Here is a 40,949-nt window from a genome sequence, read left to right as displayed (position 1 = left end):
GGACACTCGGCGGAAGCGTCGGCCGACCCACGGAGGGGTGCCCGGAAAGCGTGCCGTCGTAGCCAACCGGCGGGCGCACGCCGGAGCGGAACCGTTTGTCGGCAGGCTCGGCCCCGGCGCCCAGGGGGCTTCAGTTGTCGAGGGCCGGCAGCTCCGCGAGTCCGGTCTCGCGCATGACGCGGTCGATCGTCCGTTCCAAGGCGCTCCTGCTGTCGACGACGGCCTCGATCCCGCCGGGCAGAAGATCGCGCTCCCGGTACCAGTCGCGCAGGTGCTGCTCGGTCACCTGCGCCCGGTACAGGGCATCGGCCTTGGAGGAGTGCCGGACGAACGTCTCGTCGAGCGGCACGTCCAGGTAGTAGCAGCGGGAGACGCCGCGGTGGTCGGCCACCAGGCCGGTGAGCATGTCGCCGTAGCGGTCGGCGTACAGGATGCCTTCGACGACGGCGTGGTAGCCGGCTTCGAGCGCGTAGCGCGCCACCGTGTCGATCAGGCCCATGTTCGCGCCTCCCGGCCGGTCGAGCTCGCGCAGCACGACCCGTCGGAGGTTGTCCTGCCCGACCACGGCGAGACCCCGGCCGAAGCGGTCGCGGATCCCGGCCGCCACCGAGGACTTGCCCGATGCCGAGTTGCCCCGCAGGACGATCAGCCGGGTCTCTTCGCTTCCCGTCTCCATCCGGAACACGCTACCGATCCTCGAGGAGGCCGCGGGCCCGTACGGCCGGGGTTCCGAGGCCCGGGGTCAGGTGAGCAGCTGGTTACGGTGGGAGGCGCGGCGGGCGGCGGCCAGCAGGGCGTGGATCTGGGGGCCCGCCTGGTCGAGACGGGACACGGCCTTCGCGAACGGGAGCCGCACATCACGGTGGGTGCTGGAGTACTCCAGACGCAGGGTCACGCCGTAACGGTCCAGGGCCAGGGGGAGGACCCGCCTGGCACCCCTCTCCGGCCGCGGGTGCACGAGCCGGAGGAGCAGGGGGACCAACTCGTCGTGTTCGTCGACGAGATGGGTCAGCATGCCCGCCTCGCTGGTGGCGACCGGATCGGGCTCCGTCTCCTGGAGGGTGCCCAGCGTGACGAAGCTCCGGCCCCTGTGGTCCTCGAAGACCGCCTGGCCGAACTCCATGCAGGTGCTCTCCGAGGCTTCCGTGCTGTACGGGGCCGAGAGCAGGCCCGTCACCGTGACACGGGCCCGCGTGCGGTCGCGCACCGGCGTGGGGGCGATGTCGGTGAACTCCAGCCGGACGGGGATGCACGGCCGCGCCGGTGCGTGACCGGCCTCTGACGGCTCGTGCAGGTGGATGTGGCCCATCGCGGCCGTGCCGTCGAGGCGGTGCACCTCGATGGGATCGAGCCCGTCACTCACCACCGTCATCGAATGGGCCGCGGTCAGGATCGACAGCACACGTTCGGCGGGGGTGGGCAGGGTGACGCGGGAGTGGAAAGGACGCATCCAAGTTCTCCAGAGAGGAGCGGGCGGGGAGACCTCATGAGATTTACTTAGGTATGCCTAACTTAACTCATGAATCCCGCTTCGGGTGGCGCGGCACTCTGCCCGACGAGTGTTCGGACCCCTCGCCGGCGGTCGGGCTCTCCGGGGGCGGCACGGGGCCGGAGTGTGTGGTGTCGCGAGGGCTGGGTGTCAGGGGCGACGGGCCTGCGCGGCGGCTTCCTCCAGGTCGGTGACGGTCCCCGACATGATCGTCCGCACGTGCTCGGTGACGTGCCGCACGGGCCAGTCCCACCAGGCCACGGCGAGCAACCGGGCGACGTCCGCGGCGTCGTGGCGGGTGCGGATGAGGCGGGCCGGGTTTCCGCCGGCGATGCCGTAGTCGGGGACGTCGCCGGTGACCACGGCCCCGGCGGCGATGATCGCACCATGGCCGATCCGCACGCCGGGCATGACCGTGGCCCCGTGCCCGAACCAGACGTCGTTGCCGACGACGGTGTCACCCCGGCTCGGCAGGCCGGTGATCAGGTCGAAGTGCTCGGCCCAGGAGCCGCCCATGGTGGGGAAGGGGAACGTCGACGGGCCGTCCATGCGGTGGTTGGCGCCGTTCATGAGGAACCGCGTGCCCGTGCCCAGGGCGCAGTACTTGCCGATGACGAGTCGCTCGGGCCCGTAGTGGTAGAGAACGTTGCTCGTCTCGAACGAGGTCGGGTCGTCCGGATCGTCGTAGTAGGAGAAGTCGCCGACCTCGATCAGCGGCGACTTCACCAGCGGCCTCAGCAGGACGACGCGCGGGTGTTCGGGCATCGGATGGAGCACGGTGGGGTCGGCGGGAACTGGGGGCATCGGTGGGGCGGTTCCTCTCGGAAGGGTGCGGTCTACTACTGCGACAACTGTTGCGTTAAGATGCTTGCACGGCCCGGTACGTTGATCAACCGAATACGGGAATCCTGATGACAGACCCGACGGACACGCCGCCGGACCGCCGTCCGGGCGGTCGTACCGCCCGCATTCGCGCCCAGGTTCTCGACGCGGTGCGCGCCGAACTCGCCGAGAGCGGTCACGAGGGGCTGACCGTGGAGGGCGTCGCGACCCGCGCCGGGGTGCACCGCACCACGGTCTACCGCCGCTGGCACGACGTGGGTGGGCTGCTCGTCGACGTCATCGACGCCGCCGGTGAGATCGGGTGGCGGCCACCGGACACCGGATCCCTGCGCGGCGATCTGACGGCCCTCAACCAGGAGATCCAGGAGTCCCTGGTCGTCCGGCCGTCGTTCGCCGTCGCCCTGATGGCCGCCTCGTTCCACTCCGAACGGGCCGCGCGGGCCCAGACCCGGCTGTGGGCGGACCGTTACGTCCAGTGCGAGATCCTCGTCGAGCGCGCCGTCGACCGCGGCGAACTGCCCGCACGGCAGGCGGACGCACGGAGCCTGCTGATCGCCGCCACGGGGCCGCTCTACCACCAACTCGTGCTCCTGCGTGACGATCCCGACCCGGACCTCCCTGAACGGGCCGCCGCGGCGGCGGTGCTGGCGGCTGCCGCGGGCGCATTCCCCGTCCGTCCGTGAGGAGCTGAGCCCCCGTCCGTCGCGACGCCCGTGCGCGGCGCGTCTCCTGGTCACCCCGCCGCCCGTGGGGCCGTTCCGGGCCGCACGGGCGCCGGGGTGCGGATGTGGTGCCCGAGTGGGAACCGTTGACAAATGTGTGACCTGCTAGAAACCTGTCACCTCGACACAGCAAAAAATTGACCGGATCACTCAAAATTTAGGCAATACGCGCGAGTTCACGGCAGGTGGCCTGCTCTCTCACCTGTTCGGCGTCCCTGATCGTCCCCCCGTCGGTGTACCGGCAGCCCTCAGATCCTGACCGACGACCCGCTGGACCGGGGCCAGTTCAACCAGGTCGGCATCAGGGACGTCACCATCCGTGGCGCGGGCATGTGGCACTCCCAGCTGTACACCCTGACCCAGCCCCAGAACGCAGGCGGCATCAACCACCCGCACGAGGGCAACTTCGGCTTCGACATCGACGACAACACCAGGATCTCGGACCTGGCGATCTTCGGCTCCGGCACCATCCGCGGCGGGGACGGCAACGCCGAGGGCGGAGTGGGCCTGAACGGGCGCTTCGGTGAGGACACCGCGATCACCAACGTGTGGCTGGAGCACGCGAACGTGGGTGTCTGGGTCGGTCGCGACTACGGCAACATCCCGGACCTCTGGGGACCCGGAGACGGTGTCGAGTTCACGGGCATGCGGATTCGCAACACGTACGCGGACGGCATCAACTTCGCGAACGGAACGCGCAATTCCACGGTGTTCAACTCCTCCTTCAGGAACACCGGTGACGACGCGCTGGCCGTGTGGTCGAGCAAGTACGTGAAGAACCCCACGGTGGACATCGGCCACGACAACCACTTCCGTAACAACACGATCCAGCTGCCGTGGAGGGCCAACGGCATCGCGGTCTACGGTGGTTACGGGAACACGATCGAGAACAACATCATCTCCGACACGATGAACTATCCCGGCATCATGCTGGCGACGGACCACGACCCGCTGCCCTTCTCCGGGCAGACGCTGATCGCCAACAACGCGCTCCACCGCACGGGAGGGGCGTTCTGGGGCGAGGCCCAGGAATTCGGCGCGATCACGCTGTTCGCGGCGGGCCAGGACATACCCGGTGTGACCATCAGGGACACCGACATCCACGACTCCACCTACGACGGGATCCAGTTCAAATCGGGCGGAGGCTCCGTGCCCGGAGCGCAGATCTCGCACGTCCGCATCGACAACTCCGTCAACGGGTCCGGGATCCTCGCCCATGGCGGAGCGCGGGGCAGCGCGACCCTGACCGATGTCACCGTCACCGGTTCGGCCGACGGTGACGTGGTGATCGAACCCGGATCACAGTTCGTCGTCAACGGCAGCGCCGGGGGAGCGGCAGCGCGCAAGTAGTACGGATCCCCGTCCGGGCCGGTCGCTTCCGCTCCGGACACGACCTGGCCTCCCGGCCGGCCCGCCGACGGAGCGGGCCGGCCGGAAGAGCGGCGGCCGGGAGCAGGGCGTTCCCCCGGACACAGGAGTCACATGAGCTCGACCAGGTCCCGGTAGGGATCGAGCCGCTCGTCGCCCGGCGCCAGGTCGGTGACGAGCATGTCGGCCTCGTCCAGCGGCAGGCACTTGGCCACGGCCCGACGGCCCAGCTTCGAGGAGTCGACGGCCAGGACGATCCGCTGGGAGACGGCCGTCAACGCCCGTTTCACCGCAGCTTCGTCCGCGGTGAACTCGGTCGATCCGATGGAGTCGTCCAGGAAGGTCGCGGACAGGAAACAGGTGTGCAGGGCGAATTGCTGGAGCGTCACCTGTGCCAGCGGGCCCACCAGGCTCCCCGTGTGCGGATCCGCCGTGCCGCCGGTGGCGTAGGCCCTGCACCCAGGGGTCCTGGACAGCTCATGGAACGTCTCGAAGCCGGTGGTCACCGCCGTCAGGTCGTGCACCGGCTGTTCCTTCAGGCGTCGCGCCAGGCCGTGGACGGTCGTCGAACCGTCGAAGCCGATGCCGCCCTTGTCGGGCACGAGGGCGAGGAGTTTCGCGGCGATCAGCTCCTTGGCCGCCGTGGAGCGCCCCAGGCGATGGTCGAACGTCCACGCGTCGACGGGCACGGCCCCACCGCGCACGCGGCGGATCTCGTTACGCCGCTCAAGCACCTGCAGGTCGCGCCGGATGGTCATGGTGCTGACTCCACAGGCACGGGCCAGGGCGTCGACGCGGCGTACCCCCTCCCGGAGCGCCGTGATGATCGACGCCCTCCGGTGGTCCCCCTCGGCGATCGTCTCCTCTGACATGGTCTGTTTCTACCACGGTGAACATGAAGCGCCAGCAGCACTTTCACGCCTCTCCGGTGGCGGCCGCCATCGCCTCCCGCCCGTGGAATCCGGGGGCACGGGATCCGCTTCGGCCCATAGATTGATACGTTTCAACCTCTTGTCGGGATGTGTCATCGCTGTTTAGTCTCGCCCCAATGGAACATCGGAGAAGGAGCGCTCGATGACCGATGACATCTCCTCCGCGGTACTCGACGGGGCTCTCGCCCGCACCTGGCGGCGGCCTACGCGAGTGGGACTGGTGTCCGGCGGGCTCGGTGCGTACTGGCCGCAGTTCCCCGGTCTCCTCGACCAGATGCGGGAGTCGGCGCTCTTCGTCACCCGGCGGTTCGAGGCCATGGGCTGCGAGGTGGTCGACGCGGGCTTCATCTCCGACCCGCGGGAAGCCTCCAAGGCCGCCGAGACGCTGCGCGAGGCCGACTGCGACATCGTCGTCACGTTTCTGACGACGTATCTGACGGCGTCGATGGTGCTGCCGATCGCGCAGCGCACCCACACGCCCGTGCTGGTCATCGACCTCCAGCCGACCGAGGCGATGGACCACCCGAACACCGGCACCGGCGAGTGGCTGGCCTACTGCGGGCAGTGCCCACTGCCCGAGATCGCCAACGTCTTCCGGCGCAGCGGGATCTCCTTCCGCTCGGTCTCGGGCCATCTGCACGACGAGAACGCCTGGATGCGGATCGGCAGGTGGATCGGGGCGGCGGGCGTGCGCGGCGCGATGCGTCACGGGCGGCACGGGCTGATGGGCCACCTCTACCCGGGCATGCTGGACGTCTCCACGGACATGACCCTGGTGTCCGGCCAGTTCGGCGGGCATGTGGAGGTGCTGGAGTTCGACGACCTGCGGGTGCGGGTCGCCGCGGTGACGGACGAGGAGGCCGCTGAGCGGGTCGCCCTGGCCCGCGAGGTGTTCACCCTCGACGCCTCCGTGAAGGAGGAGGACCTCGACTGGGCGGCCCGCGTCTCGGTGGGGCTGGACCGTGTCGTGGAGGACTTCGCGCTCGACAGCCTGGCCTACTACCACCGCGGCCTCGACGGCGAGATCCACGAGCGCCTCGGCGCGGGCATGATCCTGGGTGCTTCCCTGCTCACGGCGCGCGGGATCCCGGTCGCCGGGGAGTACGAGCTGCGCACCAGCCTCGCCATGCTGGTCGCGGACACGCTCGGTGCGGGCGGGTCGTTCACGGAGCTCCAGGCGCTCAACTTCCGTGACGGCGTCGTGGAGATGGGGCACGACGGACCCGCGCACCTGGCCATCTCGTCGAAGGACCCGCTCCTCCGCGGCCTGGGCGTGTACCACGGCAAGCGCGGATACGGCGTGAGCGTGGAGTTCGACGTGAAGCACGGGCCGGTCACCACGTTCGGGATCGGCCAGGAGGCGGACGGCACGTTCAGCTTCATCGTCTCCGAGGGCGAGGTCGTCCCCGGACCCCTGCTGGAGATCGGGAACACCACCTCCCGGGTCGACTTCGGCTTCGACCCGGGGGAGTGGACAGATGCCTGGTCCTCGACCGGTATCGGCCATCACTGGACCGTCTGCACCGGCCATCGCGCCAAGGACTTCAAGGCCGCAGCCGACCTGCTCGGCCTTCCCTTCCGGCAGGTCGACCGCCCCGACGACCTGTAACTGATCGTTTCGGCAGAGGTCCGGAGTCGCTCATGTCCTGGGACTCCCGCACCGCACCGAGAGACATCCGAGCCGGGCAACGGCACGCTGTGCAGCCCAAGAAGGCGCTGAGCCACTGTGGCGTCGCCGGTCCGGGGTGAGGGCGGCAGCGGCGATCGGCGACATGCGAGGGGGGCTACGGTGCGCGTGGTGAAGGATCCGTCAGGACTTCAGGCGGGCCACACCTCGTTCGACCGAAGCCCGTACTGCCGAGAGCGCGCCGTTGACGGTGCTCTGGCTCTTGGGCCGACGGGTTGAGACTTCGAACATCTCCCCCACGGCACAGGAGACTCGTGCGTGACAAGCTCGACAGCTTGACCGGTGGCGCGGCGGTTCGGTGAGCATGCCCACCGCGTCTGGTGGGCCCTGCGGACGTACGCGCCGGTTCATCACGCCCCGGCAGGCGGCCCGTGGTCGTTCAGGCTGCCGAACACCCATCTCGCCGCGCCGGTGACGGGGAGGAGGGGGGCGTCGGAGGCGGGGGCCGGCGTACGGTTACGGCGACTGCTGCTCGACCAAAGGGGCGCGAGGGGCGTTAGCTGGTCCCTCCCGGTAGGTCCGACGGGCGGGCCGCCGCCACGGGAGCGAGCGCCCCGGTGAGCGTGGCGGCGAGCAGGAGTGGGGCGGGGAGCTGCTTGCGGTTCATGGTCTTCCCCCTGGCGTGTGGCCCGGATCCCGCGGGCCGGGCGGTCGTTCACCGACGACCCTGCCAGGGCGGCGGGTCGAGGTCGGTGCGTCCCGGCCCCGAATCAGTGGTGTTCCCGCCCCCCTTTTCGGAAGCCCCGTTGTGCGCGTCAGGCGGGCTCGGACGTGTCCCGGACCGGGGTGTCCTCGACACGGGAACCCGGCGCACCGCGGTTGGCGGCTGCCGGACTGTGCGCGTGCTGGGGCGGTGCCTCGTCGCCGGCGCCGCACCCTGCCGGAGGGGTGCGCAGGACCAGCAGGGCGACGTCGTCGCCGCTGGGGTCGATGCGGGCCAGGAGCTCGTCGAGGAAGTCCTCGATGTCCCGGTCGACCAGGTCCGCGGCGTGCCGGCGCAGCGTGGCGAGGCCCGCCTCGATGTCCCGGGTACGGCTCTCGACCAGCCCGTCGGTGTAGAGCAGGAGGGTCGACCGGGGCGGGAGAGCCGCGCGGGCGTCCGGCCATCCCAGCCCCAGGTGCAGGGCCGAGCTGAGGCCGAGCAGGGGGCCGTGTCCGTCCTCGAGGAAGCGGGTGTGCCCGTCGGCGGTGATCAGGAGCGGCGGCGGGTGCCCGGCGTTGACCCAGTGCAGCTCCCAGGGCCCGCCCTCGGGGCCTTCGATGCGCGCGAAGACACAGGTGGCCATGGGGGCGTCGCTGGTGTGGGTCATCGCCTCGTCCAGACGGCGCATGATCAGGCTGGGCGGCTCCGTGCGGTCCCAGGCCAGCGCGCGCAGCATGTTGCGGACCTCGGCCATGTGCGCGGCGGCCTTGAGGTCGTGTCCGACCACGTCCCCGATGACCATCGTCAGGACACCGTCGCCGAGGAGGAAGGAGTCGTACCAGTCCCCGCCGATCTCGGCGGCGCTCTCGGCCGGCCGGTAGCGGGCCGCCAGCGTGAGGTGGTCGACCTGCGGCAGGGGGGTGAGGAGCTGGCGCTGCATCGTCTCCGCGACGTGGCGCTGCTGCTCGAAGAGTTCGGCGGCCTCCATGACGAGGCCGGCGCGGCGGGCGATGTCGGCCAGCACGAAGACCTCGGCGTCGCTGTAGGAGGAGCCCGAGGCGGCGCGCGCCACGGTCAGCGCGCCGAACACCTGCCGCCGGGTGTGCAGGGGCACGACGACGGCGCAGGCGCCTCCCAGGCGTTCGAACAGTTCCCGGTGCGCGCTCGCCAGAGGGCTGTCCGGCTCCTGCGCCAGACGCTCCGCGTCCAGGACAACGGGCTCGCCGCCCCGCAGCGCCTGGACCACCGCCGAGCGGGTGGACTCGGGCAGGGCGGGCAACGGCCCGGTGAGCCCCTCCACCGCCCCGTGGTCGCCGGGGGTGCGCACGGCCACCCGTTCCATCCCGCCCGGCTGTTTCGGCGTACGGACATCGATCGCCGCCCAGTCACCCAGGTCCGGCACGAGCAGCCCGGCCAGCCTGTTCAGCATCTCCGGTGTCTCCAGTGCGGAGATGAGGACGGTCGAGACCTCCGCCACCATCGTCAGCCGGGCGGTGAGCCCCTCCAGGGCCGCGAGATGGGCCCCGGTCTGCTCGGCGGCGTCCCGGTGCAGGCTGAAGTCGTGGAAGACGACCACCGCACCCTCCACACGCCCCTCGTGCCTCAGGGGGGTCGCCGCCCAGATGACGGGCAGCAGGCTGCCGTCGCCGCGCAGGAAGAGGTCCTCGCTGCCCTCCGCCGGCCGGCCGCCGTCCAGGACGGTGAGCAGACCGCACTCGTCGCGGGGGACCCTCCCGCCGTCGCGCCGGCGGTGCAGCAGGTCGTGCATGTCGTGACCGAGCATCTGCTCCTGCGGGAGGGCGAGGAGCTCCTGCGCCCGGGGGTTGCACGCGGTGAGCAGGCCGGTGGTGTCGACGACGAACACCCCCGCGCCCAGGCTGTCGAACACCGTGCGCATGAAGCCGAACTCCATCAGCCCGTCCGCGGACCTCACGGAGCGGCCCTCGCGGCCTTCGGACGGTCCCTTCCGCCCGTGTGCGAAGCCATCACGCCGTCCGGCCCGCCCGGCGGCATCCGCACGGGCGGCGCCGGATACGCCGCCGGGTACGCGGTCTGGGAGGTCATGCGCTCATGCCTTCCGCTTCGTGGACGGAGCCGGACCGGTCCGCCCGGCGAGGGGCGCCGGACGGCCCCCGCGGCACCACAAGCATCTGCTCATCATTCATCCGGTACGCCTGTTCCGCCGCTCGGGAGGGCCCGGCCGCCTCCTCCGCACCCCTGCCGGCCGGGCGCGGAGGCATGGCCCGGCGGCACGGCAGCGGCCTCATCCGGGGGCTACCTCTCCAGGGCCCGCGCGGAGCCGGGCGGGCTGCCGAGGGTGGCCGGTCCCGACGGCTCGGTGGCGCGGGCCGGGTTCGGACGGCCCGGGGCGGTCCGCCTCGCCGAGCGGCCCCGCCCCGGGGCGGAACTCATGACACGCTTCGGCCGGCCGTACGGACCGGGGCTGCCGTCCTCTCCAGGACCTCGGCGGTGCCCGCCCCCGGTGCGGTCTCCACCAGGACCAGACCGTCGTCGGTCACGTCGAGCACCGCGAGGTCGGTGATGACGCGGTGGACGCAGGCCTTCCCCGTCAGCGGCAGCGTGCACTCCTCGACGATCTTCGGGCTGCCGTCCTTCGCGGTGTGCGTCATCGTCACGATGACGCGGCGTGCACCGTGCACCAGGTCCATCGCCCCGCCGATGCCGGTCACCATCCTGCCCGGCACCGCCCAGTTCGCGAGGTCGCCCCGGGCCGAGACCTCCATGGCCCCGAGCACGGCGGCGTCGATGTGACCGCCCCGGATCATCCCGAAGGAGAGCGCCGAGTCGAAGAACGAGGCGCCCGGCCGGACGGTCACCGTCTCCTTGCCCGCTTTGATCAGGTCGGGGCCGACGTTCTCGTCGTACGGGAAGGCGCCGGTGCCCAGGATGCCGTTTTCGGACTCCAGGACGACGTGCACCCCCTCGGGCAGGTGGTTCGGGATCAGCGTCGGCAGCCCGATGCCGAGGTTGACGTACTCGCCGTCGCGCAGCTCGGCGGCCGCCCTCGCGGCCATCTCGTTCCGGTTCCAGGCCATCAGTCCCTTGCCTCCCGCTCGCTGACCGTCCGCTTCTCGACCTTCTTGTCCACGGCCTGTCCGGGGGTCAGCCCGACCACCCGCTGCACGAAGATGCCCGGCAGATGCACGTGGGCCGATCTCGCCCGGTTCGACCAGTTCCTCGACCTCCGCGACGGTGATCCGTCCGGCCATGGCGGCGAGCGGGTTGAAGTTCCGCGCGGACTTGTTGAGGACGAGATTGCCGTGCCGGTCTCCCTTCGCCGCCCTGACGAGGGCGAAGTCGGTGCGGATGCCGTGTTCCAGGACGTATGCGGTGCCGTCGAAGTCGCGTACCTCCTTGGCCGGGGAGGCCACGGCCACGCCGCCCCCGCTGTCGTGGCGCCAGGGGAGTCCGCCGTCGGCGACCTGGGTTCCCACGCCGGCGGGCGTGTAGAACGCGGGTGTCCCCGCCCCGCCCGCCCGGAGCCGCTCGGCCAGGGTGCCCTGCGGGATCAGTTCGAGCTCCGGCTCACCACCGAGGTACTGCCGGGCGAACTCCTTGTTCCCGCCGATGTACGAGCCGGTCACCCGGCCGATGCGGCCGGCGGAGAGCAGGACCGCGAGACCGGAGTCCATCGCCCCGCAGTTGTTGGACACGACATCGAGATCGCTGACACCGCGAGTCTCCGCCCCCTTCAGGTGCCTGCCGGGGGCCGCCGGGGGTAGGCGACCGGTCGGCGGGGCGTGCGCCCGCCGCCATCCGAGCCGGGCGTGTCCCGCCCGGCGGGCATCGGGAGCCCCACCGCACAGCCGGGCCCGCTCCGGGTGCGGAGGGCGCCGCGTGAACAGAGGATGCGAGGGGTGGCGAGCCGCACCGAACGGCCCCGTCGAACCGAGAAGCGACATCCGAGGGAGACAACACCATGGCGCCCGAGCGATCCTCTTCCGGCAGCACGGCGTCACGAGACGCCGGGCTCGCTCTTCCCGTGGCCGGACGGGCTGGCTGGAGCGACGTGGACGTGCGGGCGGTGGACACCGTCAGAGTCCTGGCCGCCGACGCCGTCCAGAAGACCGGCAACGGCCATCCCGGTACGGCGATGAGCCTGGCACCGCTCGCCTACCTGCTGTTCCAGCAGGTCATGCGGCACGACCCCGCCGACGACCGATGGCTCGGCAGGGACCGCTTCGTCCTCTCCTGCGGCCACTCCAGCCTCACCCTCTACATCCAGCTCTACCTGGCCGGCTACGGCCTGGAGATGGACGACCTCAAGGCACTGCGCACCTGGGACTCGGCGACCCCCGGGCACCCCGAGTACCGGCACACCAGGGGCGTCGAGATCACCACGGGCCCGCTGGGACAGGGAATGGGCGCCTCCGTGGGGATGGCGATGGCGGCACGCCGGGAGAGGGGACTCCTCGACCCCGACGCCGCCCCCGGCACCAGCCCCTTCGACCACCACGTGTACGTGCTGGCGTCGGACGGCGACATGATGGAGGGCGTCGCGTCCGAGGCCGCCTCCCTGGCCGGTCATCAGCAGCTCGGCAACCTCATCACCTTCTACGACTCCAACCACATCTCCATCGAGGACGACACCGACATCTCGTTCAGTGAGGACGTCCCGGCCCGCTTCGCGGCGTACGGCTGGGACGTGCAGACGGTGGACTGGACCCGGACGGGCGACTACGTCGAGGACGTCGACGCGCTGCTCTCGGCGATCGAGGCGGCGAAGGCGGAGCGGTCCCGGCCCTCGTTGATCATGCTCCGGACGATCATCGGCTGGCCCGCGCCGACGAAGCGCAACACCGGCAAGGCGCACGGCGCGGCGCTGGGCGACGACGAGGTCGCCGGCACCAAGCGGCTCCTCGGCTTCGATCCCGAGGTGTACTTCCCGGTCGAGGATGACGTCCTCGCCCACACCCGGGCGGTGGGGGAGCGGGGCAGGGCGGCCCGGGAGAGCTGGCAGCGGGTCTACGAGGAGTGGCGGACAGCCGACCCGGAGCGGGCGGCGCTGCTGGACCGGCTGCGGGAGCGGAAGCTGCCGGCGGGCTGGACCGACGCCCTCCCGGTCTTCCCGGCCGATGCCAAGGGCATGGCCACCCGCAAGGCCTCCGGAAACGTCCTCACCGCGCTCGCTCCGGTGCTGCCCGAGCTGTGGGGCGGCTCTGCCGACCTCGCGGGCAGCAACAACACCACCATGGACGGCGAACCCTCGTTCGTCCCCGCCGACCGGCAGACCGCGGAGTTCACGGGAGGCCCCTACGGCCGGACCCTGCACTTCGGCATCCGTGAACACGCGATGGGCGCCGTGCTCAACGGCATGGCCCTCCAGAGCCTGACCCGTCCCTACGGCGGCACCTTCCTCACCTTCAGCGACTACATGCGGCCCGCGGTCCGCCTCGCCGCCCTGATGCAGCTGCCCGCCACCTATGTGTGGACCCACGACTCCATCGGCCTGGGCGAGGACGGACCCACCCACCAGCCCGTGGAACACCTGGCCGCCCTGCGCGCCATCCCGGGCCTCGACGTCGTACGCCCCGGCGACGCCAACGAGACCACGGTCTGCTGGCGGACGATCCTGGAGCACACCGACCGCCCCGCCGGCCTCGTCCTCACCCGGCAGAACCTGCCGGTCCTCGACCGCGCCGACGGTGTCCACGCCGCCGCCGAGGGGGCGGCGCGCGGCGCCTACATCCTCGTCGAGGCACCCGAGTCCGCGCCCGACGTCATCCTGGTGGCGACGGGATCGGAGGTCCAGATCGCCCTCGACGCGCGCAAGCTGCTCGCCGACGAAGGCCTGGCCGTGCGCGTCGTCTCGATGCCCTGCCGCGAATGGTTCGCCGCGCAGCCGCTGCCCTACCAGGACGACGTGCTCCCGCCCGAGGTGCGCGCCCGCGTCAGCGTCGAGGCCGCCGTGGGGCAGGGCTGGCGCGAGGTGGTCGGCGACGCCGGCCGGATCGTCAGCCTGGAGCACTACGGCGCGTCCGCCGACTACCAGCGGCTGTACGAGGAGTTCGGCATCACCGCGGAAGCGGTCGCCGCGGCCGCACGCGCGAGCATCCGGGACGCGGTGCAACCCCCGATGCCGGGCGGGCGAAGGGCGTAGGCCGTCCCTCGCGCCGCTGCGGCGGCAGCGGCCGATCGCTGTCCGCCAGGTGTGCCGCGGTTGTGCTCCCCTGCGGAGCAGCGGATTCTGTAGGGGACGGGAAGGGGGGCCGGTGTGACGCCATGACTGCATGGAACGCGGAGCAGACTGCCGATTTCCGTGGTCCCCTCGACGTCACCAGGGCGGCCACGGCGGTCCTCGACGCCCAGGACACGGTGATCGGATGGAGCCCTGCGGCGGAACGGCTCCTCGGCTACCGGCCGCACGAGATCGTCGGCCGGCCCCTCTCCGCGTTCCTGTCACCCGGCCGGGCGTTCCACGCTCCTCCTCTCCCCGCCTCGTCCCGGGCGAACGGGATCCGGACCGCACGGCACCGGGACGGGTACGAGCTGACCGTCGCCACCGCGGTATGTCCCCTGCCGGGCGCCGGCCCGGCGGAGCGCGTGCTCCTCGCGACCGAGCTGAAGGACCTCCGGCTGTGGGAGTCCCGGCTGGCCCTGCTGAACGGACTGGCCTCCCAGTCACCTCTCGGCCTGGCCATCTACGACACCGACCTACGCCTGACCTGGTGCAACGCGGCGTTCGAACGAGAGATCGGGCAGCCGTTCCACGAGTTCCGCGGTCGCCGGGCCGATGAGCTGTACTCCGACGGAAAATTCGTGACGCAGGGGCATCCGCCCACGCTCGACGCGGTCATGCGACACGTACTGGACACCGGCGAGCCCATTCTGGACCTGCACTTCCAGGGCCGGCCGCCCAGCGACCCGGAGACGGACCACCTCTGGTCCTGTGCCTACTACCGGCTCCAGGACGCCGACGGCCACGTGTTCGGGGTGTGCGAGGACGCCTTCGACATCTCCGAGCGCTTCAAGGCCCAGCAGCGTCTGGCCCTGCTCGTCGAAGCAGGGCGCGGGATCGGCACGGCCCTCGACGTGATGGTCACCGCCGAGAAGATCACCGAGGTCGCGGTCCCGGAGTTCGCCACCACGGTCACGGTCGACCTCGCGCGCGCGGTGCTGGAGGGTGAGGTGCCGGCCACCGGCGACTCGGCGGCGATGGCCCTGGTGCGGGTCGCCCGCTGCTCGACGGAGGACGCCGGCGGTGCGAGTCCGGACCCCCCTCCCGCGAACCGCTCACCCGTGGACTACCCGCCCGGTTCGCCCCAGGACCGCAGCCTCTCCTCGGGCGGCCACGTGCTGGACGAGACGGTCCTGGTGGTGCCGCTGCGGGCCGGGAACAGCATGTTGGGGCTCGTCACCTTCATCCGCGGCACCCGCTCGTCCGTCTTCGACAGCGGCGAGGTGGCCCTGGCCGACGAACTGGCAGCCCGGACCGCGGTGTCCATCGACAACGCCCGCCGCTTCACCCGTGAACGCACCGCGTCCCTGGCCCTGCAGCGCCAGCTGCTGCCGCAGTACGTGGCGGACCAGTCGGCGGTCGACCTCGCCCACCGCTACCTGCCCGCGGACGACGTGACAGGGGTCGGCGGTGACTGGTTCGACGTCATCCCGCTGTCCGGAACCCGGGTGGGACTCGTCGTGGGGGACGTGGTCGGCCACGGTCTGCAGGCTGCCGCCACCATGGGGCGGCTGCGCACGACCGTGCGCGCGTTCGCCCAGCTGGACATGGACCCCGTCGAACTGCTGTCGCGGCTCGACGACCTGGTGGGGCAGTCCGCCCAGGAGCGGTGGGGCGAGCTGGGCACACCCGACGGCACGGACGCCGATGTGACCACCGGGGCGACCTGCCTCTACGCGGTCTACGACCCGGTCTCGAGGCACTGCGTCATGGCCAGGGCCGGGCACCTGCCGCCGGCGGTCGTAGGCCCGGACGGCGTGGCGTCGTTCCCGGACCTGCCCGCGGGTCCGCCCCTGGGCCTCGGAGGCCTGCCGTTCGAGTCCCTGGAGATCGAGCTGCCGAAGGGCAGCCTGCTGGCCCTGTTCACCGACGGCCTGGTCGAGGCCCGCGACCGCGACATCGACCACGGACTCGACGCCCTGGGACGTGTGCTCGGCGACCGGCACGCGTCCCTCGAGGAACTCTGCGACCGGACCGTGGCGGAACTGCTGCCGGAGGGCCCCGCGGCCGACGACACCGCTCTGCTGCTCGTGCGCACCCGCGAACTCGACAGCTCGCAGGTCGCCGACTGGGAGCTGCCCCCGGAGGCGGTCACCCCGGGCAGGGCCCGGGAGCTGGCCACCGGACAACTGCACCGCTGGGGCCTCGACGAGCTGGCGTTCGCGACCGAACTCGTCGTCAGCGAACTGGTGACCAACGCGGTCAGGTACACCGAAGGACCGCTGCACGTACGTCTCATCCGTGACCGCACCCTTCTGTGCGAGGTCGCCGACACCGGCCACACCTCACCGAACCTGCGCCACAGCGGCGAGGACGACGAGGGCGGGCGTGGTCTGTTCATCGTCGCCCAGCTCGTCAAGAGGTGGGGAACGCGCTACACCCGCTCCGGCAAGACCATCTGGACCGAACAGGCCCTGCCCGAGGAGGAATGAGAGCACCGCGGCCGCCGCTCGGGCCGACCACCCCCGAGGACCTCAGGTCATCTGGCGCCGCACCAGTTCGTGGAGCTGCCCGCGCGTGTCCGCGAGGAGCTCGGCGGGGGGCCCCTCCTGGACGGCACGGCCGTCCGCCATGACGATGACACGGTCGGCGTCCATGACCGTCGACAGCCGGTGCGCGATCACGACGCGGGTGGCCCGCAGGGACCTGGTGCTCTCGATCACGGTGCGCTGGGTCTCGTTGTCGAGGGCACTGGTCGCCTCGTCGAAGAAGAGGATGCGGGGGCGCCGCACCAGTGCCTGGGCGATCATCAGCCGCTGGCGCTGGCCCCCGGAGATCGAGCCGCCCCCGGAGATCATGGTGTGCAGACCCATCGGCATACGCTTGATGTCCTCGGCCAGCCCCGCCATCGCGGCGGCCTCCCACGCCTCCTCCTGGGTGAAGACCTCCGCGCCGCAGATGCAGTCCAGGATCGATCCGGACAGCGGCTGGGCGTTCTGCAGGACGACGCCGCACTGACGGCGCACGGCGGCCCGGTCGAGCGCCGTGAGGTCCTGGCCGTCGTACAGGACACTGCCCGAGACCGGCCTGTCGAAGCCGATGAGCATCCTCAGCAGCGTCGACTTCCCGCATCCGCTGGGGCCCACGATCGCGACGAACTCGCCCGGACGCACGGTCAGCGACACCTCGTCGAGGACGACGGGACCGTCGTCGGAGTAGCGGAAGGTGACCCCCCTCGCCTCGATCTCCCCGGAGAGCTCACCCGGCTGGGTGCTGGCACCGCGTACCTCGGGCGCCTCGTCCAGCACCGGCCTGATCTGCTCGAACATCGGCAGCACCGCAGCGGCCGACACGAACGCCCCGGTGAGCTGGGTGACGGCCGTCAGCAGCATCGTCACGGACGTGTTGAAGGTGAGGAACTCACTGGCCGTCAGGGAACCACGGGCCGGGCCCGCCAGCAGGACGAAGACGACCAGCGAACAGAGCGGGAGATAGACCGCGTTGAGGACCGTCGTCAGGTTCTTGATCCGGCCCGCACGCTTCTGCAGCTCACGGCTGCGCGCGAACTCCGCCGCCCACGCCCCGTACGCGAAGCTCTCCGCCGCGGCCACACGCAGTTTGGGCAGGCCCCGCAGGGTCTGGAACGCCTGGTTGTTCAGCTTGTTCCCCAGCTCGACCAGTCTGCGCTGCCAGCGGAGCTCCCACATGCCCATGGTGAGGAACACCCCGGCGATGACCACCAGCATCGCCACGGCGGTCAGAGCCAGCGGGACGCTGAACCAGAGCAGCAGACCCAGATTCATCACTCCGAGGGTGCCCGCCTGCACCACGACGGGACCGGTGCCGGACAGCACCCGGCGGATGGCGCTCACCCCCATCGCCGCGCTCGCCAGCTCTCCCGTCGAACGCTCCGTGAAGAACTTCGTCGGCAGCCGCAGCAGTCTGTCCCAGACCGCGGGCTGGAGGGTGCTCTCGATACGCCCCTCCATCCGCAGGATGGTGAGGTTCTGGAGCAGCATGAAGGCCGCGGAGACGACACCGGCGATGATGACGGCCAGCGACACCTGCACGATGAGGTCGTTCCGGGCGTGGGGCACGTACACACCGAGCACCTTGCCGGTCGCGACCGGCACCAGGGAGCCCAGCGCGACCGTCACCAGGCCGGCCAGCACCAGATTGCGCAGGTCGCGCCGGGTCCCGAAGAGGCCGAAGCGCAGCAGCTGCCTCTTGTTCAGGGGCTGCTCCGGCAGTGGCCTGTAGAACATCACCGCCCGCGCCTCGAACTCCTCGGCCGAGGCGCTGTCGATCCGGCTGCGCCGCCCGGTCAGAGGGGTGACCGCCTCGTAGCGGCCACGGCGCCAGAGCAGCGCGACCGGCGCCCCGGACGCGGTCCGCTGGCCCACCAGCGGACCGGAGTTCTCCCGCCACCAGCGCCCGTCCAATCGCACCGCTCGGGTGCGGATGCGTGAGGCGACCGCGACACGCTCGACCGGGTCGATGCGGTCGCTCACCGCCCCGCCCGTCGCGGGTTCCGCGAGGACGATCCCGGAGTCCCGGGCCACCAGGCGGCAGGCCGCGTACACCGCGTCGTCCGATCCGCCCGTCGCGCGCGAAGCCCCCCTGGCGGACCGGCCGATCGAGGTCAGCAGCGCCTGGTCGGCCTCCTTGCGGACGGCCTCGCCCGCCTTCATGCCGGCCGCGGTCCTGTCCTCGTGCGCCCGCTCCAGCTGTTCGATCCAGCGGTCCAGCGCCGACAGCAGGCGGTACTGCTGGTTGACCATGCCCTGCCACATGGCCGGGTCGACGAGCAGGTCGCCAGCGGCCTCCGCGCTGAACGCGGCGCCGTACTGGATGCCGCCGGGCGACACCGGCAGCCAGAGGATGTCGTCGTCGCCCGCGGTCCCGTCGAGGGTGGTCCGGCCGTCCAGCGGGGCCTCGAACAGCACGCGCTGGCTGCGGCCCACACCGAGCGAGAACGCGTGCTCCAGCAGGCTGAGTGTGGCGTCACCGGTGTCGTAGTGGCTGCGGTACTGCCCCTCGTACACCCCCTGGCCGGCGTATTCGGGCCGGTACAGCTCACGCAGCGGGATCCGGCGCAGCACACACTCCTGGAGCGGCCGTCCGACCAGGGTGTGCTGCGGGCCCTCGACCGGGCCCAGGACGAGGGTCCCCGGTTCGAGTCTGCCCAGGAAGTGCCAGTGCCCCTGCTCCAGCGCGTCCACCGCGAACAGGTCGAGGGCGCCGCCCACGACGAGCCAGAGGACCTGGGGGCCTTCCAGCGACAGGCTCCTGCGCCCGGTGCAGTCGACCTGCTCGCCGAGGGCTCCCAGCGCGCCGATGACCGGGTCCTGCCCGGGGGCCCCGGTGCTCGCGACGGGCGGTGCGGATGTCACGTCAGTGCTCCCTGACCAGATCGGCGTAGGGGCCCCCGGCGGCCACCAGGTTCTCGTGCCGGCCGCGCTCCACGACCGTCCCGTGGTCCAGGACCACGATCTCGTCGCTGTCGCGGACCGTGCTCAGCCGGTGCGCGATCACCACGCAGGCGCAGCCGCGCCGTCGCAGGTTGTCGATGATGATCCGCTCCGTCTCGGCGTCCAGCGCGCTGGTGACCTCGTCGAGGACCAGGATGCTGGGGCGGCGCACGAGGGCCCGGGCGATCTCCAGGCGCTGACGCTGCCCGCCGGAGAAGTTCCTGCCGTCCTGCTCCACCCGGCCGTGGATGCCGCGGGGACGGCGGGCGACCACGTCGTACAGGGCGGCGTCCCGCAGCGCCTCGGTCACGGCCTCGTCGGGGACCGAGGGGTCCCACAGCGCCACGTTGTCCCGGACCGTCCCCTCGAAGAGGAAGACGTCCTGGTCGACGAAGGACACGGACGCGGCCAGCGCGCCCCTGGGGATGTCCTCCAGACGCTGCCCGTCGATCCGGATCGTTCCCTGCCACGGGCTGTAGAGCCCGGAGATGAGCCGGGAGACCGTCGACTTGCCGCTGCCGGAACCGCCGACGAGCGCCACCTGCTGCCCCGGTCCCACCGAGAGGTCGAATCCGGTGAGCAGCGGCTTGTCGAGGGGGCTGTAGCCGAAGGTGATGTCCTCCAGCGTCACATGGCCCTTGAGCCGACGGGTGCTCGCGGCCGGCTCGGGGCGGGAGTACAGCGCGTCGACCGGGAAGTTCTCGACGTCCTTGAGGCGGGCCACGTCGGCGGCGAAGTCCTGGACCCGGCCCGCCACGCCGTTGAGCCGGGTGACCGGCGCGGTGAAGCGGGTCACCAGCGCCTGGAAGGCGACGAGCAGACCGATCGAGAGGTGTCCCTCGACGGCCCGCAGCCCGCCGATCCACAGGATCAGGGCGCTGTTGAGCGTCGCGAGGGCGGGAGCGACGATGCCCAGCCAGGCGCTCGGCACCCCGAGGCGCTGCTGCTCCTCCAGCGTCGTCGCGTGCTGCCCCGCCCACCGGCGGAAGTAGCCGTTCTCCCCGCCGGTGGCCTTCATCGTCTCGATCAGCTGGAGTCCGGTGTACGAGGTGTTCGTCAGCCGTGCGCTGTCCGCCCGCAGCTTCTGCGTGCCGGTGGCCCGCATCCGTACGACGATGCGCATCGCGACCACGTTGAGCAAGGCGATCCCCACACCGATGACGGTCAGCTGCGGATCGTAGGTCCACAGCAGGAACGCGTAGAGGAGGACCACGATGCCGTCGACACCCGCCGCCGTGAGATCCCGGGCGAGTGTCTCGGCCACCGCGTCGTTCGACTGCAGGCGCTGGACGAGGTCGGCGGGGCTGCGCTGCGAGAAGAAGGTGACCGGCAGCCGGAGCAGGTGCCGGAAGAAGCGGGCACTGCCGAGCGTGGACGAGATGATGCGCCCCCGCAGCAGATTCGCCTGCTGCAGCCAGGTCAGCACGACGGTGAGGGCGACCATGGTGCCCATCGCGGCGAACAGCACGCCCAGCAGCGAGGTCTGTTCACCAATCATGAACATGTCGATGTAGGTGCGGCTCAGCGCCGGGAGCGTCGCCCCGACGGCCACCAGCAGGAGGCTGGCGAGCAGGGCGACCAGCATCGTGCCCGTGGTCCCGCGCAGCCGGGCCGGCAGCGCGGCCATGACGCCGGGCTTCCGGCCGCCGCGCCGGAAGTCCTCACCGGGTTCGAGGACGAGGACGACCCCCGTGAAACTGGTGTCGAAGTCCTCGGTGGGGACGAACCGGCGCCCCTTGTCGGGGTCGTTGATGTGCACGCCGCGGCGGCCCAGCCGGCGTCCCGTGCCGTCGTAGACGACGTAGTGGTTGAACTCCCAGAACAGGATCGCCGGCGCCTGGACGTCCGCGAGGGCGGCGGGCTCCATCTGCATGCCCTTGGCCGTCAGACCGTAACTGCGTGCGGCCTTGAGCACGTTGCTGGCGCGTGAGCCGTCACGTGAGACGCCGCAGGCGATGCGCAGTTCCTCCAGCGGCACATGGCGGCCGTGGTGGCCGAGCACCATGGCCAGCGAGGCCGCACCGCACTCCAGGGCCTCCATCTGGAGGACGGTGGGCGTGTGCACGGACTTCGTCCGTGCGGGCTTCGGGGCGGGGGCCCGCAGCCGGGAGCCCGGCGTGCCTTCCGGACGGTGCCTGCCGCGGCCGGGCGGGGGAAGCTGCTGGGCGGTGGGGGAGGGGTGAGGTGCGGTCACGGGAGCAGCCAATCGATCGGGCGCTGGTCGGCGAGACGGACGGAGCCGGTGGCCAGGGTCATCGAGCCGATCGCGTACGGAGGGCCATCGGCCGAGGACCACCGGTATCCGGACTTCGTCGAGTCCGAGCGCTCGATCCGCACCAGGACCGCCAACGGCCGTCCGTGCCGGGAGAACTGCTCGCCGAGCTGGGCGTCGCCGAGGAACCGGGTGATCTGCTGCTGCGTCTGCGCGGCCCTGCCGACCGCGGCCACCTTGCCGCGGAGCACCCCGTACTGCTGGGCGGGCACGGACTGGACGGTGAGGTCCACGGAGGCGCCGACCGGGACCGATGCCGCACCGCTGCCCGAGACGTACAGCAGGACGACCAGGGGGTCGTCGTCGCCGTCGATCCGCTCGACGCTCGCCACGTCCGCGCCGGTCGTCACCACCGCGCCGATCGTGGCCGTCACCGAGGTGAGCCGTCCCGCGTCGATCGTGCGGACGACGCGTTCGCCGTTCTCCGTACGGACCTTGAGCAGGGGGGAGTTCCGGGGCAGCGTCTCGCCCTCGTCGGCGAGCACCTCGGTGATCTGGCCGGCGACCGGGCTCTGCAGGATGTAACTGCCGCGCGTGTGCGTGAGGATGCCGGACGCGTCGAGCGTGCTCGCGACCGAGCCCGTCACGGCCCAGAAGCAGGCGGCGGCCATCACGGCGACGGTGACGCAGAGGACGAGCAGACCCTGCGGGCGGGCGAAGCGCACCGGAAGGTCGAGCTGTTCGGGCGACTGCAGCTTGGAAAGGGCCTGTTGGCGGAACTGCACGGAACTCTTCCCTCACCTGTCAGCGGTCGGCACCGAGCCCCGGAACCGATGGGTTCCGGGGCTCGGCGGGGTACTGCCGTGTCTCTCAGAGACCGGCGGTCAGGCCGGTGGCCAGGCCGGTGACCGCGCCCGTGTTCACGCCGGTGGCGCCCTCGACGAGACCGGTGACCGAGCCGACGACGCCGGCGACCGGGACGATGCCCTCGACGGTGCCCGTGACGTTGCCGAGCACGCCGCCCACGAGGCCGCCCGAGACGTTGTCGAGGTCGCTGTCGGAGATCTCGGCGGTCTCGACCTGGGGGGTGTAGTTCATGATGAGCGCTGCCCTTCGTATGGAAATTGCTTATATACGGAAACCCGTGCTGCGGCCTCCGTATGGGCCAGGATCAAAGCACGCCTCCGCCTCGTACAGCCAATCGAACTGCGGCGGATCTGTGGTTATCGGTCCGCTGCGATCGGCTTACGTGGAGAAGCGTTCATTCCGTGGCGGCAGATTCTTCACGAGCTTCACCGGATGAATTCCGCGTCGTCGCACCGTCATGTCCCCCAAGTGGGGCACTCCCGCCCCAATCGACTCAAGGATCCATCCCGACCAGGCGTTTCGTGCCGGTCCGAGTGACCGGTGTGCGCACGCCGTGTGCAGGTTTCCCCGATCCCGGGGTGTTCCGAAATTCCATCGGTGATGGTGCGGACCGACCAGGAAAGGTCGGAAGGTATCGGTATTCACGCCATGGTAAAAGGTGAGCGCGACTCTCTTTTTTCATGTGTGCTGCCTGCGGATGGAAGGCGCTTTCATGGAGCGTCTTCCGGGATTACGTGCCCGTAGTGACACCTGAACTCCCGATGTGTGGAGAAGGTGTGCCGACCGGTGCGGCGGGCGTGGGCGGGTCAGGCGTGCGTGCGGGCGGGGTGTGGGAGTGGGCGCCCATATTCATCCGATGAAACGACTGCACCACCCTTCTCTCGGGTGGTGCGCGGCGCTACCATCGGGATGCCTTATGGGAGCGCTCCCATCTCTGTGTCAGTCCCGTACCGCCGCTGTCGGCGGTCCAGCTCGGAGAGGACGTTTCCGTGCGCTTGAGCGCCAGACCGATCGCCGCCCTACTGGCGGCACTTGCCCTCACCGTCGGGCTATCGGCCACCGGATCTCCGGCGGTCGCCCGCCCGGACGACCGGCCCGCCGATGCCGAAGCATCGGATGTGTCCATCGCGGCGGACACGTACACGTGGAAGAACGCCCGGATCGACGGCGGCGGCTTCGTCCCGGGCATCGTCTTCAACCGGTCCGAGAAGAACCTCGCCTACGCGCGCACCGACATCGGCGGCGCCTACCGCTGGGACCAGGCGGGCAAGCGGTGGACCCCGCTGATGGACTGGGTGGACTGGGACCGCTGGGGCTGGTCCGGGGTGGTGAGCCTCGCCTCCGACACGGCCGAGCCGGACAACGTCTACGCCGCCGTCGGCACGTACACCAACAGCTGGGACCCGACGAACGGGGCGGTCCTGCGCTCCTCGGACCGGGGCGCCTCCTGGAAGGCGGCCACGCTGCCCTTCAAGCTCGGCGGCAACATGCCGGGACGGGGGATGGGTGAGCGGCTCGCCGTCGACCCGAACAAGAACTCCGTGCTGTACCTCGGCGCCCCCAGCGGCAAGGGCCTGTGGCGGTCCACCGACTCGGGCGTCACCTGGTCGCAGGTCACCGCCTTCCCCGATCCGGGCACCTACGTGGCGGACCCCAGCGACACCAGCGGATACGGCAACGACAACCAGGGCATCGTGTGGGTGACCTTCGACGAGCGTTCCGGCAGCGCGGGCAGAGCCACCCAGGACATCTACGTCGGGGTCGCCGACAAGCAGAACACCGTCTACCGCTCCACGGACGGGGGCAGCACCTGGTCCAGGATCGCCGGCCAGCCGACCGGGTACCTCGCGCACAAGGGGGTGCTCGACTCCTCGACCGGCCATCTCTACCTGACCACGAGCGACACGGGCGGCCCGTACGACGGTGCCAAGGGCCAGATCTGGCGGTACGACACGGAGTCCGGCGCGTGGACGGACGTCAGCCCGGTCGCGGAGGCCGATGTCTACCACGGCTTCAGCGGCCTCTCCGTCGACCGGCAGAAGCCGGGAACCCTGATGGCCACCGCCTACAGCTCCTGGTGGCCCGACACCCAGATCTTCCGCTCCACCGACAGCGGCGCCACCTGGACCAAGGCCTGGGACTACTCCAGTTACCCCGATCGCTCCGACCGCTACACCCTGGACGTCTCCTCCGTGCCCTGGCTCAGCTGGGGGGCCAACCCCTCGCCGCCCGAGACCTCCCCGAAACTGGGGTGGATGACGGAGGCCCTGGAGATCGACCCGTTCGACTCGAACCGGATGATGTACGGCACCGGTGCGACGGTCTACGGCACGGAGGACCTCACGTCCTGGGACTCCGGAGGCCGGTTCACGATCACACCCATGGTGAAGGGGCTGGAGGAGACGGCCGTCAACGACCTGGCGAGCCCTCCCTCCGGCGCCCCGCTGCTCAGTGCGCTCGGTGACATCGGAGGCTTCCGGCACACGGACCTCGATGCCGTGCCCGCGATGATGTTCACCTCGCCCAACCTCGACTCGACCACCAGCCTGGACTTCGCGGAGACCTCTCCCGGTACGGTCGTCCGGGTGGGCAACGCGGACGCCGCTCCGCACATCGGCTTCTCCACCGACAACGGGGCCAACTGGTTCCAGGCGTCGGAGCCTTCCGGCGTCACCGGCGGGGGCACGGTCGCTGCTGCGGCCGACGCCGGCGGTTTCGTCTGGAGCCCGGAGGGGGCCGGGGTCCACCGCACCACCGGCTACGGCAACACCTGGACCGCGGCCACCGGCATCCCGGCCGGTGCGACGGTCGAGTCGGACCGGGTGAATCCGAAGAAGTTCTACGGCTTCAAGGCCGGAACCTTCTACGTGTCGACCGACGGTGGCGCCACCTTCGCCGCCAAGGCGACCGGCCTGCCCGCCGAGGGCAACGTCCGCTTCAAGGCGCTGCCCGGCACGGAGGGCGACATCTGGTTCGCCGGAGGCGCGGCGACGGGCTCCTACGGTCTGTGGCGATCCACCGACTCCGGCGCCACGTTCACCAAGTTCACCGGCGTCGAACAGGCCGACAGCGTGGGCTTCGGCAAGGCGGCCCCCGGTGCCTCGTACCGGACGGTGTTCGTCAGCGCGAAGATCGGCGGGGTGCGCGGCATCTTCCGGTCCACCGACAAGGGGGCGACGTGGACGAGGATCAACGACGACGCCCACCAGTGGGCCTGGACCGGGGCGGCCATCACCGGTGACCCGAGGGTGTACGGGCGCGTCTACGTCTCCACCAACGGACGCGGCATCCAGGTCGGCGAGACCTCGGACACCGGAGGAGGGGGAACCGACCCGGACCCCGAACCGGGTGGGTCCGCCTGCTCCGTGACGTACAAGGTCACCAACCAGTGGTCCGGCGGGTTCCAGGCGGACCTGACGGTCACCAACACCGGCACCACCGCCTACGACGGCTGGCAGCTGGGCTGGTCGTTCCCCGGGGGCCAGAAGATCACCCAGATGTGGAACGCCTCCCACCAGCAGTCCGGGGCGAAGGTGACCGTGACGAACGCCGGCTGGAACGGAAAGGTGGCTCCCGGCTCCTCGGCGGGCTTCGGTTTCACCGGCACGTCGACGGGCACCGCCGCCGAGCCGGACGCCTTCACGCTGGGCGGTGAGGCCTGCACCGTGGGCTGACGACTGCGGCCGGTGCGGGGAGGGCCCCTCCCCGCACCGGGCCACGGAGCATCGAGCATCGAAATGGACATTTCGCCCCTGGTGTGGTGCATTGAAGTGAATGCACCGCGCCTGGGAGGCACCCATGGTCGATGTCGATGTGCTCGTCGCGGGGGCGGGCCCCGTGGGTCTGACAGCAGCGTCCGAGCTGGCCCGGCGAGGTGTGTCGTGCAGGGTCGTCGACCGGCTGCCCGCCCGCCTCCCCTACGCACGGGCGGTGGGCGTCCAGCCGAGGACGCTGGAGATCTGGGACCGGATGGGGATGGTCCGCGAGGCGCTGGAGACGGCGGTCCCCCTGAAGGGGCAGCTCCTCTACGTCAACGGCGAGGAAGGACCGCGGATCGACCTCCGGCTCCCGCCCGAGGTGCCCTACGGCTTCGCCGCCCTCCCGCAGTACGAGACCGAACGCCTCCTCGAGGACCTCCTGATCCGGCGGGGAGGCCAGGTCGAACGCGGCACCGAACTCCTCTCCTTCGAGCAGGACGCCGACGAGGTGAGAGCGATCCTCTCCCTCCCCGGGAGCGGCACCGAGGAACTGACGGCCCGCTACCTCGTCGGCTGCGACGGCGCGCACAGCGCCGTACGCAAAGGGCTCGGACTGTCCTTCGAGGGCGCCGCGCTTCCCGAGGAGTACATGCTGGGAGACGTCGAGGTCGACTGGGACCTGCCGGACGGATACGCGCTCCGGGCCTCGCGCGTCGCCGACGGGCAGACGGACGACATCCTGGTGTGCATCCCGCTGCCCGGGGTGAAGCGCTACCGGATGTCCATGGCCACACCGCCCGAGCTCTCGCGCACCCCGCCCGGGGACGGCGACGGGGTGGCGCACGGGCTGAGTGGCGACCAGGGGCCGGTGCCCGGGATCGGGCACATCCAGGCCGTGCTCGACCGGCTCTCCCCCCGCTCCACGACCGCTTCGTCGCTGCGCTGGTCCTCCGTCTTCCGCATCAGCCACCGCATCGTCGGCCGGTACGGCCGGGGACGGGTCTTCGTGGCCGGCGACGCCGCGCACATCCACCCGCCGACCGGCGCGCAGGGGATGAACACCGGGGTCCAGGACGCGTTCAACCTGGCGTGGAAGCTCGCCGCCGCGGTGCACGGTCACGCGCGTGCCGGGCTGCTGGAGAGTTACGACGCCGAACGCCGCCCGATCGGCGAGGAAGTGGTCGCGCGGACACTGCGCCACGTGAGGAGCGGGATCCAGGGCGATCCGGACGATCCGGAGACGCTGATGCTCCGCGAGGCCCAGCTCCTGATGGGCTACCGGGGCAGCCCGGTCGTGGCGCCCGGTGGATCCGCACCCGAGGGACCGGCACCGGGCGACCGCGCACCCGACTGCGGCGGACTCCTGCACGCCCTGGGCGCCTTCCCCGTCCGGCTGTTCACCCTCCTGCGTGAGCGGGAGCACACCCTGCTGCTCTACGCCGACGCCGAGAACCGGCCGACGTCCTTCGACGAGGTCGCGACGGCTGCCGCCCGCGCCGCACACGGTCTGCTGAACACCTGTGTGGTCCTCGCCCCGCGCCTGCCTGACCCGGCACCACGGCTGCCGACCGTGCACGACAGCCTCGGCGAGTTCCGCCGTGCGTACGGTGCGCGGGGCGGCGAGGCGATCCTCGTGCGACCCGACGGATACGTCGGCATGCGCGCCGCCCCGGCGGACGGCCCGGAGGTGCGGACCTACCTGGAGTCGCTCTTCGCCGTGTGACGGCAGGGCGCGTGCCGGAGGGGCGCGGGAGCGCACGACGCGGGGCCCGGCAGTGACTGCCGGGCCCCGCGCCGTCCGATGAGCCGGCTCCGCTCATCTCACCCCGTCTCAGGGAAAGGACACCACCTGGGACGGGACGGTCGACGTACCGGAGGTGGGTGATCCGGTGTTGTTGATGACGTGTTCGTACTGGCCCTGGCCGCCGAGCGAGACCACGAGCAGGTCGTGGAACTTCACGCCGGGCTTCACCGGGGCCTGGAAGCCGTGCTGCTGGCGGATGGTCGGGTCGACGTTGAAGTAGCAGTAGCTGCCCATGCCCCAGCCCTCGTGGGTGGTGACGGAGTCGCCGACCTTGTAGGCGGCGTACCCCTTGGTGTCGCCGTTCTGGATGGCGGCCTGGTCGGGGGCGTCGTACGCCTTCTCGTTCTGGAAGAAGATCGTCTTCCCGTTCTCGCCGTACCACTGGACGTCGTACTTGTTGAAGTGTTCGACGAACAGGCCGGTGGCCAGGACGTCGTCACCGTTGACCCGGAGTCCGTAGTCGGAGCGGTTGGTCTCCCAGCCGACTCCGTCGCCGTGGTCGGCGCGCCACAGCCAGGTGTGGTCGATGATGGTGTCGTCGCTGTTGACCACCATGCCGGTGGTCGCCTTGCCGGCCCCGGCGCCGCCGACCCGGACGAACACGTCGTGGAGGCTGGTCGGGTTCGCCGCGTGGTCGGCCGAGGCGCCCGCGGGGCCGACCTGGACGAGGACCGAGGAGTTCTGCGTCCCCGCGTCGACGAGGAGTCCGGCGAGCTTGACGCCGTCGACGTCGCCGACCTTGATCGCGGTCACGCCGTTGTCCGGGATGATCGTGGCGAGTCCGAGGCCCAGGGCGACGGTGTTCGCGCGGTTGATCTCGATGGGCTCGTTGACGTGGTAGATGCCCGGCGTGAAGAGCAGGTGCAGGCCCTGGCGGACGGCCGCGTTGATGGTCTGCGCGGTCGCGCCGGGCTTGACCACGTAGAACTGGCTCAGCGGGATGGACTCACCCTGCGGGGTGCCGTTCCACGAGACACCGCGCGCGTTGGCGCGCTTGGCCGGGACGAAGACCTTGTAGTCGTTGCCGTCGAGGTAGAGGAAGGGCTTCTCGCGGGAGACCGGGGTGGTGTCCAGGGTGGTGTACGGCGGCTCGGGGAAGCTCTGGGCGGGGGCGCCCTCGACGCCGGAGAACGTCATGTTCCAGACGCCGTTGCCCCAGCTGCCGATGGTGCTGTCGCGGGTGTACCACTGCTGCTGGGAGTAGGGCCCGACCTGGCCGTCGATCTTGCTGTCGGCGATGTAGCCGCCGCTCGCCCAGCCGTAGCCGTTCGGCGCGAGGTTGAGTCCGCCCTTGACGTGCATGCGGCGGAAGGGGGCGGCCTGGGAGACGGCCCAGCGGTTGGTGCCGCTGACCGGGTTGAGGGCCAGGTTCTCGGCCGAGCGCCAGAAGTTCTGGGTGGCGTTGCCGTCGAACCAGCCCGCGTCGACGGTGACATCACCGTTGAAGGTGGTGTCGTCCGGCTTGAGACCGAGGCCGGCGATGGAGGTGTAGAAGCCGATCTGGGCGTTGATGCTGTTGTACGTGCCCGGCTTGAACATCAGCGCGTAGCGGCCCGTGCCGAACTGCGCGGACTCCTGCTGCTTGAAGATGTCGTCGACCTTGCCCTGGATGTTGGGCGTCGAGGGGTCGAAGACCAGGACGTTGGGGCCGAGGTCGCCGCCGCCGGGGATCTGCGGGTCGCCCCCGCCGGTGGTGCCGAACACCTGGAACTCCCAGAGGGAGTGGCCGTATCCGGTGGCGCGGGCGGTGCCGGTCAGCCGGACGTAGCGCGCGGTGCCCGAGACGTTGAGGGTCTCCGTGCCGCCGGCACCGGTGGTGGTCGAGTAGGCGGTGCTCCAGTTGCTGTTGTCGGAGGAGAACTCGATCCGGTAGCCGGTGGAGTAGGCGGCCTCCCAGCGCAGGACGATCTGGCTCATCGAGGCGGCGGCGCCCAGGTCGACCTTGATCCACTGGGGGTCGGAGAAGGCGCTGGCCCAGCGGGTGCCGGTGTTGCCGTCCACCGCGGCGGTGGCGGGGGTGCCGCCGTTCTCCTGGCTGGAGGCGGTGACGGTCTTCCCCTGAGAGAGCAGCGTGGGCGCCGCGCTCGCGGAGGGTTGGGGCACGAACGCGAGGAGCGACAGGACCAGTCCGGCGATGACGGCCAGCACACCGCTGCGTCTTCCGGTGAGGGCGAGAAGTGGTCTGTGGAGGTTCGGGGGTGCGTACATCGGGGGTCTCCTGAGTCGTGGGGCGGGTACACGACGCGCACAGCCGGAGAGCGCTCTCTCCGGCTGTGCGAGATACTCCACCCTTGTTACGAACGCGTCAAGAGATGTGCAACAGCAGATGTAGCAGGGCCTGTTGGCGACAAGAACTGATGACCGCGTCCCGATGGGGACCCCCTCTGTGTGAACTCCTCGGTGACGGAGCGTGAGACCTGGCGGGCCATGGATTCAGGAAGTGGCGGCCGGGTTCAGGGCGTGGCGTACGTCCGTACGTAGTCGGAGCCGGCCGTCGTGCCGGACCGGTTGTGGGAGACGAGACCGATCCTCAGCTCACCCCGGACCGGAAGTGTCCAGACGCTCCCGGCCGACCAGTGGACACCGTCACGGCTGGTGGACGCGCGTACCTCGTGCTCCCCGTGCGCGGTGTCGAGGTGGGGGCCAGCCGCAGCCGCATCGTGTCGGCCGTCGGTCCCCCGAACATCGGCGCGTTGGCCACGGCGGTCGGCGGGGTGGCCGTGGGGCGCTCGCCCTCCTTGCCGAACTCGCCGACATCGAGCACCGCACCGTCGCCGTTGGTGAGCGGAAGGACGGAGTGGACGAGCTTGAACCAGCGGTCGTCGTTCTCGTACCGCACGAGACCGGCCTGCCGAGCAGCCCGGTCGGGGGCGAACCGGAGCTTCGTCCTCGACCGTGTAGTCACCCGCCGGCGCGTCCCGAAGCAGCACCGGGGCCGTGTTGTCGCCGAGATGCAGCTCGGCATCCTGTGTCGGCCGGGAGAGCGCTCCCTGGGGCATGGTGACGCCCGTCGCCGGTCCGCGGACCCACTGCCAGGGGGAGCCGGCCTCCGTGCCCGGGACCGTGGCGCCGTCGAGCTCGTCGCTGTGACCGGGCAGGAGACGTCCAGGTTCGGCGGTCGCGATCCGCTTCGTCACCGGCCGGTACAGGGCCGCGGCGCCCATGTTGTCCGCCGCGGCGCCCGAGCCCCGCGCGGCAGCCCCCACCGCGACCTCGCGCACGGATGCGGCCGGCAGAGCACGGGACTGTACGGCCACCGGGTCCCGCAGCCGGTCGCCGGACACCTCGGCCGTCAGCCGGGTGCCGCGCAGTTCCACGGACACGTTGTTCACCGCCCGCCCCCTTACACCGATGGTCGTCGCCGCCCAAACCTCCCTCCGGCGTGGCGTGCCGTCCAACGGGTGACATCTGGCTCCCTGTCACACGTTGGGCCCACCGAGTCCCTCGAATGCGGCCTCCCCGAGTGGTGGGCCCCGGGATTTCGGCTGACGGTGGATCACGTCGCACCCGTGATCCGATGAGCCGACAACCAGCCGGTCAGCGCGGGAGTGGCGAAAGGACTGTGTATCCATGCGCTCTGCCCGCACCCTGTTCGCATCGGCCGCCGTCACGGCGGTCCTCGCGGTCTCCGTCCCCGCCGCATACGCCGTGACCTCGGCGGACGGCTGGGAGAAGGACAGCGGCTCCTCCGCCAGCAGCAACGACGACCGCGAGAAGCCGGACTCGTGGAAGCACGACAAGCCCGAGGGCGGCATGCACACCGGTGGCGGTGCGCTGGCCGGCGTGTCGGCGGACGACTGGGAGAAGGACAAGGAGTCCGGCTCCGGCAGCAACGACGACCGTGAGAAGCCGGACTCGTGGAAGCACGAGAAGCCGGAGGGCGGCATGCACACCGGTGGCGGTGCGCTGGCCGGCGTGTCGGCGGACGACTGGGAGAAGGACAAGGAGTCCGGCTCCGGCAGCAACGACGACCGTGAGAAGCCGGACTCGTGGAAGCACGAGAAGCCGGAGGGCGGCATGCACACCGGTGGCGGTGCGCTGGCCGGCGTGTCGGCGGACGACTGGGAGAAGGACAAGGAGTCCGGCTCCGGCAGCAAGGACGAGGACAAGGAGTCCGGCTACGGCGACAAGGACGGCGAGAAGACCTGGAAGCACGAGAAGCCCGAGGGCGGCGTGCACACCGGCGGCGGAGCGATGGCGCTCTCCGGCAGCGGCCTGGCCGCCGGTTCGGTGCTGATGCTCGGTGGCCTCGGTGCCGTCGCGTACAAGCTGCGCCGCCGCAACGCCTCGGGCACCGCGGCCGTCTGACAGGCGCCCCGCACCGCTGAATGAATCCTGTCGTGGCCGCCGCCCCTTCCCAGGGCGGTGGCCGCGCCGATTTTCCCCCGCACCAGCCGCCCGTCCCTCCCGTACGCGAAAGGCAGCATGCGCATGGCCGCCCCGCAGCCGTCCGAACCAGATTCCGCCTCCCCTGCCCTCGGCCGTTCCCTGCTGTGGCCCGTCGTGGCGGTGGGACTGGGCTTCCTCCTCGTCTACAACTCCTTCGACGCGTCGGCGGGAGTCCCGCCGGCCCCCGCGGTGGTCTCGCTCCCCGCGGCACCGGCCTCGCCGGCCCCCTCCGCCTCCGAGTCCTCCGGTCCGCGCGAGCTGCCACCGTCCTACCCCGAGCGGATCTCCATCAAGTCGATCGCGGTCGACGCCCCCTTCACCCCGCTCTCGATCGGCTCCTCCGGACAGCTCGACGCCCCGCCCGCGGACGACGAGAATCTGGTGGGCTGGTTCAAGAACGGCGCCACCCCCGGGGAGCGCGGCACCTCGGTCGTGGCCGGGCACGTCGACACCAGGACGGGCCCCGCCGTGTTCCTGCTGCTGAGCACGTTGAAGGCCGGGAACACGGTGGACATCACCCGTGAGGACGGCGCCGTCGCCACCTTCAAGATCGACTCCGTCGAGACGTTCAGCAAGGCGGACTTCCCGAGCGAGCGGGTGTACGCGGACAACGGCACGGCCCAGCTCCGGCTGATCACCTGTGGTGGTGTCTACGACAAGAAGAAGAAGGACTACGAGGACAACGTGGTGGCCTTCGCGCACCTCGCCTCCACCAAGAGCCCCTGACCGGCGCGCGCCCGGAGCAGGGACCGCCCGCCAGGCCCGGCTGCCCCGCCGGTCCTGCGAGGCCCCGGTATTCGCTGGCCGAGCCGCGCCGTACGCCCCTAACATCCGACGGTGACCACCACCCCCGCCGACGCGCGTCCGAAGCAGCGGTCCACCGGCACGGCAGCGGACGTCGTCCCACCGCTCCGCGAACTCGGGGCGCTCATCGGGCACGCGGACCCGCGTACGAGGTACCGGGGACTGGCGCTGCTCGCCGAGCGGGCGAAGGAGCCCCCGCTGTCGCCCGGTGAGGCGGCCGAACTGGCGGGCCTGCTGCCGCGGGCCGTGCCGGAGGCGCCGGACGAGTCGCTCCTCCTGGCCGGGATCCATCAGCGGCTGGGCATCCACCTCCCGCGCAGGCGGCTGTCCGCGTGGCGCACGGTCCGGCTGCCGCAGCAGGTGCGGATCGCCTGGCTCCGCGCCGAACTCCTCACCCACCCCGCGGCGTTCCGGGACGAGCCGTCCGGCGAACTCCTCCGCCAGGCAGTACGCAGCATCGACGCCGGGAGCGCCCACCGCCCGGACCAACTCGTGGCCGAACTCCTGGCAACCCGTGACCCCTTCCTGTGTACGGAGGCCGTCCGGCTGGTCCGGGAGGGCCTGCATGCCGCCCTGCTCGCTCCCGACCTCGCCCGCGCCCACCTCGCCGGGCTGCTCGGTGAGGCCCCGGACACCACCGGCGTCACGGCAGCCGCCCTGGAGGAACTGGCCGAGCCCTGGGCGGCGTCGGCCCCGCTGCCGGAGTCCCGCTTCGCCCCGTACCTGGACCCTGTCCGTGCCGTCACGTCGGGGGGCCCCGCGCTGACCGCCGCGGCCCGCCACGGACACGGAACGCTGCTGTCACGGACCGCGGCCGACCCCGCCGTACCCCCGGCGCTGCGGCGCCTGGCCCTGGAGCTCCTCGGCGACCTCGCGGAGCGCGGCGACATCGGCGCACTCCTGGACATCGCCTCCCAGGACCCGTTGCTGCTCGCCGGACCTCTGGTGACGTGTCTGCACGGACTCCACCGGCGCGGTCACTTCCCTGAGGCCGCGCAGGCACCGGCCCTCGTCGACCTGGCACTGGCGGACCACTCGGTCGACCTCCGCACGGTCGCCACGATCCTCTACACCTCCCGCCGGACGGTGCTCGACCTGCTCGCCGACGTCCCGGCCGACGACCTGGGCACGCCGCGCAGGCTCGCCCTCCTCGTCGCCCTCGCCGGCCAGGGCACCGGAGACCTGCCGGTCGGGGAGGCCGTCACCCGCCTGCTCCCCTCCGCGCGCCTGCCCGGCCCATTCCTGGACGCGCTGCGCGAACTCCGTCACGAGGGTGCCGAGGAGGCCGTGCTCGCCCTGCTGCCCCGGGCCCCTGCGGCGGCTCTCGACACGCTCGAAGCCATCGGCGGCCACCGGACCGTCACCGTGCTGGCCGAGGCGCTCGGCCGGGAGGCCGACGGCAGCGGGATCGCCCCCTTCCTCCGCCCGGTACGCCACCGGGCACTCGAACTCCTGTGGCGGCTGAACACCGATCCCGGGCTCAGGCGCCGCATCCTGGCCCGAGTCGATCCCACCGCGCCGCCTCCGGCCGTCACCGCCGACCTCGGAGCGCCGGACGAGCGGGAACTGGCCCTGCTTGCCGCCGCACCCGTGCACGCCGACCCGGTCGCGGCACTGTGCGCGCTCGCGTCCCACGGCAGCGCGGCCGTCCTGCCTGCCGTCGCCACCCTGCTGCTGCGGGTCGTGAGCGAACTGGCGGCGTCGTGGGAGGTGGTGGAGACGAGGCCGCACCCGGAACCGGGCCGTGCCGAGGAGCCCGTCGTCCCCGAGGAGATCGTGGACGCCGTACGTGCGCTGGGGGGCCGGCTGTACGAGCGGCGCAGGCTCCGTCCGTCCTGCCTGCTCGGTGCCGGGGACGCCCGGCGGGCGGGCGACGCGCTGGTGGCCGGGCTCGTACTGGACCTGCTGGACCGGCCGGGCCTGCCGCCCCGTCAGCAGTCCGTCCTGCTCGAGGCCCTGCGGCGCGCGCCGTCCGCACAGACTCGTCCCCGTGTGCACCGTCTGCTGCGCCACCGTGATCCGCACGTACGCAAGCAGGTGATCGCGCTGCTGGCCACGGGCGCTTCGGGCGAGGACGCGCAGGTGCTCTCGGCCACGCTGATCGCCCTGACCCGCTCCGACGACATCCTGACCGTACGGCAGGCGCTGCTGGCCCTCGGCCGTGCGGAGGCCCACTGGGCCTGCCCGGCGATCACCGCTCTCCTCGACCACCCCACCATGAACATCAGGAAGACGGCCGCGGCGGTTCTGCTGCGTGCCGGGACGCCGGCAGCCGTGCCCGGACTGCTCCGCGCCCTCGGCCGCCACGAAAATCCGGGACTGCGGTCCGGGATCGTCGACGCGCTGCGGGCGGTACTCGGTGAGGCCTGCACCGCCACGCTCCTCGCCGCGGCCGCACACTGCCAGGTTCCCCGCGAGCGCACGCTGTTGCTGCGAGGCCTTTACGGCGTGCTCTCCACCCGTACGGTCCGCGCCCTGGCCGACCAGGGCTCCCCGCTGGTGCCGGAGCTGCTCGCGCTGGTCGCGGACGGCCGGATCAGGCTCGGCGCGGGCAGCGTCGGCGAACTCGCCGACCTGAGGGCAGGGCACGGTGTCACCCCGTCCGCCCACCCTGCCCCGGCCGACGAGGCGGACCTCCTCGCCGCCGCGCTCGCCGGGCACGGCTGGAGTGCCCGGATCGCCCTGCGCCTCGCCGAGAGCCCCGAGGGTCCGCGGAGCGGGCGCCTGGAGGACCTGAGCCCCATGTTCCCGGACTGGCTGTGCCTGGCCGGCTCCGTGCCGGACGCCACCCGGGACCGGGTGCTCGGCATCGTCCTGCGACTGCGCGGCCCGCAGTGGTCGGCCGGCGAACTGGAGCACCTCGCGGCCTCCGCCCAGGTGCTGACGGAGGCGCTCGCGGGCGAGGCGCGGAACCGGCCCGGACTCCTCTGCGCGCTCGAAGCCGTGGCCCCCCGGTTGCCGGGGACCGGACGCATGGCGATCGCCGAAGCCGTGCGCGCCATGTCGCCCCCGCCGCATCTCGCGGCGCTGCGGCTGCTCCGGGCCTGCGCAGTCGTGCCGGTCCGAGGCGATCTGGACCGGGCGCTCGCGGGGGCCCGCCTCGATGCCGACGACCGGGACGCCGAATCCGCCGTACTGCGTGAGATGTTCGGCCCGCCGGTCCCGCCCGCGCCCGACGGCGAGGCGGCGGCATGGCGGTCGGCGCTGCGCACCGCCCTGCGCACGCGGCGCGCCGTGGAGGAGTTCCGGCGGAGCGGCGACCCCTGCGCACCGGACTCCAGGCAGCGCCTTGCCGCCCTCATGGCCGCCTGGCCCGACGCCGGCGACGACGGGGTGCGCGCCCTTCTGCTCGACTGGATGACGGATCTCCAGCCCCTCGGTGTACCGCCGTGGACGCTGGCCGAGACCACCGGCCCGGCTTCGGAAGTCGTACACGAGCCCGACCGGACGCGGTCCGTCATGCGGCGCGCGCGACTGCTGGAGATGCTGGACTCGCCCGATCCTGCCCGCCGGTCCGCCGCGGCCCGGAAGCTCCAGGACTGGCCGGAACCGGAGGCCGCACGGGCCGTCCTCGACGCGTACCTGCGAGGACGCGTGCCCCTGCCGTCGGGGGGCCGTCCGGCCCGCACGCTGGTCACCGTCGATCCCACGGATCTGGACGCCGACGGGATCCTGCCCGCCAGGGTGGTGCGGCTCGCCCGGGAGCTCGGGAGCTGGGACCTCGTGCCGTTGATCCCCCTGCTGCTCGGCTGGTGGGAGAACGGCACCGCGGAGCTCCGTGCGGAAGCCGGTCGCGCCCTGCGCTCGGCGCCCGCCGATGTGCTCGCCGACCACCTGCGCGCCCGGCTGGAGGCGGGGGCCTGGGGCTTCCTGGACCTGCTGGCGGGACAGCGGCTGCTGGGCTCCCCGGAGCTGGTGCGGATCCGGGAGCGGCTGCGTGCCGAGGGGCGCGGCGACCTCGCTGAAGCACTGCTCCTGGACGGGGGGAAGGCATCCCTCCCGGCCCCTACGGCTCCCGCCGTCGCCGTCCACCGGCCGGGGCGCGCGGAACTGCTGCGGCTGGCCCGCACGGGAGGCCTCGAGCAGATACGGCGGGCTCTCGTCCGCCTCGCGGAGGAGCACGTCGGCCGGGCGCCGGACCGGGACCCCGCCCTGCGGCAGGTCATCGGCGAACTGCTGACCCACCCCCGGCCGAAGGTCCGACTGCACGCCCACCGGGTCTCGCGCACCATGCTGGACCGGTCTTCCCACCTGCTCCATACGGCCGCCCTGCTGGACGACCCGCAGCCGGACATCCGGCGCATGGCGATCAGGACGCTCAGCCATGCGGCTTGGGAGCCCGCCGTACCCGCGCTGGTCGCCCTGCTCGACCACCCGCAGCAGCCGGTGCGCGCGGAGGCCGCCGAGGGGCTGCTGCGGATGGGCGGAGCAGCGGTTCCCGCGCTGCGCCGCGCCGTCGGCCACGCCCGCCCGGACAGGCGCGACCGCTACACGGGCGTCCTCGACAGGCTCACCGGGTCCGGGCGAACGCCCTCGGCATGGGGGCTCAGCCCGGTCCCTCCTCCGCCACCGCGACCTGGTGGAGGGTGCGGCCGGTGCGGGCCGAGCGGGCGTGGTACGGATCGGGGGTGCCCGGCCTGTCGTGGACGGCCTGCCGGTCGTTGGCCTTGATCAGCAGCCAGGCCTCCGGCCCCGGGGCTCCGTCCCCGTCGTCGATGCGGAACCGGGTGAGCGCGAACTCGCCGTGCAGCTTGGCGCCGTCGAGCCAGAAGGTGGCGTGCCCGTGCTCCAGGGACTCGGCGAACGGCACCGGGGATCCCTCGAGGTCGTGGCTGGTCGGGCGGTAGGTGCCCTGGTCCCAGACGATCACGGTCCCGCTGCCCTGCTCGTCCTGCGGGATGACCCCCTCGAACTCGCGGTACTCCAGGGGATGGTCGTCCGTCGGCACGGCCAGCCTCTTGTCGCTCGGATTGTCCGAGGGCCCGCGGGGCACGGCCCAGGACTTCAGGACGCCGTCGACTTCGAGACGGAAGTCGAAGTGCATACGCCGGGCGTCGTGGATCTGCACCACGAAACGCCGTGTGCTCTCGCTGTCCACGCCTGATCCTTCCGCCGGGATGCGGTCGGGCGGTCCGCGCCCGCCCGGCCGGGGCCGAGCCGGCTCCGCACCGTCCACCTCTCCACTGTGCCGCTGTGGACCGCGCGCCGCACGACGGCGGCCGTGCGGTCGGCCCGCGCGAAGAAGAGGCAGGTCAGCCGGTGTGCCGCTCGAGTGCCGCGTCCGAACGGTGCCACCGGGTGGTCACCGGCTCCCGGACCCGGATCCCGTCCGGCGCTCCCAGGCAGGCGGCGCCTTCGGCCTTGCCCTCGCCCTCCTGGTTCCGGCCGGCGCGAGCGCCTCCGAGTTGTCCGTTCCCCGCCGCCAGGGCTTCCATCCGGCCCGGTCCGGACCAAATCCTTGACGGGCCTAGGACCACTGCCTTAAATCAAGTGTTGAAAGATGCGCGTGGGGCAGGTGCGCCAAGCGTTCACCTCTCGACGTGCATCTGTCATGCGCATGACTCTCATCCCCCCACCCCGAAATGAAGTGATGACCGTGCTCTCCCCCCACCGGACCGTGCGCCGCTCCTCCAGGAGGCGACGCACGACGCTCTACGCCGCGCTCTCCCTGCTCTGCTGCTCCGTGGTCATGACCGCACTCCCCGCCGGAGCCTCGGCCGCACCCGACCCCCACACGGCTGCGTCCTCCACCACCTCCCGGACGGCCGCGGCCGTGGCCTTCGAGGACAACTTCGACGGGGCCGCGGGCTCCGCCGTCGACGGCGGCAAGTGGCTGACCGAGACCGGCGACAACGTCGACAACCACGAACGGCAGTACTACACCGCGGGCAACGACAACGCCGCCCTCGACGGCCAGGGCAACCTCGTCATCACCGCGCGCAAGGAGAACCCCGACAACTACCAGTGCTGGTACGGCACCTGCGAGTACACCTCGTCCCGCCTCAACACCTCCGGCAAGTTCACCGCGACCTACGGTCACGTCGAGAGCAGGATGAAGATCCCGCGCGGCCAGGGCATCTGGCCGGCCTTCTGGATGCTCGGTGCCGACATCGGCAACGTCGGCTGGCCCAACAGCGGTGAGATCGACATCATGGAGAACGTCGGATTCGAACCCGGCACCGTCCACGGAACCCTGCACGGACCCGGCTACTCGGGATCGGGCGGCATCGGCGCCGGCTACACCCTGCCCGGCGGGGCCGCCTTCGCCGACGACTTCCACACCTTCGCCGTGGACTGGGCCCCCGACTCCATCACCTGGTCGGTCGACGGCACCGTCTACCAGCAAAGGACCCCCGCGGACCTCAACGGCAACGCCTGGGTCTTCGACAAGCCGTTCTTCCTCATCCTCAACCTTGCCGTCGGCGGCTACTGGCCCGGCGACCCGGACGGAAGCACCGCCTTCCCGCAGCAACTCGTCGTCGACTACGTCCGCGTGACCACGAGCGACTGAGCCCGGGCGCGGGGGTCGGCGGTGACCGCCGCCGGCCCCCGCGCGCCGACGTAGCATGATCCGCATGGAGCAGCGCACACTCGGCAGGACCGGCCGTGACGTATCGGTCGTAGGACAGGGCACCTGGCAGCTGGGCGGGGACTGGGGCGAGGTGCGGGAAACCGATGCCTTCGGGGTTCTCGACGCCGCCGTCGAGTCGGGGGTCACCTTCTTCGACACCGCCGACGTGTACGGCGACGGCCGCAGCGAACAGCTCATCGGCCGCTATCTGAAGGACCGGCCGGACGCCGGGGTCTTCGTCGCCACCAAGATGGGGCGGCGCGCCGAACAGCTTCCGGAGAACTACGTCCTGGACAACTTCCGCACCTGGAACGACCGCTCGCGCGCCAACCTCGGCGTCGACACCCTCGATCTCGTCCAGCTGCACTGCCCGCCCACGGCCGTGTACTCCTCGGACGCGGTGTACGACGCACTCGACACGCTCGTCGCCGAGCGGCGGATCGCCGCGTACGCGGTCAGCGTGGAGACGTGCGCCGAGGCGCTCACGGCCATCGCCAGGCCCGGAGTCGCAAGCGTCCAGATCATCCTCAACCCGTTCCGCCTGAAGCCCCTCGACGAGGTTCTCCCGGCGGCCGTCGAGGCCGGGGTCGGCATCGTCGCACGCGTCCCGCTCGCCTCCGGGCTGCTGTCCGGCAGGTACACCGCCGACACGGTCTTCGCGCCCGAGGACCACCGCTCGTACAACCGCAACGGTGAGGCGTTCGACCAGGGAGAGACGTTCTCCGGTATCGACTACGCCACCGGCGTGGCGGCCGCCGCGGAGTTCGCCGGGCTGGCTCCCGAAGGCGCCACCCCGGCACAGACCGCACTGCGCTGGATCATCCAGCAGCCCGGTGTCACGAGCGTCATCCCCGGCGCCCGGTCCGTGGAACAGGCCCGGACCAACGCGGCGGCGGCCGCGCTCGCGCCCCTTCCGCAGAGCACCCTGGACGCCGCGCGTGACCTGTACGACCGCCGGATCCGCGCGGAGGTCCACCCGCGCTGGTGAGCTGCGGGCTCAGTCGTCCTCGCCGTCGCCGTCCTCGGCGGGAGCCACCGCCGGGTCGGCCGGCGCGGGCGACTCGAGCCCGGCCGTCGGGGTGGACCCAGGATCCGGTGTGTCGGCCGCCCCGGTGTCCGGTGCGAAGAGGATCGTGCCCAGGTACACCGCCGCGAGGAAGGCGACCGTCCCGGCCACGGCACTCGCCACCCGAGGGCGGCGGCGGATGGCCTCACTCGTGCTGATCCTGCGGTTCGTCGCGGACCGTGCCGCGGATCTGGACGCCCGTGGCGCGGGAGCCGCCCGTCTGCGGCCCGTGGCCTGAGGCAGC

At 71.6% G+C, this 40,949-nt stretch carries 24 protein-coding genes and 4 pseudogenes; 12 read left to right on the top strand and 16 right to left on the bottom strand.

The features are described from left to right. Window positions 1-130 precede the first annotated feature (130 nt). The 3 genes from B9S57_RS12925 to B9S57_RS12915 all read right to left on the bottom strand — a co-directional run bounded on the left by B9S57_RS12925 (window position 131) and on the right by B9S57_RS12915 (window position 2,293). Window positions 131-676 (bottom strand): AAA family ATPase, encoded by a 546-nt coding sequence (locus B9S57_RS12925; protein ID WP_103515709.1) that lies wholly within the window; start codon window positions 674-676, stop codon window positions 131-133. A gap of 66 nt (window positions 677-742) precedes the next feature. Beyond that, window positions 743-1,450: a DUF2470 domain-containing protein gene (locus tag B9S57_RS12920; protein ID WP_103515703.1), complete on the bottom strand. Its 708-nt coding sequence runs from the start codon at window positions 1,448-1,450 to the stop codon at window positions 743-745. Window positions 1,451-1,639: 189 nt separating this feature from the next. Continuing rightward, complete coding sequence (locus B9S57_RS12915) at window positions 1,640-2,293, bottom strand: CatB-related O-acetyltransferase (protein WP_103515702.1); 654 nt, start codon at window positions 2,291-2,293, stop codon at window positions 1,640-1,642. Window positions 2,294-2,400: 107 nt separating this feature from the next. Here B9S57_RS12915 and B9S57_RS12910 point away from each other — a divergent pair, with 107 nt between their 5' ends. Then, window positions 2,401-3,015, top strand: coding sequence for a TetR/AcrR family transcriptional regulator (locus B9S57_RS12910; protein WP_103515701.1), 615 nt, complete (start codon window positions 2,401-2,403; stop codon window positions 3,013-3,015). Window positions 3,016-3,303: 288 nt separating this feature from the next. After that, window positions 3,304-4,404, top strand: a pseudogene (locus B9S57_RS12905) (right-handed parallel beta-helix repeat-containing protein); the annotation flags it as partial. A gap of 128 nt (window positions 4,405-4,532) precedes the next feature. Here the strand turns inward: B9S57_RS12905 and B9S57_RS12900 are convergent. After that, window positions 4,533-5,294, bottom strand: a complete 762-nt coding sequence (locus B9S57_RS12900; RefSeq protein WP_103515700.1) for a DeoR/GlpR family DNA-binding transcription regulator — start codon at window positions 5,292-5,294, stop codon at window positions 4,533-4,535. Between the two features lie 202 nt (window positions 5,295-5,496). Between B9S57_RS12900 and B9S57_RS12895 the strand changes: the two genes are divergently transcribed. Continuing rightward, window positions 5,497-6,963 carry an L-fucose/L-arabinose isomerase family protein gene (locus B9S57_RS12895; protein WP_103515699.1) on the top strand — a complete coding sequence of 489 codons (1,467 nt, stop codon included), beginning with the start codon at window positions 5,497-5,499 and terminating at the stop codon, window positions 6,961-6,963. A gap of 833 nt (window positions 6,964-7,796) precedes the next feature. On the opposite strand, the gene B9S57_RS12885 is transcribed toward B9S57_RS12895, so the two are convergent. The 3 genes and pseudogenes from B9S57_RS12885 to B9S57_RS12875 all read right to left on the bottom strand — a co-directional run. Next, window positions 7,797-9,617: a SpoIIE family protein phosphatase gene (locus B9S57_RS12885; RefSeq protein ID WP_103515697.1), complete on the bottom strand. Its 1,821-nt coding sequence runs from the start codon at window positions 9,615-9,617 to the stop codon at window positions 7,797-7,799. 475 nt (window positions 9,618-10,092) lie between these two features. After that, window positions 10,093-10,740 carry a 3-oxoacid CoA-transferase subunit B gene (locus tag B9S57_RS12880; protein ID WP_103515696.1) on the bottom strand — a complete coding sequence of 216 codons (648 nt, stop codon included), beginning with the start codon at window positions 10,738-10,740 and terminating at the stop codon, window positions 10,093-10,095. Beyond that, window positions 10,740-11,382 (bottom strand): annotated as a pseudogene (locus B9S57_RS12875) (CoA transferase subunit A); the annotation flags it as partial. The gene B9S57_RS12880 and the pseudogene B9S57_RS12875, both read right to left, overlap by 1 nt. A 242-nt stretch (window positions 11,383-11,624) precedes the next feature. Here B9S57_RS12875 and tkt point away from each other — a divergent pair. Further along, entirely contained in the window at window positions 11,625-13,805 is a 2,181-nt protein-coding gene (gene tkt / locus B9S57_RS12870) for a transketolase (RefSeq protein WP_103515695.1), read from the top strand. A 122-nt stretch (window positions 13,806-13,927) separates the two neighbouring features. Beyond that, window positions 13,928-16,315 carry a SpoIIE family protein phosphatase gene (locus B9S57_RS12865; protein ID WP_103515694.1) on the top strand — a complete coding sequence of 796 codons (2,388 nt, stop codon included), beginning with the start codon at window positions 13,928-13,930 and terminating at the stop codon, window positions 16,313-16,315. 42 nt (window positions 16,316-16,357) lie between these two features. Here the strand turns inward: B9S57_RS12865 and B9S57_RS12860 are convergent, their stop codons facing one another. From B9S57_RS12860 to B9S57_RS12845, 4 genes are all read right to left on the bottom strand, one after another. After that, entirely contained in the window at window positions 16,358-19,216 is a 2,859-nt protein-coding gene (locus B9S57_RS12860) for an NHLP bacteriocin export ABC transporter permease/ATPase subunit (RefSeq protein ID WP_103515693.1), read from the bottom strand. 1 nt (window position 19,217) lies between these two features. Next, entirely contained in the window at window positions 19,218-21,488 is a 2,271-nt protein-coding gene (locus B9S57_RS12855; RefSeq protein ID WP_103515692.1) for an NHLP family bacteriocin export ABC transporter peptidase/permease/ATPase subunit, read from the bottom strand. Continuing rightward, window positions 21,485-22,291: an HlyD family efflux transporter periplasmic adaptor subunit gene (locus B9S57_RS12850; RefSeq protein ID WP_103515691.1), complete on the bottom strand. Its 807-nt coding sequence runs from the start codon at window positions 22,289-22,291 to the stop codon at window positions 21,485-21,487. The genes B9S57_RS12855 and B9S57_RS12850 overlap by 4 nt, the downstream gene beginning before the upstream one ends. Window positions 22,292-22,376: 85 nt before the next feature. Continuing rightward, window positions 22,377-22,604, bottom strand: coding sequence for a type A2 lantipeptide (locus B9S57_RS12845; protein ID WP_103515690.1), 228 nt, complete (start codon window positions 22,602-22,604; stop codon window positions 22,377-22,379). A gap of 758 nt (window positions 22,605-23,362) precedes the next feature. Here B9S57_RS12845 and B9S57_RS12840 point away from each other — a divergent pair. Next, on the top strand, window positions 23,363-26,047 hold the full coding sequence (locus tag B9S57_RS12840) for a cellulose binding domain-containing protein (RefSeq protein WP_365910274.1): 2,685 nt from the start codon (window positions 23,363-23,365) through the stop codon (window positions 26,045-26,047). Between the two features lie 124 nt (window positions 26,048-26,171). Then, window positions 26,172-27,794 carry an FAD-dependent monooxygenase gene (locus tag B9S57_RS12835; protein WP_103515707.1) on the top strand — a complete coding sequence of 541 codons (1,623 nt, stop codon included), beginning with the start codon at window positions 26,172-26,174 and terminating at the stop codon, window positions 27,792-27,794. Window positions 27,795-27,902: 108 nt separating this feature from the next. On the opposite strand, the gene B9S57_RS12830 is transcribed toward B9S57_RS12835, so the two are convergent. Both B9S57_RS12830 and B9S57_RS35390 read right to left on the bottom strand, forming a co-directional pair. Then, window positions 27,903-30,083: a discoidin domain-containing protein gene (locus tag B9S57_RS12830; protein WP_103515689.1), complete on the bottom strand. Its 2,181-nt coding sequence runs from the start codon at window positions 30,081-30,083 to the stop codon at window positions 27,903-27,905. A gap of 322 nt (window positions 30,084-30,405) precedes the next feature. Further along, window positions 30,406-30,780 (bottom strand): hypothetical protein, encoded by a 375-nt coding sequence (locus tag B9S57_RS35390; protein WP_258036374.1) that lies wholly within the window; start codon window positions 30,778-30,780, stop codon window positions 30,406-30,408. Window positions 30,781-31,445: 665 nt separating this feature from the next. Here B9S57_RS35390 and B9S57_RS12820 point away from each other — a divergent pair. From B9S57_RS12820 to B9S57_RS36365, 3 genes and pseudogenes are all read left to right on the top strand, one after another. Then, window positions 31,446-32,183, top strand: coding sequence for a hypothetical protein (locus B9S57_RS12820; protein ID WP_103515688.1), 738 nt, complete (start codon window positions 31,446-31,448; stop codon window positions 32,181-32,183). Between the two features lie 123 nt (window positions 32,184-32,306). Beyond that, window positions 32,307-32,990, top strand: coding sequence for a class F sortase (locus tag B9S57_RS12815; RefSeq protein WP_103515706.1), 684 nt, complete (start codon window positions 32,307-32,309; stop codon window positions 32,988-32,990). Between the two features lie 111 nt (window positions 32,991-33,101). After that, window positions 33,102-37,538: pseudogene (locus tag B9S57_RS36365) on the top strand (HEAT repeat domain-containing protein); the annotation flags it as partial. Window positions 37,539-37,614: 76 nt separating this feature from the next. On the opposite strand, the gene B9S57_RS34880 reads toward B9S57_RS36365, so the two are convergent. Together B9S57_RS34880 and B9S57_RS12800 are read right to left on the bottom strand one after the other, a co-directional pair. After that, the gene (locus B9S57_RS34880) at window positions 37,615-38,166 is read right to left on the bottom strand and encodes a DNA polymerase ligase N-terminal domain-containing protein (protein WP_258036373.1); all 552 of its coding nucleotides are present in this window, start codon (window positions 38,164-38,166) and stop codon (window positions 37,615-37,617) included. Window positions 38,167-38,320: 154 nt separating this feature from the next. Continuing rightward, the gene (locus B9S57_RS12800; RefSeq protein ID WP_103515686.1) at window positions 38,321-38,503 is read right to left on the bottom strand and encodes a hypothetical protein; all 183 of its coding nucleotides are present in this window, start codon (window positions 38,501-38,503) and stop codon (window positions 38,321-38,323) included. Between the two features lie 155 nt (window positions 38,504-38,658). On the opposite strand from B9S57_RS12800, the gene B9S57_RS12795 reads away from it, so the two are divergent. Both B9S57_RS12795 and B9S57_RS12790 read left to right on the top strand, forming a co-directional pair. Continuing rightward, the gene (locus B9S57_RS12795) at window positions 38,659-39,579 is read left to right on the top strand and encodes a family 16 glycosylhydrolase (protein WP_103515685.1); all 921 of its coding nucleotides are present in this window, start codon (window positions 38,659-38,661) and stop codon (window positions 39,577-39,579) included. Between the two features lie 55 nt (window positions 39,580-39,634). Beyond that, window positions 39,635-40,627 (top strand): aldo/keto reductase, encoded by a 993-nt coding sequence (locus B9S57_RS12790; RefSeq protein ID WP_103515684.1) that lies wholly within the window; start codon window positions 39,635-39,637, stop codon window positions 40,625-40,627. 9 nt (window positions 40,628-40,636) lie between these two features. Here B9S57_RS12790 and B9S57_RS12785 read toward each other — a convergent pair. Then, window positions 40,637-40,949: pseudogene (locus B9S57_RS12785) on the bottom strand (serine/threonine protein kinase); the annotation flags it as partial.

This window comes from Streptomyces sp. SM10 (genome assembly GCF_002910915.1).
Lineage (GTDB): Bacteria > Actinomycetota > Actinomycetes > Streptomycetales > Streptomycetaceae > Streptomyces.
Note: the sequence above shows the minus strand (reverse complement) of the source record. Positions and strands in the feature narration are given on the sequence as shown.

Bases quoted from the DNA above. Each gene is read 5' to 3' on its own strand.
- B9S57_RS12925 (WP_103515709.1), bottom strand. From the start codon at position 676: ATGGAGACGGGAAGCGAAGAGACCCGGCTGATCGTCCTGCGGGGCAAC.
- B9S57_RS12920 (WP_103515703.1), bottom strand. From the start codon at position 1,450: ATGCGTCCTTTCCACTCCCGCGTCACCCTGCCCACCCCCGCCGAACGT.
- B9S57_RS12915 (WP_103515702.1), bottom strand. From the start codon at position 2,293: ATGCCCCCAGTTCCCGCCGACCCCACCGTGCTCCATCCGATGCCCGAA.
- B9S57_RS12910 (WP_103515701.1), top strand. From the start codon at position 2,401: ATGACAGACCCGACGGACACGCCGCCGGACCGCCGTCCGGGCGGTCGT.
- B9S57_RS12900 (WP_103515700.1), bottom strand. From the start codon at position 5,294: ATGTCAGAGGAGACGATCGCCGAGGGGGACCACCGGAGGGCGTCGATC.
- B9S57_RS12895 (WP_103515699.1), top strand. From the start codon at position 5,497: ATGACCGATGACATCTCCTCCGCGGTACTCGACGGGGCTCTCGCCCGC.
- B9S57_RS12880 (WP_103515696.1), bottom strand. From the start codon at position 10,740: ATGGCCTGGAACCGGAACGAGATGGCCGCGAGGGCGGCCGCCGAGCTG.
- tkt (WP_103515695.1), top strand. From the start codon at position 11,625: ATGGCGCCCGAGCGATCCTCTTCCGGCAGCACGGCGTCACGAGACGCC.
- B9S57_RS12865 (WP_103515694.1), top strand. From the start codon at position 13,928: ATGACTGCATGGAACGCGGAGCAGACTGCCGATTTCCGTGGTCCCCTC.
- B9S57_RS12845 (WP_103515690.1), bottom strand. From the start codon at position 22,604: ATGAACTACACCCCCCAGGTCGAGACCGCCGAGATCTCCGACAGCGAC.
- B9S57_RS12835 (WP_103515707.1), top strand. From the start codon at position 26,172: ATGGTCGATGTCGATGTGCTCGTCGCGGGGGCGGGCCCCGTGGGTCTG.
- B9S57_RS12830 (WP_103515689.1), bottom strand. From the start codon at position 30,083: ATGTACGCACCCCCGAACCTCCACAGACCACTTCTCGCCCTCACCGGA.
- B9S57_RS12820 (WP_103515688.1), top strand. From the start codon at position 31,446: ATGCGCTCTGCCCGCACCCTGTTCGCATCGGCCGCCGTCACGGCGGTC.
- B9S57_RS12815 (WP_103515706.1), top strand. From the start codon at position 32,307: ATGGCCGCCCCGCAGCCGTCCGAACCAGATTCCGCCTCCCCTGCCCTC.
- B9S57_RS12800 (WP_103515686.1), bottom strand. From the start codon at position 38,503: ATGGAAGCCCTGGCGGCGGGGAACGGACAACTCGGAGGCGCTCGCGCC.
- B9S57_RS12795 (WP_103515685.1), top strand. From the start codon at position 38,659: ATGACCGTGCTCTCCCCCCACCGGACCGTGCGCCGCTCCTCCAGGAGG.
- B9S57_RS12790 (WP_103515684.1), top strand. From the start codon at position 39,635: ATGATCCGCATGGAGCAGCGCACACTCGGCAGGACCGGCCGTGACGTA.